The sequence below is a fragment of the Variovorax sp. N23 genome (assembly GCF_025486315.1).
GTDB lineage: Bacteria > Pseudomonadota > Gammaproteobacteria > Burkholderiales > Burkholderiaceae_C > Variovorax.
The window spans coordinates 1-54157 of the sequence record NZ_JAOOPY010000016.1 but is presented as its reverse complement, the minus strand read 5'-3'; the positions used below and the strand labels follow the sequence as shown (position 1 = coordinate 54157).

Below are 54157 nucleotides of genomic sequence, written 5' to 3'. Positions count from 1 at the left end.
CACGCCTTCGCCACGCACCTGCTCAACCACGGCGCCGACCTGCGCGCGGTGCAACTGCTGCTGGGCCACGCCGACATCTCGACCACGACGATCTACACCCATGTGGCACGCGAGCGACTGAAGCAGCTGCACGCGCAGCACCATCCGCGGGGATGACGCAGCACGCCAGCCCATGCACGTTGCGCCGGCCGCATGGCGGCAAAATCCGCTTGATCCAATCACGCTACTTCACCAGAGAGACCGAATGAATCCCCGATTTTCGCGGCGCGACGCGCTCCTTGTTTCCGTCGCCGCCACCCTGTTCGCAGCCACACTGGGCAGCAGCAGCGCTTCGGCGCAGACCCTGCCCAAGACCTTGCGCATCATCGTCGCCTACCCGGCCGGTGGCGTGAGCGACGCGGTGGCGCGCGCCCTGGCCGACAAGCTGGCGGCGCAGATGAACATCGCGGTCGTGATCGAGAACAAGGCCGGCGCCAGCGGCAGCATCGGCATGGACGCGGTCGCCAAGGCCGCACCCGACGGCGCCACGCTGGGCTTCTCGGCGATCAGCCCGCTGGTGCTGAACCCGCACCTGGGCCGCTCGCCCTTCGACCCCCTGAAGGACATCCAGCCGATCGCCAGCGTGATGTACTCGCCGGTGCTGCTGATGGCGACCTCGGCCAGCACGAGCAAGGATTTCGCCGGGCTGCTGGCCGACGCCAGGGCCAAGCCCGGTGCGATCCGCTGGGCGACCTCGGGCCAGGCCTCGCTCGGCCACATCATGCTCGAGCAGTTGCACACCGCCGCCCGCATCGAGGTGACGCATGTGCCCTACAAGGGCGGCGGGCAGCAGATGAACGATGCGCTGGGCGGGCAGTTCGAGGTGCTGTCGACCAACGCGGGCGCCACGCTCTCGCAGCACATCAAGGCGGGCAAGCTCCGGCCGCTGGCGGTGGGCGCGCCGGCCCGGCTCGAGAGCCTGCCCAACGTGCCGACGCTGGCCGAGCTGGGCTACCCGGCCGCCAACCTCTCGTCGCTGTTCGGCGTGTTCGCGCCGGCCGGCCTGCCGCCGCCGCTGGCCGCGCGCTACAACGCCGAGATCAACAAGGCCCTGGCCACGCCCGACCTGCGCGCCAAGCTGACCGCCACCGACAACGTGCCGACCGGCGGCGCCGTGGCGGACTTCGCCAAGGCCATCGCGGCCGAGTACGAGGCCGACGGCCGCGTCATCAAGGCGGCCGGCATCAAGGCCGACTGAGCCGCGGGGGCATCGGCCGGCGACCGCTGGCGGACAGCATCAGCCTACCTTATAGTAGGCTGATGTCCGCTGCTTCCCTGGCCGTTCCGGCCGCCTCCACCCGCGCGCAGATCCTGCGCGTCGCGCGCCAGTTGATCCAGACGCGCTCGTACCTGGGTTTCAGCTTTCAGGACCTGGCCGACCAGGTCGGCATCCGCAAGGCCAGCCTGTACCACCACTTCCCGACCAAGGAGGCCCTGGGTATCGAGGTGCTGCGCGAGGCGAGCCAGGGCTTCCGCGACTGGGCCGCCAGGCCGCGCGCCGCCGATGCGGCGCTCGACGCCTATTTCCGCATGTACCGCCAGGCACTCCACGCCGGCGCAGCCGTCTGCCCCGCCGGGGCCATGGCGCCGGGTTGGGACTGCATCGACGAAGACCTGCGCCAGGCCGTGCGCGAGCTGCGCAGCACGCAGGTGATGTGGCTCACCGGCGTGCTCGGCGCGCTGTTGCACGAGGTGACGCCGCCGGTGTCGGCCGGTGCGCTGGCTGGCTATGTGTTCGCCGCCTGCCAGGGTGCGTTGCTGTCCGCGCGCATGACCGGCCGCGTCGAGGATTTCGACGAGGCCATCGCCCAACTCAAGCAATCGATCCCGCGCTGATGTCGTCCACCCCGGCACGCTTCGGCGTGCTTTTCTTTCGTCGTCAAGACTACCGATTGGTCGGTAGTTTCATCCAAGGAGTTCCTCCATGAAAGCCGTCATCGCCGCCTACGCGCGCACCCCCTTCCACTTCGCCCGCAAGGGCGCGCTCGCCGAGGTGCGGCCCGACACGCTCGCCGCGCAGGCGGTGAGCGGCCTGCTCGCGCGCACCGACCTCGACCCCGCGCTGATCGAGGACGTGATCCTCGGCTGCGCCTACCCCGAAGCCTCGCAGGGCAACAACCTGGCACGCATCGTCGGCCTGCTGGCCGGTCTGCCGCAGGAAGTCGGCGGCATGACGGTCAACCGCTTCTGCGGCTCGTCGATGCAGGCGGTGCACATCGCCGCAGCGCAGATCGAGGCCGGCATGGGCGAGGCCTTCCTGTGCGTGGGCGTGGAGTCGATGACCATGGTGCCGCAGGGCGGCTTCAACTTCTCGCCCAACCCCGAGTTGCTGGCGAACACATCGGCCTACCTGTCGATGGGCGAGACGGCCGAGAACGTGGCCGCGCGCTGGCACGTGAGCCGGGCCGACCAGGAGGCGCTGGCCGTCGAGTCGCATCGCAAGGCGACCGCGGCGCGTGCCGAAGGCCGCCTGGTCGACGAGATCATTCCGGTGCGGCTGGCCAACGGCGACGTGATCGACGCCGACGGCTGCATCCGCCCGGCCACCTCGCTCGAAGCACTGGCCGGCCTGAAGCCGGCCTTCCGGCCCGACGGCTCGGTGACGGCCGGCACGTCGTCGCCGTTGACCGATGGCGCGGCTGTGGTGCTGGTCACCAGCGACGCCTTCGCCGAGCAGCATGGCCTCGCGCCGATGGCGCGCGTCCGGTCCTTCGCGTCGGTCGGCGTCGATCCGGCCATCATGGGCATCGGCCCGATCCCGGCGACGCGCAAGGCGCTGGCGCGCGCCGGTCTCACGGTGGCCGACCTCGACGTCGTGGAGATCAACGAGGCCTTCTCGTCGCAGGCGCTGGCTTGCATCCGCGACCTCGGGCTGGACCCGGCGACCGTCAACCTCGATGGCGGCGGCCTCGCCATCGGCCACCCGCTGGGCGCGACCGGCGCGCGCATCACGGGCAAGGCCGCGTCGCTGCTGGTGCGCGAGAACGGGCGCTATGCGCTGTCGACGCAATGCGTGGGCGGCGGGCAGGGCATTGCGACGGTGCTCGAGCGCGTCTGATGCCAAGATAGGCACAACTCAAAAACAAAAAGGAGACCTCCATGGCCGAAACGCATTCGCCGGCAGCGCCGCGCCGCAACCTGTACCTCGACGACCTGTCGGTCGGCGACCGCTTCACCAGCGGCGAACATGCGCTCGATGCAGCGCAGATCGTCGCCTTCGCGGCGCAGTTCGATCCGCAGACCTTCCACACCGACCCCGATGCGGCCGAAGCCACTTTCTTCCGCGGCCTGGCCGCGAGTGGCTGGCACACCGCCGCGCTCACCATGAAGCTGCTGGTCGAGAGCGGCTTGCCGCTGGCCGACGGTGTGATCGGCTCCGGCGGCGAACTGCACTGGCCGCAGCCGACGCGGCCTGACGACGTGCTGCACGTCGAGGCCGAGATCCTGGAGATCGTGCCGTCGCGTTCCAAGCCCGGACGCGCCATGGTGCAGGCGCGCTGCGAGACGAAGAACCAGCGCGGCGAGGTGCTGCAGCGCTTCACGCCGAAGCTGGTGGTGGTCGAGCGCGCCACTTAGCGCGTCATTCGTCGCTCAGGTCGCGGCCAGGTCCGCGAGTTCTTCGTCGGTGAAGCCGGCGCGGGCCCGCGCCTCGAGGTTGAACGGCGCCTTCAGCCGCGGTGCCTCGTGCCGGCGGTACAGCATGCGGTAGTGCGCCATCGGGTCAACGCCTTCACGTTCGCACAGCCAGCGGTACCAGCGGTTGCCGATGGCCACGTGGCCCACCTCGTCGCGCAGGATGATGTCAAGGATCGCGATGGCCGCGTGGGCGTCGGGCGTGTTCACGCGCTGCAGCTTGGCCTGGATCAGCGGCGTGGCGTCGAGCCCGCGCGCCTCCAGCGTGCGCGGCACCAGCGCCATGCGGGCCAGCACATCGTGCTTCGTCTTCTCGCACATCGACCACAGGCCGTCGTGGCCGGTGAAGTCGCCGTAGCGAAAGCCCAGCGTCTGCAGGTGCGCATGCAGCAGCGTGAAGTGCTGCGCCTCTTCGTCGGCCACGCGCAGCCAGTCGCGGTAGTAGGCCTCGGGCATGCCATCGAAGCGCCACAGGGCGTCGAGCGCGAGGTTGATCGCGTTGAACTCGATGTGGCAGATGGAGTGAACCAGCGCCGCCCGGCCGTCGGGCGTGAAGGGCGAACGCTTGCCGACGTCCATGGCCGACACGGTCAGTGGCCGCTCGGGCCGGCCGGGCACGCCGCCGTCGTCGCCGGGCTGTCGCACCGCGATTTCCGGCATCGGCGCGGCAAGGCTCACAGCGGCAAGCGCGCGCGTCGCCGCCACCTTGGCATCGGGGTCGGTGAGGCGAAGCGCAGCGAGGGCGCCGAGGCGGGGGTGCATCCCTACAATTCTAGTTTTCGACCACGGAGACACACGATGGCCTTGTATGAACTCGACGGCGTGGCGCCGCAACTGGCAGACGGCACCTGGGTCGCCGACAGTGCGCAGGTGATGGGGGCGGTGGTGCTCGGCGAGAACGTCAGCGTCTGGTTCGGCGCCGTGCTGCGCGGCGACACCGAGCCGCTCACCATCGGCCGCAACAGCAACGTGCAGGACCTGTCGGTGCTGCATGCCGACGTGGGCTGCCCGCTCACCATCGGCGAGAACGTGACGATCGGGCACCAGGTCATGCTGCATGGCTGCACGGTGGGTGACAACTCGCTGATCGGCATCCAGGCGGTGGTCTTGAATAACGCGAAGATCGGCCGCAACTCGATCGTTGGCGCGGGCAGCGTGGTGACCGAGGGCAAGGAGTTTCCGGACAACTCCCTCATCATCGGATCGCCGGCCAAGGTGGTGCGCACGCTCGACGAGGCGGCCGCCGCCAAGCTGCGCGCCAGCGCGGAACACTATGTGGACAACGGCCGTCGCTTCGCGAAGGGCCTCAAGAAAATCTCCTGAGGGAGCGAAGGATTGTTTTGAGCGAGCTGCACAAATTCCTGTTCGACGGCATGCCGGTGCGCGGCATGATCGTGCGCCTGACCGATGCCTGGCAGGAGATCCTGGCGCGGCGCGCGGCGAACACGACGACCGGCGCCTACCCGCCGCCGGTGGCCGAGCTGCTGGGCGAGATGACCGCGGCCGCCACGCTGATGCAGTCGAACATCAAGTTCAACGGCTCGCTCATCCTGCAGATCTTCGGCGACGGCCCGGTCAAGGTGGCGGTGGCCGAGGTCAAGCCCGACCTGAGCCTGCGTGCCACCGCCACGGTGGTGGGCGAGCTGCCCGCCGATGCGCGCCTGCCCGACATGGTCAACGTGAACAACAAGGGCCGCTGCGCAATCACGCTCGAGCCGAAGGGCCGCGTCCCCGGCCAGCAGCCCTACCAGGGCGTGGTGCCGCTGTTCGGTGACGAGGGCGAGAAGCTCGGCAAGCTCAGCGAGGTGCTGCAGCACTACATGCTGCAGAGCGAGCAGCTCGACACCACGCTGGTGCTGGCGGCCGACGACAAGGTGGCGGCGGGCCTCTTGATCCAGCGCCTGCCGGTCAAGGGCGAAGGCAACCTCGAAGGCACGGCGGGCGGCGACCGCAACCCGGCCAACGAAGACGAGATCGGCCTGAACGAGGACTACAACCGCATCTCGATCCTGGCCTCGACGCTCACGCGCGACGAGCTGCTGACGCTGGACGTCGAGACCATCCTGCGCCGCCTGTTCTGGGAAGAGAAGCTGCTGCGCTTCGAGCCGCAGAAGGGCATGCTGGGCCCGCACTTCGCCTGCACCTGCGGGCGCGAGCGCGTGGCGCAGATGATCCGCGGGCTGGGCGTGGAAGAGGCCGAGAGCATCCTCGCGGAGCGCGGCGACATCGAGGTCGGCTGCGACTTCTGCGGCAAGCAGTACCGCTTCGACGCGGTCGATGCGGCGCAGATCTTCCGTCCGCCGGGCGACCAGCTGCCGCCAAGCCCGACCGTCCAGTAAGGCTCAGCGACCCGCCGCTTCGAAGTCGTGGAAGCGGATGTCGGGTGCGCTGCTGTTGTGGCGCGACGGCACGCTGCGTCCGAAGCGCACGTCGGTCGCCTCGATGCGACGCACCGCGTCGAGCGGCTTCGTCTGCAGCGCTGTGTCCGCCTCCTGCCGCCACGTGATCTCGCTCACGTCGGCGTTGTCGGGTGCGACATGCATCGAGCGCAAGGTTGCGAATGGCGCAGCGCCATCTACGGCCGGCGAGAACGACACGTCCAGCGCCGTACGGGCTGGGCTGGCTTCTTCCACCGCGACGCGCGCCTGCCCGCCATCGGCGAAGCGCAGATGCAGAACGAGCGGCTGCGTCGCGATGCGGATCGACGCGATGTTCACCACCGGCCGGCCTTCGTCCACCACCGGCCCGAGCAGGAAGGACGAGCCATAGACCCCGTCGCCCAGGCGCGGCGCGGGCACCGGCTTGATGCGCCAGTAGCCGTCGGCCGGGTAGAGCACCAGCACCTCGCGCGGCGGCGCCGTGCCGCGGGTCTTCGCGAACACCTGCAGCAGGTGGATGCCGCGCACCGTGCGCTGGCCGATGCGCACCGGCACCCGCTGCGGCCGCCAGAAGGTCGGCAGCGTGAGCCCGACGATGCGCCATCGCGGGCCGTCGTGCAGCACGACCCGACCTTCGCGGAAGCGGTAGACCGGGTCGGTCGGATGCGTGCGACCGTCGAAATGGCAGCCGGAGAAATCGGGCGCGGTGATGTCGCGTTCGATCTGGTCGAGGTAGGGCGGCGGCAGCGCCTCGACACGCAGACGCGTGATGCCCGGCGCCTGCAGGTGCAGCGAGACGTTGTCCTCCTCGGCGCAGGCGGTGCTGCGGCTGTGGTTGCTGACCGTGACCGAGGCCGGCACCGCGACGGCCTGGGCCATGGCGACGCTCAGGAACAGCAGGAAGAGGGCGCGACCGCAGACCATCGCGATGGCGGCCTCAGGTGCGCCGCGACAGGAGATCGGTGAACAGCCGGTGCTCGCACACCGGGTCGGAGCATTTCTCGCAGGACCACCGCCAGGCCTCGCCCACCACACGGGTCGATACCGCCGGCTCGGTGTCGCTGGCCAGGTTCAGTGCGGTCAAGGCGCTGGCCAGGCGCCCGGGCCCACGGCCATGCACCACCGCATACGAGACGCTCGCACGCGCGAGGGCCGTGCGCACCAGGGCGTCGACCGGCTCGCGCACATGGGGCCCGTCGCGCTGCAAGCCGTCGGCCACCCAGGGCAGGTCGAGCGCGGTCAGCAGCGTCATCGTGTAGCCGGCCTGTGCGGCGAGCGCGTCGGTGTACAGCGCGGGGTCGTCGAACAGCAGGTCGCTGTACACGGCGGTCATCAGCGCCGTGGTGTCGGCCACCACCACGCCGTGGCGTGCAGCCTCGGCGATGCGGCGCGTCTGCTCGTCGGCGATGGCGGCCTGCTCGTCGGGGCGGGGCGTGCGGCCATTGCGGATGCACCAGTCGCGCAGCAGTTCGGGCACCAGCGTGGTCGCGATGCCGCGCTGCGTCAGCCGCTCGCCGAGCACGCGCGCGAGCTCCGTCTTGCCGGTGCTCTCGGCGCCGACCACGGCGATCACGCTTCCGCGGGTGAGCGAGGGCGTCATGCGGCGGAAGGCGCCAGCCGCCGGCGCCAGGCGAGGTAGCCCGCCACGCTCAGCGCGGCGAACACCGCGTAGAGCCCGACCGTGAGCCACAGGCCCTTGTGGATGAAGAGGCCGATGCTCACCATGTTCACGGCAAGCCACACCCACCAGTTCTCGATGAACTTGCGCCCCAGCAGGAACTGGCCGACGAGGCTCAGGCCGGTGGCGAAGCCGTCCCACCACGGCACGTCGGTGTCGGTGAATCGGCGCAGGAAGAGGGCGACCGCCGGCCAGGCGATGGCGCAGGCCAGCAGCGTCAGCGCCATGCCGCGGGACGACAGGCGCGCCACACGCAGCGGCGCACCGTCGCCGCGGTGCCCGAGCAGCCACTGGAACCAGCCCCAGACGGCGACGACGGCGAAGAAGATCTGCAGCGAGGCATCGCCATAGATGCGCGCCTCGAAGAACACGAAGAAATAGAGCAGCGAGCTGACGATGGCCAGCGGCCAGCCCCAGTGGATCTCGCGCATGTTGCAGCCGACCATGGCCAGGGCCAGCAATGCGGCAATCACTTCGAGCCAGCTGGTCGGGGCGCCCCACAGCACGAAGGCCGGCGCCGAGAAGAACGCGGGCATCCCGGCCCAGTCAGTGTGTAATTTGGACGAAGACCTCGTCCGGCTTGACCATGCCCAACTCCTGCCGGGCACGTTCCTCGACCATCTCCAGACCTTCCTTCAGGTCGTTGACCTCGGAGGCGAGCCGGTCGTTGGCGAGGGAGGCGCGCGCATTCGACTCCTTCTGCGCGCTCAGCTTGTCTTCGAGCTTGGACACCTCGGGCACGCTCCCGCGCCCCGTCCACAGCTGCCACTGAAGGATCAGCAGCAACAGGGCCAGGACGATGGGAACGACGCGCGAGCGCATGCCTCGGAGGACGGAAGATCAGCGCAGGTTGTAGAACGCGGCGCGGCCGGGGTAGCTGGCGATGTCGCCGAGGTCTTCCTCGATGCGCAGCAGCTGGTTGTACTTGGCGATGCGGTCCGAGCGCGACAGCGAGCCGGTCTTGATCTGGCCGGCGTTGGTGCCCACGGCGATGTCGGCGATGGTCGAGTCTTCGGTCTCGCCCGAGCGGTGCGAGATGACGGCCGTGTAGCCCGCGCGCTTGGCCATCTCGATGGCGGCGAAGGTCTCGGTCAGCGTGCCGATCTGGTTGATCTTGATCAGGATCGAGTTGGCGATGCCGCGGTCGATGCCTTCCTGCAGGATCTTGGTGTTGGTGACGAAGAGGTCGTCGCCCACCAACTGCACGCGCTTGCCCAGGCGTTCGGTCAGGTGCTTCCAGCCGTCCCAGTCGCCTTCGTGCATGCCGTCCTCGATGCTGATGATCGGGTACTTGTCGACCCAGGTGGCCAGCATGTCGGTCCAGCTCTCGGCCGACAGCGAGAGGTTCTCGCCGGCCAGCACGTACTTGCCGTCCTTATAGAACTCGCTGGCCGCGCAGTCCAGGCCCAGGGCGATCTGCTCGCCCGCCACGTAGCCGGCCTTGTCGATCGCTTCGAGGATCAGCTGGATGGCCGCTTCATGGCTCTCGACGCTGGGGGCGAAGCCGCCTTCGTCGCCGACCGCCGTGCTGATGCCGCGGTCGCCCAGGATCTTCTTCAGGGCATGGAACACCTCGGCACCGTAGCGCACCGATTCGCGGAAGCTCTTGGCGCCCACGGGGATGATCATGAATTCCTGCAGGTCCAGGCTGTTGTTGGCGTGCGCGCCGCCGTTGATGACGTTCATCATCGGCACCGGCAGCTGCATGCCGCCCATGCCGCCGAAGTAGCGGTACAGCGGCAGGCCCGACTCTTCGGCCGCCGCGCGAGCCACGGCCATCGACACGGCCAGCGTGGCGTTGGCGCCCAGGCGGGCCTTGTTGTCGGTACCGTCGAGGTCGCACAGCGTGCGGTCGAGGAAGGCCTGTTCGCTTGCGTCGAGGCCGAGCACCGATTCGGAGATCTCGGTGTTGATGTTCTCGACGGCCTTCAGCACGCCCTTGCCGAGGTAGCGGCCCTTGTCGCCGTCGCGCAGCTCGATGGCTTCGCGCGAACCGGTCGATGCGCCCGAAGGCACGGCGGCACGGCCCATGGTGCCGCTTTCCAGCAGCACGTCGCATTCGACGGTGGGGTTGCCGCGGCTGTCGAGAATCTCGCGCCCGACGATGTCAACGATTGCACTCATTGCGTCTCTTTCTCAAAACAAAAAAACTTAAACGCCTTCGACCACGATCATGCGCATGATCGCGGCGCCCTGGCGCGCCGCGCGCGCCTTGCCGTATTCGGGGGAGCTGTCGAACTTCTTGGCGGCTTCGACGCTGGGAAACTTGAGGATCACCAGGCGCTGCGGCGCCCAGTCGCCTTCCAGCACCTCGACCTTGCCGCCGCGCACGCACACCTCGGCGCCGTGCGCCTGCATGGCCGCGGTCGACCATTTCTTGTATTCCTCGTACTGCGTCGGGTTGGTGACTTCGACGTTGGCGATGATGTAGGCACTGGTCATGACTGGAAGATGTCCTCGAGGAAAGCGTTTTTCTTGGTGACCTGGTCGAGCGCGACGAGCGTTTCGAGCAGCGCCTTCATGTGCTTGAGCGGCACGGCGTTGGGGCCGTCGCTCAGGGCCTTCGACGGATCGGGGTGCGTCTCCATGAAGAGGCCGGCCACGCCGACCGCCACCGCTGCGCGCGAGAGCACCGGCACCATCTCGCGCTGGCCGCCGGAGGTCGTGCCCTGGCCGCCGGGCAGCTGCACCGAGTGCGTGGCGTCGAACACCACCGGCGCCTTCGTCTCGCGCATGATCGCCAGCGAGCGCATGTCGGAGACGAGGTTGTTGTAGCCGAAGCTCGCACCGCGCTCGCAGGCCATGAAGCTGTCCTCGTCGAGGCCGACTTCCCTGGCGGCAGCGCGCGCCTTGTCGATCACGTTCTTCATGTCGTGCGGCGCGAGGAACTGGCCCTTCTTGATGTTCACCGGCTTGCCCGACTGCGCCACGGCGCGGATGAAGTCGGTCTGGCGGCACAGGAAGGCGGGCGTCTGCAGCACGTCGACCACCTTGGCGGCCTCGGTGATGTCGTCGTTCGTGTGGACGTCGGTCAGCACCGGCAGGCCCAGCTCGCGCTTGACCTTCGCCAGGATCTCCAGGCCCTTGTCGCGGCCGGGGCCGCGGAAGCTGGTGCCCGACGAGCGGTTGGCCTTGTCGAAGCTGCTCTTGAAGATGAACGGGATGCCCAGCGCCGAGGTGATGTCCTTGAGCGTGCCGGCCGTGTCCATCTGCAGCTGCTCCGACTCGACCACGCAGGGGCCGGCGATCAGGAAGAAGGGCTGGTCCAGGCCGATGTCGAATCCGCAGAGTTTCATGGGTTCCTTGTCAGGCGACGACCTTGAGGGCCTTCTTGTCGGCGCCCTGGTGGTCCAGCGCCGCCTTGATGAATGCGTTGAACAACGGATGACCACTCCAGGGCGTGGACTTGAATTCGGGGTGGAACTGCACGCCCATGAACCACGGGTGCACGTCCTGCGGCAGCTCCACGATTTCGGTCAGGTGCTCGCGCTGCGTCAGCGCCGAGATCACCAGGCCGGCGCGGCGCAACTCGTCGAGGTAGTTGACGTTGGCTTCGTAGCGGTGGCGGTGGCGCTCGGTCACCACGTCGCCGTAGATGCTGTGGGCCAGCGTGCCGGGGGCCACGTCGGAGCTCTGCGCGCCCAGGCGCATGGTGCCGCCCAGGTCGGACTTCTCGTCGCGCGTCTTGATGCTGCCGTCGGCGTCCTTCCACTCGGTGATCAGCGCGATCACGGGGGTCGGCGTCGTCGGGTCGAACTCGGTGCTGTTGGCGTTCTTGAGGCCGGCCACGTTGCGGGCGTACTCGATGGTCGCGACCTGCATGCCCAGGCAGATGCCCAGGTAGGGCACCAGCGTCTCGCGGGCGAACTTGGCGGCGGAGATCTTGCCTTCGACGCCGCGCTGGCCGAAGCCGCCGGGCACCAGCACGCCGTCGTACTTCGACAGGCGCGAGACGTCCTGCGGCGTGATGGTTTCCGAATCGATGTAGTCGATCTTCACGCGGGCATGGTTCTTCATGCCGGCATGGCGCAGCGCTTCGTTCAGCGACTTGTAGCTGTCCGACAGGTCGACGTACTTGCCGACCATGGCGATGGTCACCTCGCGCTGCGGGTGCTCGACCTCGTACACCAGGTCGTCCCAGCGCTGCAGCTTGGCCGGCGGCGTGTTGATGCGCAGCTTGTCGCAGATCAGGCCGTCCAGGCCCTGCTCGTGCAGCATGCGCGGCACCTTGTAGATGGTGTCCACGTCCCACATCGAGATCACGCCCCATTCGGGCACGTTCGAGAACAACGAGATCTTGGCGCGCTCGTCGTCGGGAATGGGCCGGTCGGCGCGGCAGAGCAACACGTCGGCCTGGATGCCGATGGCACGCAGCTCCTTGGCGGTGTGCTGGGTCGGCTTGGTCTTGAGCTCGCCGGCGGCGGCGATCCACGGCACATACGACAGGTGCACGAACGCCGAGTTGTTGGGGCCGTTGCGCAAGCTCATCTGGCGCACCGCTTCGAGGAAGGGCAGCGACTCGATGTCGCCGACCGTGCCGCCGATCTCGACGATGGCCACGTCGACCTCGTGCGCCGTGCCGATGCCGGCGCCGCGCTTGATGTATTCCTGGATTTCGTTGGTGATGTGCGGGATCACCTGCACGGTCTTGCCGAGGTAGTCGCCGCGGCGTTCCTTCTCGAGGACCGACTTGTAGATCTGGCCGGTCGTGAAGTTGTTGGCCTTGCGCATCCGGGTGTTGATGAAGCGCTCGTAGTGGCCCAGGTCGAGGTCGGTCTCGGCGCCGTCGTCGGTGACGAACACCTCGCCGTGCTGGAACGGCGACATCGTGCCGGGATCGACGTTGATGTACGGATCCAGCTTGATGAGGGTGACTTTGAGGCCGCGCGATTCGAGGATGGCGGCGAGAGAGGCGGAGGCGATTCCCTTGCCCAGGGAAGACACCACACCGCCGGTGACGAAGACGAATTTGGTCATGCCATTTCCAGACTTTCAAGTCCGGTCAGTGGGAAATGAGGATTATAGGTGGCGCGAACCGCCCGTCCCGCACTGGGGACATCGCGGCGGGGGGCGGATGGCGCGGCCTGAGCAACAATACCGGCATGCAAGACCTCGCCGGCAAACACATCGTTCTGGGACTCACCGGCGGCGTCGCCTGCTACAAGGCGGCCGAGCTCTGCCGGCTCTTCGTCAAGGCGGGTGCCACCGTGCAGGTGGTGATGACCGAGGCGGCGACGCAGTTCATGACGCCCGTCACCATGCAGGCGCTGTCCGGCCGGCGGGTCTACACCTCGCAGTGGGACCCGCGCGAGGACAACAACATGCCGCACATCAACCTGAGCCGCGAGGCCGATGCGATCGTGCTGGCGCCGTGCAGCGCCGACTTCATCGCGCGGCTGGCCGAAGGGCGCAGCGACGAACTGCTGAGCCTGATGTGCCTGGCCCGGCCGATGGACCGCGTGCCGCTGCTGATCGCCCCCGCCATGAACCGCGAGATGTGGGCCCACCCCGCGACCCAGCGCAACCTGCAGCAGGTGGCGGCCGACGGCGCCACGATGCTGGGCGTGGGCAGCGGCTGGCAGGCTTGCGGCGAGACCGGCGACGGCCGCATGCTCGAGCCGGCCCAGTTGCTGGAGGACGTCACGGCCTTCTTCCAGCCGAAGCTGCTGGCGGGCCAACGGGTGTTGGTCACGGCCGGGCCGACCTTCGAGGCGCTGGACCCGATCCGCGGCATCACCAACCATTCGTCCGGCAAGATGGGCTTTTCGATCGCCCGCGCCGCGCGCGAGGCCGGCGCCGAGGTCACGCTGATCGCCGGCCCGGTGCACCTGGCCACGCCGCGCGGCGTGCGCCGCATCGACGTGATGTCCGCGCTGGAGATGTGCGATGCGGCCGAGCGCGAGGCCCGCACGGCGTCGGTCTTCGTCGCCACGGCGGCCGTGGCCGACTGGCGGCCGGCCTCGCACAGCGAGCAGAAGATCAAGAAGGACGGCAGCGGCCAGCCGCCGGTGCTGCATTTCGTCGAGAACCCGGACATCCTCGCGACGATCGCGCAGAGCGCGCGCGGGCGCAGCGGCGAACTGTTCTGCGTCGGCTTCGCGGCCGAGAGCGAGAACCTGGCCGAGCACGCCAAGGCCAAGCGCCTGCGCAAGGGCATCCCGCTGCTGGTGGGCAACATCGGTCCGCTCACCTTCGGTCAGGACGACAACAGCCTGCTGCTGGTGGATGCCGATGGCATGCGCGAACTGCCCCGCGCCCCCAAGCTGCAGCTCGCGCGCGAACTGGCCGCCGAGATCGCCGTGCGCCTGCCGGCGACCAAGCCGACATGAACCCGCAATGGAACACGCCGCCGGACGGCGACTTCGCGCGCTACGTGGAGCAACTGTCCGCCCGCTCGGCCCTCGCACGTCGCACCTCCGAGGCCGATGGCGACCATGCGCTCGACGTGGGCATGGTGCCGACGGAGGAACTGCCCGGCGGCGCCTCGCCCCCGCATGGCGCGGTGCGGCCGCGCCCGCTCGTGCGCAAGACGGCAGGGGACGCGGCACCTGGCGCCGCGCGTCCGGCGTCGGTGGACCTGATCCGCGGTGCCGTCCTGGTGTGGGTCGGCCTGCTGGTCGCGATGGCCATGGCCGGCGTGCCCTTCGGCCTGGTGCTGCTCGTCTTCGGCGCCGGCCTCTGGCTGGCTCACCGCTTCCGTCGGCGCCTCCTGCCGCCCGGTATCGATACATGGCGCACCTGGCTGGAAGACATGGCCCGCCAGGCCGCCGAAAAACAGCAACAGCAACGACAAAAAGGCAAGTGAATCCGTGAACGTCGACGTCCGCATCCTCGATCCGCGCATGGCGGACCAACTCCCCGCCTATGCCACCCCCGGCAGCGCCGGCCTCGATCTGCGCGCCTGCCTCGACGCGCCGATCACGCTCGCGCCCAATGCCTGGCAGTTGGTCGGCACCGGCATCGCCATCCATTTGGCGGACCCCGACTACGCGGCCCTGATCCTCCCGCGCTCGGGCCTGGGCCACAAGCACGGCATCGTGCTGGGCAACCTGGTCGGGTTGATCGACAGCGACTACCAGGGCGAACTCAAGGTCAGCGCCTGGAATCGCAGCGACACCGCCTTCGTGCTGCAGCCCATGGAGCGGCTGGCGCAACTGGTGATCGTGCCGGTGGTGCAGGCGCAGTTCAACGTGGTGGCCGAGTTCCCGCCGAGCGAGCGCGGCGAAGGCGGCTACGGCTCCACCGGGCGAAGCTGATTCGCATCGCGCGCTGCGAATGTGTCCCTGGTGCAAAGCCGGGAACTCCCTACAAACCGGTCTCCTCGAACTCTCCATGATCCGCCAGCAGAATGAGCGGTCATCGGACCGCAGGTCGGCGCGTTAAGAGAAGGCGGGCGTGTCCCGTTCAACAGGTTCCGTGGAGTACAGACACATGAAGAAACAACTTCGCATCCTTTCGCTCACAGCGGGCGTGGCGGCGCTGGCGACGCTGACCGCCTGCGTGGCGCCCCAGCCGGTCTATGAGACGGCCCGCTATCCCTACTACCCGCACACACAGCCGGCCTATGCAGCGCCGCAGGGGCCGTACGTCGAGTACGGCCAGATCGCCAACATCGAGGTCGTGCGCAGCGAGACGCGCGGCGCCGCGCCCGGCGGTGGCGGTGCGGTGGCCGGCGGCGTGATCGGTGGCGTGCTGGGCAACCAGATCGGCCACGGCGGCGGGCGCGCAGCGGCCACGGCCCTGGGCATCGTCGGCGGCGCGCTGCTGGGCAACAACATCGAGGCCAACAACAATGCGCCGCGTGCCTACGAGAGCTACCGCATTTCCGTGCAGACCGAGCACGGCGGCTACCGGGCCTTCGACGTGCCGTCGCCGGGTGATCTGCGCATCGGCGACCGGGTCGTGATCAACGGTGGACAGATCTCAAGGTACTGACCCACCCCCGAAGCAAGAAAGCCCCGCATCGCGGGGCTTTCTGTTGGGGCGTTTCTTGTCGGTTCAGTGCAGTGTGTCGCTGCCCGGCATCGCCGAGGCCAGCTTGAAGAAGCCGGTCCCGGCGGAGCCGCGGCCGATCTCTTCCTCGGTGGCCTCGCGCACCGAGCGCACGGTGAGGTCCAGGCGCAGCGCGATGCCGGCGAGCGGGTGGTTGCCGTCGAGCACGAGGTGCTCGGGGTAGATTTCCGCCACGGTGTAGATCACGTCCTTGGGCATGTCGGGGTTCACGCCGTCGGGCAGGGCGGCGCCGTCGAAGGTCATGCCTTCCTCGGTGCCTTCGGGGAAGAGCGTGCGCGGTTCGAGGAAGAGCAGCTGGTCGTTGAAGTCGCCGAAGGCCTGTTCGGGTTCGAGCTGCAGTTGCACCCGCGCGCCGGGTTCGTGGCCCTGCAGCACGGCTTCGATCGCGTCGAAAAGGTCGTCGCCGCCGACGAGAAACTCGACCGGGTCATCCAGCACGTCGAGCACGTCGCCCAGGGTGTCCTTGAGGGTCCAGGTCAGGCCGACCACGCATTGTTCAGAAATTTCCATTGCAGAATTCTCCCATGGACATTCATTCCCCTCTCACGCTCCTGGGCGGCCTCACGGCGGCGCAGTTCATGCGCCGCCATTGGCAGAAGAAGCCGCTGCTGGTGCGCCAGGCCATGCCCCGGATGGTGCCGCCGGTGCCGCGCAGCGCCCTGTTCGACCTCGCCGCGCAGGAGGGTGTCGAGTCGCGCCTGATCCGGCAGCGGCCCCAGGGCTGGACGCTCCGGCACGGGCCCTTCGCACGGCGCGCCCTGCCGCCGCTGCAGCAGCCGGGGTGGTCGCTGCTGGTCCAGGGCGTCGACCTGCATCATGCGGGTGCTCACGCGCTGATGCGTGAGTTCCGCTTCCTGCCCGATGCCCGGCTCGACGACCTGATGATCAGCTACGCCAGCGACAGCGGCGGCGTCGGCCCGCATTTCGACAGCTACGACGTGTTCCTGCTGCAGGCGAGCGGGCGCCGCCGCTGGTCGATCGGCCGCCAGCGCGACCTGCGCCTGCAGCCGGACGTGCCGCTCAAGATCCTCGCGCAGTTCGAGCCCGAAGAGAGCTTCGTGCTCGAGCCGGGCGACATGCTCTACCTGCCGCCGCGCTATGCGCACGACGGCGTCGCGGTGGGCGGCGATTGCATGACCTGTTCGATCGGCCTGCGTTCGCCGGCGGCCCTGCCGCTGGGCGCCGACCTGCTGGCGCGCATGGCCGAGGCGCAGGCCGATGCGCTGCAGGACGCCACGGACCGGCCGTCGGCGCACTACCGCGACCCGGCCCAGGCGGCGGTCGAGCAGCCGGCCGCCATGCCCGCTGCCCTGCAAGCCTTTGCGCGGCAGGCCGTCGAGGCCGCGCTGCGCGACCCCGACGCGATCGACCGCGCGCTGGGCGAATCGATGACCGAGCCCAAGTCCAACGTGTGGTTCGACGCGGGCGAGGCGCCCGGCACGTTGCAGGGCGTGCGGCTCGACCGCCGCACCCGCATGCTCTACGACGTGCGCCATCTCTACATCAACGGCGAGAGCTTCCGTGCCGGCGGCCGCGACGCGACCCTGATGCGCCGCCTGGCCGACCAGCGGACGCTCGACGCACGCGACCTGGCCCGTGCGAGCGACGACGCGATCGCCTTGCTCAGCGACTGGTGCGAGGCCGGATGGGCCCATGCCGACTGACATGCCGCCCTCCGAACGGCCCGCCTTGCCCGACGGCCCCTTCGACGGCCGCGTGGCCTTCGATGCGCACCTGCGCAGCGCCTTCGCCGCCGCCGCGCAGCAGGGCTGGCGCGAGATCGTCTTCAGCGACCCGGGCTTCGCCGACTGGCCGCTGGGCGAGCGCCGCACCATCGCGGCCCTGCAGGCCTGGGCAGCGAGCGGCCGAAGCCTCGTGCTGCTGGCCGAGGACTTCCAGGTCTTCGACCGCTCGCACGCGCGCTTCGTCGAGTGGCGCCGGCTCTGGAGCCATGTGGTCGATGCGCGCGCCTGCAGCGGTGCGGGCGCGCCGTCGGTGCCGAGCCTGATCCTCACGTCGACCTGGTCGCTGCACCGCGTCGACCCCGAGCGCAGCCGCGGCGTGTGCAGCCATCAGGCCGACAGCCGCCGGGCCCTGCGCGAGCGGATCGACGAGTGCCTGCGCCATGCGCGGCCTGCCTTTCCGGCCACGACACTGGGCTTGTAAGCCGAGGCCGCGCTCACGTTTTGATGCACGAATGCGGTCCTAGAATTTTTGTTCATGCATTCATTCAAGGAGACGCCATGAACAAATCCGTCCTGCTCGCCGCCGTCATCGCCGCTGCCGCCCTGGCTGCCTGCGGCAAGAAAGAGGAGCCGGCACCCGCCGTGGTCACGCCCCCGCCGGCCGCGGTCTCGCCGGCACCTGCGGCGCCGGCTTCGTCCGATCCGGCGGCTGCGCCCTCGTCGTCCGCCTCGTCGGCGCTCGATCAGGCCAATGCTGCCACCGAGGCTGCACGCAACGCCGCTTCCGCACCCAAGTAAGCGCGCGTCCAGCGCCCAGCAAAAAGCCCGTCCGGTTCAGACCGGACGGGCTTTTTTTGCGGGCGCCGTGTCAGCGAGGGGCGCTGGTGTGCCTCAAGACGGGTCCTTCCCGCGCGTGCGTCCCACGCCGCTGAAGATGCCGATGCCCAGCAGGACGAGTGTGCCGATGCCGATGTACAGCGTCGGGACCCCGGCGACCGAGGCCCCCCAGGCGAGCCCGGCGAGGAAGATCAGGAATCCGATCATGTAAAGCGCGAAGGACATGGTTTTCTCTCTCCGAGTGCTTGGATGAGCGGACTCTGGGCCTTCGCGCGCGATACCGGCAGGCGCCGGAAGCGCCAAACCATGTCGGAACGAGCCTACCGTCAGGCTTCCCGGCTGGCCGCCTCCAAGGCCGCGATGGAGGCGTCGTCGAGCTCGAGCATGGCGGCTTTCGCGAGTTCGTCGAGCTGCGCGGTCGAGGTGGCGCTGGCGATCGGCGCCGTCACCGCCGGCTGTGCGATCTGCCAGGCGATCGCCACCTGGGCGGGTGTCGCGCCATACGTGGCCGCCACCGCGTCGAGCGCGGCGAGGATGCGCAGCCCGCGCGCGTTCAGGTACGTCTTCGTGGTGTTGGCGCCGCGCGCGCTCTTGCCCGCGTCGGCAGCGCTCCGGTACTTGCCGGTCAGAAAGCCGGCGGCCAGCGCGTAGAAGTTGACCACGCCCACGCCGCGTTCCAGGCACAGCGGGGCCAGCGCGTCCTCGAACACGGCCCGGTCGTAGAGGTTGTAGAGCGGCTGCAGGCTTTCGTAGCGCGGCAGGCCCAGGCGTTCCGACACGTCCAGCGCTTCGGCCAGGCGCGGCGCGCTGTAGTTCGACGCGCCGATCGCGCGCACCTTGCCCGCCTTGATGAGCCCGGCGAAGGCTTCCAAGGTCTCTTCGAGCGGCGTGCCCGCATCGTCGTCGTGCGACTGGTAGAGGTCGATGTGGTCGGTCTTGAGCCGTGTCAGCGACGCATCGACCGCCGCGCGGATGTAGGCCGCCGACAGGCCCGCCTTGCCGTCGCCCATCGGCTTGCCGACCTTGGTGGCGAGCACGACGCGGTTGCGCTTGCCGCTCTGGCGGAACCACTTGCCGATGATCGTTTCCGACTCGCCGCCGACATGGCCGGGCACCCAGCGGGAGTACACATCGGCCGTGTCGACGACGTTGAAGCCCGCATCGAGCCAGGCATCGAGCAGCCGGAAGGACTGGGCCTCGTCGACCGTCCATCCGAAGACGTTGCCCCCGAAGGCCAGCGGGGACACCTGAAGGCCGGAGCGGCCGAGTTCGCGAAGTTGCATGGGGTGTCCTGAAAAGTCAGACGAGTCCGAAGGCGCCCAGCAACGCGCCGGCGCCGAGCAGCCAGAGCAGGTGCACGCGGGTGCGCCAGACGACGAAGGCGGCCGCGACGGTGAGCAGCCACAGGCGCCAGGCCGGCACGTCGGTGGCGACATTGCCGGCGGCCAGCACCCAGGCGGTCGCGATCAGCAGGCCGACGACCACCGGCGCCATGCCCTGCTTGAAGGCGCGCACCTCGCGCCGTTCGCGGTTGCGGTGGCCCCAGCGGGTGGCGACGTAGGTGAGGGTGGTGCTCGGCACCAGGATGCCGAGCATGGTCACGGCCAGGCCGAACAGGCCGAGCAGCCAGGCGTGCACACCGGCGCCGATGCCGCCGCCGGCGTTGAGCCCGACGTTCCAGCCCATCAGCCCGACGAAGAGCACGTTGGGGCCGGGCGCCGCCTGGGCGATGGCGACCGACGAGGTGAACTGCGCTTCGGTCAGCCAGCGGTGCTGGTCGACCAGGTAGCGGTGCATGTCGGGCACGGTGGTGATGGCGCCGCTCACGGAGAGCAGCGACAGCATGAGGTACTGCGCGAGCAGCGCCAGCCAGTCGTGCCAGTGCATCGTGATGGTCATGGCGCGGGGCCTTTCGCCGGCCGCAGCCGCCGCCAGGTTTCGCCGCAGGCCACGCCGCCCACCACGACCAGCACCCAGCCCAGCGGAACGCGCAGCCAGGCGATGGCGGCGAAGACCGCGGCCACGAACCCCAGGCAGAGACCGAAGCCGAGCGGATGCCGCCGCAGCGCCGGCAGCAGCTTGATGCCGGTGGCGGCGATGAGCCCGGCCGCCACCGCGCCCATGCCGCGCAGCGCGCCCGCCACCTGCGGATTCGCGGCGAAGTGGGCGTAGAGCACCGCCAGCGCGAGGATCACGACCAGTGGCACCGTCAGCATGCCGGCCAGCGCCGCCGCGGCGCCGCGCAGGCCGAAGTAGCGGTCGCCGATCATCACCGACAGGTTGATCACGTTGGGCCCCGGCAGCACCTGGGCCACCGCCCAGTCCTCCAGGAATTCCTCGGGCGTGAGCCATTTCTTCTTCTCGACGAGCTCGCGCTGCACGATGGCCAGCACGCCGCCGAAGCCCTGCAGGGCCAGCCAGGTGAAGGAGAGGAAGAGATCGCGGGGCGATTGCGGGCGGGGGCGGTGGGCGGCCGGGGAGGTGGCGGCGTCCGTGACGTGCAGCTGCATAGGCCAACGATTATGGCGGCCACGGCGTGCCGCGCTGGCGAGCCTGCCGTCGGCGGCAAGTGTCGCAGTGCGCCGACATGCGCCCGACCCGCACGCAGCGACACTTGGCGCATGCAACTGCGCGCCCTCGTCGATCTTTCCAGGCAGACCTTCCTCTCGTGGAAGAGCGACTACGCGCCCAGCATGGGCGCCGCACTGGCCTACTACACGGTCTTCTCGGTGGCGCCGCTGCTGCTGATCGTGATCTCGGTGGCCGGCCTGGTGTTCGGCCAGGAGGCCGCGCGCGGTGAAATCTTCGCGCAGCTCTCGGGCCTGATGGGCGCGCAGGGCGCGCTGGCGGTGCAGGGCATGCTCGAGGCGGTCAACAAGCCGCGCGAGGGCATCATCGCCACCCTGATCGGCCTGGCGCTGCTGGTGGTCGGCGCCACCACCGTCTTCGGCGAGCTGCAGGACGCGATGGACCGCATCTGGCGCGCGCCCGCGCGCGACACCGGTGGCGGCATCTTCGGCCTGCTGCGGGTGCGTCTGCTGTCCTTCAGCATGATCATGGGCATCGGCTTCCTGCTGATCGTCTCGCTGGTCGCGAGCGCGGCCATCGCGGCGCTGGGCAAGTGGTGGGCGCCGGTCTTCGGCGGCTGGGAGGCGCTGGCGCAGGGCGTGAACTTCGTCTTCAGCTTCGCCATGGTCACCGTCATCTTCGCGATGATCTACAAGCTCATGCCGCGGGTGACGGTGGAATGGCGCGACGTGTGGGTGGGGGCGGGCGTCACGGCGCTGCTCTTCACCGTCGGCAAGCACCTGATCGGCCTGTACATCGGCAAGAGCAGCGTGGCCTCGGGCTACGGTGCGGCCGGCTCGCTGGTCGTGGTGCTGGTGTGGGTCTACTACTCGGCGCAGATCTTCCTGCTGGGGGCCGAGTTCACCTGGGTCTACGCCCACCAGTACGGGTCCTTGCGCGGGCGGGTGCGGCCACAGGCGCAGGTGCCGCAGCAGCCGGCGACGAAGGATTAACCCGCGAAGCCGCCCTCGTCGAGAAAGCGCTGTTCCTCTGGCGTCGTCGTGCGTCCGAGGGCGGCGTTGCGGTGCGGAAAGCGGCCGAAGCGCAGGATGATGTCGCGGTGCAGGATCGCGAAGCGCAGGTTGTCGGGCAGGTCGGCGCAGAGTTCGACGCAGCGCTCCTGGTCGGCCGGCGACTCCGAATGCATGAAGGGCAGGTAGAAGAAGGCGCGCAGCGGCTCGTCGACCCGGCGGTCGAAGCCGGCATCGATGGCGGCACGGGCCACGGCCAGCGCCTTGCCGTCGGTCGCGACCATGTGGCCGCTGCCGCGCCAGGCGTTGCGCGGCAATTGGTCGAGCAGGATCATCAGTGCCAGCGCGCCGTCGGGCGTCGCTGCCCAGTGGTCGAGCGCGCCGGTCGCGGCCGCGTGGTGCGCCGCCTCGAAGCGCGCCTTGAAGTCGGCGTCGAAGGCCGGGTCTTTCCTGAACCAGCGTTGCGGGCCGGCGTCGCGCCAGAAGCGGATGATCTCCGGGTGGGAAGGCAAGGCACTCATGCGACGGGATGATGCCATCGGCGCGCGGGTTGGTGTCCAATGTCAGGCATGACCACCGCCCCCCGCCCCAAGACCCGCCGATCGGCCGCGCGCCTGGACATCACGAAGGCGCGCCGTGCGCTCGTGCTGCAGGGCGGCGGCGCACTCGGTGCCTACCAGGCCGGCGTCTACGCCGGCGTCACCGAAAAGCACAAGCAGCTCGACTGGGTGGCGGGCGTGTCGATCGGCGCGGTCAACGCCGCGCTCATCGCCGGCAACCCGCCGGACAAGCGCGTCGAGCGGCTCAAGGAGTTCTGGCACCTGGTGTCGTCCGCTCCGGCGCAGCGCCTGCCCGAGTGGGCCGGCGAGCGCACCTGGCGCAACCAGTGGAGCGCCGGCGCCGCCTCGCTGTTCGGCGTCCCCGGCTTCTTCGAGCCGCGTCGCTCCCCCGCGCTGCTGCTGGGCGGCGCGGCGCCGGTGCTCAGCTACTACGACACGGCGCCGCTGCAGGCCACGCTCGAGCGGCTGGTCGACTTCGACCGCATCAACGACGGCGGCATCCGCTTCAGCGTGGGCGCGGTCAACGTGCGCAGCGGCAACTCGGTCTACTTCGACAACACGGTGCAGCGCATCGGGCCCGAGCACATCATGGCCAGCGGTGCGCTGCCGCCGGGCTTCGCGCCGGTGCACATCGACGGCGAGGACTACTGGGACGGCGGCATCGTGTCGAACACGCCGCTGCAGTACGTGCTCGACACCCATCCGCGCACCGAGCCGATGATGGTGCTGCAGGTCGACCTCTTCAGTGCCCACGGCGACATGCCGCGCACCATGGCCGAGGCGATGGAGCGGCAGAAGGACATCACCTATTCGAGCCGCACCCGGATGAACACCGATGCGATGGCCGCCAACATGAACCTGCAGCAGGCCATTGCCGACCTGATGGCCAAGATGCCGGAGCGCCTGCGCAAGGACCCGGCGGTGGCCGCCATCTGCGCGGAGCTGACGCACCAGCCGATCGAGATCGTCCACCTGATCTACCGCGACAAGCCCCACGAGCTGGAGTCGAAGGACTACGAGTTCTCGCGCGCCTCGGTCGAGGACCACTGGGAGGCCGGCCTGCGCGACATCCGCAACACGCTGGACCACCCGGAACTGCTGCAGGAGGCCTCGCAGGTCAACGGCGTCACCACCTTCGACCTGACCGAACCGAACGCGCACCGCGTGCGCCGTCCGCTCCAGCTCCCGGCCGTGCGCGCGGCGCGCTGAACCGGTCAGCTTCGCCAAAGGCGGCCCGCGTAGGCTTTCTCGTCCCCGGCACGCGGCTTGCACGCCTGCCACCCTCTTTTCACGTCAACCAGGACATCCCATGCAACTCAAGGACAAGGTCGCCTTCATCACCGGCTCGGCCAGCGGCATCGGCAAGGAAATCGCGCTGCTGTTCGCGCAGGAGGGCGCGAAGATCGTCATCGCCGACCTCAACAAGGCCGCGGCCGACGCCACGGCGGCCGAGCTTCAGGCCCAGGGCGCGCAGGCCATCGGCGTGGCGGTCGACGTGACCAGCGAGGACCAGGTCGACGCGGCCGTCGAAGAGGCGGCCAAGGCCTTCGGCGGCATCGACATCCTGGTGAGCAACGCCGGCATCCAGATCGTCCATCCGGTGGAGGAATTCAGCTTCGCCGACTGGAAGAAGATGCTCGCCATCCACCTCGACGGCGCTTTCCTCACGACCAAGGCCTGCCTCAAGCACATGTACGCGCAGGGCCGCGGCGGCAGCGTGATCTACATGGGCTCGGTGCACTCCAAGGAAGCGTCGCTGCTGAAGGCGCCTTACGTGACGGCCAAGCACGGCCTCATCGGCCTGGCCAAGACGGTGGCCAAGGAGGGCGCCAAGCACGGCGTGCGCGCCAACGTGATCTGCCCCGGCTTCGTGCGCACGCCGCTGGTCGACAAGCAGATCCCCGAGCAGGCCAAGACCCTCGGCATCACCGAGGAGGAGGTCATCAGGAACGTGATGCTCAAGGAGACGGTCGACGGCGAATTCACCACGGTCGACGACGTGGCCCGCGTGGCGCTGCTGTTCGCCGCCTTCCCGACCAACGCGCTGACCGGCCAGTCGCTGGTGGTGAGCCACGGCTGGTTCATGCAGTGAGGGCGGCCGTGCGCGCCTTCGCGGCGACCGCCTCCGGGCAGCGCACCGCCCGCTGAAGCAGCGATGGAACTGAGGCAACTGCGCTACTTCGTCAAGACCTGCGAATTGCGCAGCATGGGGCGCGCCGCGCTCGAGCTCGACCTGGCCACCTCGGCGCTGAGCCAGCAGATCAGCCGTCTCGAGAGCGAGCTGTCGACGCGCCTGCTGCAGCGCAGTTCGACCGGCGTGACGCCGACCGATGCCGGCCTGGCCTTCCTGCAGCAGGCCCAGCTCACCTTGCGCCACGCCGACGAGGCGGTGCGGGCGGCGCAGCAGGCACGGCTCGCGGGCCATGTGAGCATCGGCCTGCCGTCGACCACCTCGGCGGTGCTCGGTGTGCCGCTGATCCAGGCCATGGCCGAACGCTATCCCGAGGTCAGGCTGCACCTGGTGGAGGCCCTTTCGGGCCATCTGGCGACCATGCTCAACGGGCGCCAGCTCGACCTCGCGGTGCTGTTCCAGGCCGATGCCGCACGGCGCTGGAGCGTGCTGCCCTTGCTCGACGAGAAGCTGTTCGTGATCGGCCGGGACGACCTGCCGGGCCTGCCCGCAGGCCGCCAGGTGCGCATCGCACGGCTGGGGGCGCTGCCGTTGATCCTGCCGAGCGCCTCGCATGGGCTGCGCGCGACGCTGGCCGCGGCCTTCGCCCGGGCCCGCGTCGAGCCCCGCGTCGTGGCCGAGATCGACGGCCTGGCGCTGCTGATGGACGCGGTGCGTGCGGGGCAGGGCGCGACCATCCAGCCGGGCGCGGCGACCGCTCGCCTGGGGGCTGCCGGCCTGATGCAGGTGCGCATCGCCGATGCCCAGGTCGGCCGCCGCAACCTGCTGGCCAGCCTGTCGGACGACGAGCTGTCGCCGGCGGCGCTGGCCGCCCGGGTGGTGCTGGCCGACACGGCGCGCCGGCTGGTGCGCGAAGGCCGCTGGGCCGGCGCCACCCTTCACGAAAACTGAAGACCTCTCGCCTGGGGCGCACTGTCGCCCGCCGACCTGCCTGCCTACAGTTGCCCTCCACCACGAGGAGACAACTGAATGATCGACGTCCTGGTCGTCGGCGGCGGCAACGCCGCGCTGTGCGCCGCGCTGATGGCGCGCGAGGCCGGCGCCAGCGTGCTGCTGGTCGAGGCCTCGCCGCGCGAATGGCGCGGCGGCAATTCCCAGCACACCCGCAACCTGCGATGCATGCACGATGCGCCGCAGGACGTGCTGGTCGACGCCTATCCCGAAGAGGAGTACTGGCAGGACCTGTTGAAGGTGACCGGTGGCCTGACCGACGAGCACCTCGCGCGCATCGCGATCCGTGCGTCGTCGACCTGCCGCGACTGGATGCGCCGCCACGGCGTGCACTTCCAGCCGCCGTTGTCGGGCGCGCTGCACGTCGCACGCACCAACGCTTTTTTCATGGGTGGCGGCAAGGCGCTCGTGAACGCTTATTTCCGGAGTGCCGAGGCGCTCGGGGTGCGGGTCCGCTACGACACGCCGATCATGTCGGTCGAGCTCGATGGCGACCGCTTCGTGGCCGCCTGCACGGCGGGCGGCGAGCGCATCGAGGCGCGCGCCTGCGTGCTCGCGGCCGGCGGCTTCGAGTCGAACCGCGAGTGGCTCAGCCAGGCCTGGGGCGAGAACGAGCGCGGCGAGCGGCCGGCCGACAATTTCCTGATCCGCGGCACCCGCTTCAATCAGGGGGTGCTGCTCAAGGCCCTGATCGATGCCGGGGCCGATTCGGTCGGCGACCCGACGCAGGCCCACATGGTGGCGATCGATGCCCGGGCGCCGCTGTACGACGGCGGCATCTGCACCCGCATCGACTGCGTCTCGCTGGGGGTGGTCGTCAACCGGGACGCCCGGCGCTTCTATGACGAGGGCGAGGACTTCTGGCCCAAGCGCTATGCGATCTGGGGCCGGCTGGTCGCGCAACAGCCGGGCCAGATCGGCTACTCGATCATCGACCGCAAGGCGATCGGGCGCTTCATGCCGCCGGTGTTCCCCGGCACCATGGCCGACACGCTGCCGGAACTCGCGCGCAAGCTGGGGCTGCCCGAAGGCGCCTTCGTCGAGACCCTGAGCGCCTACAACGCGGCCTGCCGCGTCGGCCGTTTCGACCATACGACGCTGGACGACTGCCACACGGAAGGTCTGGCGCCGGCCAAGACGCATTGGGCCCGGCCGATCGACACGCCGCCGTACTACGGCTATGCGCTGCGCCCCGGCATCACCTTCACCTACCTGGGCCTGCGGGTGAACGAGGATTCCGCCGTGCACTTCGGCGGCCGCCCGAGCCCGAACCTGTTTGTGGCCGGCGAGATGATGGCCGGCAACGTGCTCGGCAAGGGCTACACGGCCGGGGTCGGCATGGCCATCGGCACCGCCTTCGGCCGTATCGCGGGCAGCCGGGCGGCCCGGGCCGCCAGCAAGGAGTTCGACCATGCGGCAGCTTGAGGCCCTGACCCGCGAGGCGGTCTCGCTCGCGTCCGGCGAGCGGCGCGTGATTCCGATCCTGAGCGCGAGCGAGGCCGAGGTCGGCCGCCAGATGCAGATCTGCAATGCCTGCCGCTACTGCGAGGGCTTCTGCGCCGTCTTCCCGGCGATGACGCGGCGGCTCGAGTTCGGCCGCGCCGACATCCACTACCTGGCCAACCTCTGCCACAACTGCGGCGCCTGTCTGCATGCCTGCCAGTACGCGCCGCCGCACGAGTTCGCCGTCAATGTGCCCAAGGCGATGGCCGAGGTGCGCGGCCAGACCTATGCCGACTACGCCTGGCCGCCGGCCCTGGGCCGCTTGTACCGGCGCAACGGACTGACGCTGTCGCTGGCCCTGGCGGCCGGGCTGGCGCTGTTCCTGCTGTTGGCGGTGGCGCTCAACGGGACGCTGTGGGGTGGCCGACTCGAGGGCAATTTCTACCGGCTGTTCCCGCACGGGCTGCTGGTCGGCCTGTTCGCGCCGGTGTTCGGCTTCGTGGTCTTCGCGCTGGGCAAGGGCGTGACCCGCTTCTGGCGCGAGATCACGCCGGCCACCAGCGGGGCGCCGCTGCGGGCGCCGGCCGCGGTCGAGGCCGCCGATGCCGTGCTGCGCCTGAAGTACCTCGACGGCGGCCACGGCGAGGGCTGCCACAACGAGGACGACGCCTACACCCTGTCGCGCCGGCGCTTCCATCACCTCACCTTCTACGGCTTCCTGTTGTGCTTCGCGGCCACCTGCGTGGCGACGCTCTACCACTACCTGCTCGGCTGGCAGGCGCCCTACGAATGGCCGAGCCTGCCGAAGCTGCTGGGCGTGGCCGGCGGTGTCAGCCTGATGGTCGGTACGGCCGGCCTGTGGCGACTGAACCGCCGGCGTCATCCGCTGCACGGCGACGTGGCCCAGAAGCCGATGGACCTCGGTTTCATCGCGCTGCTGTTTCTCGCCAGCGCCAGCGGCCTGGCGCTCTGGCTCGGGCGCGGTACGCCGGCGCTGGCGCTGCTGCTGTGCCTGCACCTGGGCGTCGTGATGGCGCTCTTCGCCACGCTCCCCTACGGCAAGTTCGCGCACGGGATTTTCCGCAGCGCGGCCCTTCTGCGCCACGCGGTCGAGAAGCGCCAGCCGAATCCGGTCGGCCTGGGCGCCGACTGAAGACGTCCCCTCCCCCCCCCAAGGAAACCACGATGAACAAGAGACAACGGCTGCGTGCCACGACCCTGATGGCGTCCTTCCTGCTGCTGGCCGCTACAGGCCATGCGCAGGACTTTCCCCCGAAGAAGCCGGTCACCCTGGTCGTGGGCTTCGCGGCGGGCGGTGCGGCCGACGCGGCGGCGCGCCTGATCGCGAAGAAGCTGGGCGAGGACATCGGCCAGAGCGTGCTGGTCGACAACAAGGCCGGCGCCGGCGGCAACATCGCCCACCAGCTGGTGGCCGGCGGGCCGTCGGACGGCACGATGCTTCTGTTCGGCTCGATCGGGCCGCTGACCATCGCGCCGCATGTCATGAAGCTGCGCTACGACCCGTTCAAGGACCTCGCCCCGGTGTCGGGCGGCGTCAACTTCCCGAACGTGCTCGTGGTCCACAAGGGCCTGGGCGTGAAGACGCTGGGCGAATTCGTCGCGCTGGCGAAGACCAAGCCGGGTGGCGTGGACTTCGCGTCCACCGGTGCCGGATCGGCCTCCCATCTGGCCGGCGAACTGTTCAACCAGCGCGCCGGCATCGACATGGTGCACGTGCCGTACAAGGGCGGCGCACCGGCCATGCAGGACCTGATCGGCGAACGCGTGGCGTCGTACTTCTCGGCGCCTCCAACGGCACTGCCGCAGGTGGAAGCGGGCAGGCTGATCCCGCTGGCCACGACCGGACCGACGCGGCCGGCCTACATGCCCAACGTCCCCACCGTGGCCGAATCGGGCTATCCGGGGTTCGAGGCGCTGAACTGGTACGCCTTCGTCGCGCCCGCCAAGACACCGGCGCCGATCCTGGACCGCTGGAATCTGGAGATCGTCAAGGTGCTGAACGACCCGGGCGTCAAGGAGGCGCTGAACAAGCACGGCCTGACGCCGCAGCCCACCACGCGCGCGGAGCTGACGGCCTTCATGCGGAAGGAAGATGCCAAGTGGGGCGCCATCGTGCGCGAACGCAAGATCACTGCCGATTGAGACGGCGCTCGTGTTCCTCACGCCTTCCGCGGCGTGCGCCGCTGCGCTGCTATAGCTTGAGTTCCCAGGTCTCGCCGACGAGCTGCTGGCCGAATCCCTCGTAGGGCTCCGACTTGACGAGCCGGAAGCCGCGCTTCGCGTAGATCGCGCGCGCGGCCGTCAGGCAGCTGTTGGTCCACAACGCGATCTTGCGATAGCCCTTGGCGCGCGCGAAGGCGATGCATTCGTCGGTCAACCGCGCACCGAGGCCCAGGCCGCGTGCCTGGGGCGCGAGGATGAGCATCCGCAGCTGCGCCGTGGTGGCCGACTTGCGCACCACGAAGACCGCACCGACCCGCTCGCCGTCGAGTTCGGCGATCCAGCACTTCTCCCACGCGGGCTGGAATTTGCGGATGAAATCTGCCGCGATGCCGGCGACCAGGGCCTCGAAGTCGCTGGTCCAGCCGTACTCGCGCCAGTAGACCTCGGCGTGCTGCTGCACCACCCAGCCGATGTCGCCCGGCACCGGGTCGCGCAGCACGATGTCGCGGCGCGATGACGCAGCGCCTTCCAGCAACGCCTCGACGCGCGCCATCGCATCGACGAGCTGCGCGCGGTGCGCGGCATTCAGCGGCTGCAGCAAGGTGGCGGCCTCGTCGCGCGACTTCTGCTGCAGCGGCGCGAAGAAGGCGTGGCCGGCTTCGGTGAGCGTCAGCAGGCTCTGCCGGCCGTCGCCCGGGCTGGGCGCGCGTGTCAGCCAGCCGGCGGCCTCGAAGCGCTTGAGGATGCGGCTGAGGTAGCCGGCGTCGAGCCCCAGGTCATGCATCAGGTCGCGCGCCACGATGCCCGGTCGGTGGGCCAGTTCGTACAGCACGCGCACGTCGGTCAGCGAGAGTTCGCTGCCCAGGTAGGGCTCCAGCACGCCGATGCGGCGGGTGAAGAAACGGTTGAAGCGGCGTACCGCCTTGACGGCTTCGGGCGTGACGGGATCGGGGAGGGCGGCGACGGACATCGTCGTATTCTGGCGCCAACAAGTTGACTTAGTCAACTAAATCAAGCCCTGCCGCAGCGCGGGACACTCCGGTCAGGGGCGACAGAAGCGACCCGGCCGCCTACAATCGCGGGTTGCCCTCCGCAGGCCCGAAGGCCATGGCCCGCCTCCCAGGCCTCACGCACCGACCCCGATAGTCACCCGATGAACGCCCCCGTCGACGTCTCCTTTTTCGCGCGCGCCGCCAAGCCGCTGACCAGCTACCGCAAGTACTGGGCGGCGCGGTTCGGCACGGCGAAATTTCTGCCGACTTCGCGCCAGGAGATGGACGCGCTCGGCTGGGACAGCTGCGACATCATCGTGGTCACGGGCGATGCCTACGTCGACCACCCGAGCTTCGGCATGGCCGTGATCGGCCGCATGCTGGAAGCGCAGGGCTTTCGCGTCGGCATCATCGCCCAGCCCGACTGGCAGAGCGCCGAGCCTTTCAAGGCGCTGGGCAAGCCGAACCTGTTCTTCGGCGTGACCGCCGGCAACATGGATTCGATGATCAACCGCTACACGGCGGACCGGAAGATCCGCAGCGACGACGCCTACACGCCCGGCGACGTCGGCGGCTCGCGGCCCGATCGCGCGGCCATCGTCTACTCGCAGCGCTGCAAGGAAGCCTGGAGCGACGTGCCGATCATCCTCGGCGGCATCGAAGGTAGCCTGCGCCGCATCGCCCATTACGACTACTGGTCGGACAAGGTGCGCCGCTCGATCGTGGTCGATGCCAAGTGCGACCTGCTGCTGTACGGCAACGCCGAGCGCGCCATCGTCGAGATCGCGCACCGCCTGGCCGCCAAGGAGCCGGTGCAGCAGATCACCGACGTGCGCGGCACGGCTTTCGTGCGGCGCGAAACGCCGGAAGCCTGGTTCGAGATCAACTCGACCAGCGTCGACGAACCTGGGCGCGTCGAGGCGCATGTCAACCCGTACCTGATGGTGTCGGACCAGGCCAAGGCCAACGGCGCCACCTGCGCGAAGGAAGACGAGGCCCAGGCCGTGGCCGCCACCGCCGAGGCGGCAGGCGCCCAGGCGCTGGCGGCCGTGCGTGCGCGCTCGGCCGATGTGAACCCGGCCATCAAGCCGATCACCTTCGTTGCCAACCCCTCGGTCAAGCTGAAGGTGCCGCCGCGCGATCGTTCGGTGATCCGCCTGCCGTCGTACGAACAGGTGCGCGCCGACCCCGTGCTCTATGCGCATGCCAACCGCGTGCTGCACCTCGAGACCAACCCCGGCAATGCCCGCGCGCTGGTGCAGGCGCACGGCGAAGGCAACACCGCGCGCGACGTCTGGATCAACCCACCGCCCATTCCGCTGACCACGGCCGAGATGGACCACGTGTTCGACCTGCCGTACGCGCGCAGCCCGCACCCGCGCTATGCCGACGAGAACGGCAGCCACGACGGCGCGACCAAGATCCCCGCATGGGAAATGATCCGCTTCAGCGTGAACATCATGCGTGGCTGCTTCGGCGGCTGCACCTTCTGCTCGATCACCGAGCACGAGGGCCGCATCATCCAGAGCCGCTCCGAAGAATCGATCATCAAGGAGGTCGAGGCCATCCGCGACAGCGTGAGCGGCTTCACCGGCACCATCTCTGACCTGGGCGGCCCGACCGCCAACATGTACCGGCTCGGCTGCAAGAGCCCCGAGATCGAAGCCGCCTGCCGCAAGCCCAGCTGCGTGTACCCCGGCATCTGCTCGAACCTCGGCACCAACCACGATCCGCTCATCAAGATCTACCGCCGTGCGCGTGCGCTGCGCGGCATCAAGAAGATCCTGATCGGCTCCGGCCTGCGTTACGACCTGGCCGTGCAGAGCCCCGAGTACGTGAAGGAGCTGGTGCAGCACCACGTCGGCGGCTACCTCAAGATCGCGCCCGAGCACACCGAGCAGGGCCCGCTCACGAAGATGATGAAGCCCGGCATCGGCAGCTACGACAAGTTCAAGCAGATGTTCGAGAAGTTCTCGGCCGAGGCGGGCAAGAAGCAGTACCTCATCCCGTACTTCATCGCCGCGCACCCGGGCACCAGCGACGAGGACATGATGAACCTTGCCATCTGGCTCAAGAAGAACGGCTTCCGCGCCGACCAGGTGCAGACCTTCTACCCGTCGCCCATGGCCACGGCGACGGCGATGTACCACACCAACAAGAACCCGCTGCGCAAGATCACGCGCGAGAGTGAAACGGTGGACATCGTGCGCGGCGACAAGCGCCGCCGTCTGCACAAGGCGTTCCTGCGCTACCACGATGCCAACAACTGGCCGCTGCTGCGCGAGGCGCTCAAGAGCATGGGTCGCGCCGACCTGATCGGCAACGGCAAGCACCACCTGATCCCGACGTGGCAGCCGCTGACAGACGGCGGCTACACCAGCGCGCGCCGCAAGAACTCGACCGCCGTGCCGGCGACCGCCAAGGCCGCGCCGGTCAAGCTCACGCCGGTGAAGCCGTCGAAGGGCCGCATCCTGACGCAGCACACCGGCCTGCCGCCGCGTGACAACGGCGCGGCCCGCGGTCCAGCGGGCGTGTCCGGCAAGGGCTTGCGCAAGGCGCGTTGAGCGCACGGCGGCTGCCGGGTTCGATGGCGCCTTCAATGCGCGGGCGGCCCGCCATTGGCCGTGTCGCGATGCGACCGGTCGGTGGAATGGGGCGGGCTGCGGTCCAGTGCCCGCTTCACGCCCTCGAACCATAGCAAGCCCAGCAGGGCCAGCCCCACGGCCGCCGCCAGCATCCCCGGTGGGGGCAGGTCGAACGCGAACAGTCGGCGCACGGGCGCCACGCCGAGCGCGCAGGCGAGAAGCACCAGGGTGGCCATGCTGATCCAGCCGAAGTAGCGGTTGCGCGCCGCGGCCCGGCGCCAGGACGCCGCGGTCCACGACCGGTTGGCGTAGATCAGACCGAGGTTGCACAGGACGAGCACGGTAAACACCATGGCGCGCGCCACCTCGTCCGAGTGCGCCATGGCCCGCACGCCGGCGTACACGCCCAGCAACAACCCCAGCAGTCCGCAGCCCTGCCACAGGCCGCGGGCCAGGACGATGCGGTCGAACAGATGCGCATCGGCGCGGCGCGGCGGCACCGTCATGGCATCCGCTTCCAGAGCTTCTGCCTCGAACACCACCGAGCAGGCCGGATCGATGATGAGTTGCAGGAACAGGATGTGCACAGGCATCAGCAGCATCGGCCAGCCCATCAGGACCGGCACCAGCGAGAGGCCGACGATGGGCACGTGCACGCCCACCACGAACACGATGGCCTTGCGCAGGTTGGCGAACACGCGGCGGCCGTAGCGCACCGCCGTGACGATGGAGGCGAAGTCGTCGTTCAGCAGCACCAGGTCGGCCGCCTGGCGGGCCACTTCGGTGCCGCGCGCGCCCATGGCCACGCCGATGTGCGCGGCCTTGAGGGCGGGCGCGTCGTTCACACCGTCGCCGGTCATGGCCACCACGTCGCCGCGCGCGCGAAAGGCCTGCACGAGGCGCAGCTTCTGCTCGGGTTGCACGCGGCAGAACACCTGGGTGGTGTCCAGGCGGTCCTGCAGGACATCGTCGGCGAGTTCGGCCAGTTCCTGCCCGGTCATGGCGGGGGCATCGGTGAAGAGGCCGGCCTGGCGCGCAATGGCCAGGGCGGTGACCGGGTGGTCGCCGGTCATCATCACGACGCGGATGCCTGCGGCCTGGCAGGCGGCAATGGCGTTGGGTACGTCGGGACGAAGCGGGTCTTCCAGCCCGACCAGGCCCATGAGGACGAAGTCGAAGTCGTGCTGGTTCTCGGGCAAGGGCGAGGCCGCAAACACGGCGCTGGCCACGCCCAGCACGCGCAGGCCGTCACCCGCCATGGTCGCCACCTGCCTGGCAATGTGTTCGCGCTGTTCGGCCGGCAGATGGCAGAGATCGACGATGGCTTCGGGCGCGCCCTTGGCGGCGATCATGTAGTCGCGCAGATCAGGGGAGCGCCAGACGCGCGACATCGCCAGCATGGCGGGCGACAGGGGGTAGTCTTCGACCAGTGTCCAGTCGGCGTGCAGGTGCTCGGTGTCGGCCAGAAGGCGTGCCCCCGTCCGGACGATGGCGGACTCCATCGGGTCGAAGGCGCGGCGGTGGCTGGCCAGCACGGCGTATTCGAGCACGCCGTGGAGCTCCTCGGCCAGGGGCGCTTCGCCAGCTTCCAGGCTGTCATAGAGCGCGCTGCCCGAAGCGAGCCGCCGGACCGCCATGCAATTGGCCGTCAGCGTGCCGGTCTTGTCGACACACAGCACGGTCGTGGCCCCCAGCATCTCCACGGCGGGAATGCTGCGGGCCAATACCTTCTGGCGCGACAGGCGCCACGCGCCCAGGCCCAGGAACAGGGTCAGGATGACCGGCAGTTCCTCCGGGAGGATGGCCATGGCCAGGGTCAGTCCGGCCAGCAGCCCGCCGAGCCAGTCGTCGCGCAAGAGTCCGTAGGCCACGGCCAGCGTCGTGGCGAGCGACAGCCCGACCACGGCCACCGTCTTGACGACGCGGTTCGTCTCGCGCTGGATCGGCGTGGTGTCGCTGGCGATGCCCTGCAGCGACTGTCCGATTCGGCCCAGCGCACTGCGCACCCCCGTGGCCACCACGCGGCCTCGCCCACTGCCCTGGGTCACCAGCGTGCCGGCGAACGCCTGCACCGCCACCTCGCCGTCCGCCTGCTTCTGCACCGGCACGGATTCACCGGTCAGCAGGGATCCGTCCAGGGACAGATTCCGGGTCTGGGTGAGTTCCAGGTCGGCAGGCACGCGGTCGCCCTCGGCCAGCAGAACGGTGTCGCCACACACCAGTTCCCGGGCGGCAATCTTCCGGGGCTCACCACCGCGCAGCACCAGCGCCAGCGGACTGGACAGGTCGCGCAGGGCCTCCAGCGAGCGCTCGGTTCGGCGCTGCTGCACGAAGGTGATGCCCATCACCACGAACACGAACCCCAGCAGCATCAGCGCCTCTTGCCAGTCGCCCAGCACCATGTACAGGGCGCCGCAGGCCACCAGGAGCAGGAACATCGGCTCGGTCACCACGTCGCCGACCAGCCGTAGCACGCCGCGGGGGCGCGAGACCGGGAGCTCGTTCGGACCGTCTCGCGCGAGGCGCTGCCGTGCCTCTGCGGGGGGCAAGCCGCCGGTGTCGTCCATGCTGGGTCGGCTTGCTTCGTCCATCGGGTCGGCCTTGATATCGTCTCGGTCAGTGTCGCGGCATCTTCCTTCTGCACCTTGATGCCCATCAATGGACGAAAAAGGATGGATCGAGTGTCCATGAACGCCGATGCCGCTTGCAAGGTGCTTGATCCAGCGCAAGACCGCCTTGTCGCTTTGGGGGTAATCTCGAGTCTGACTTGACCCACTGGGAGGCTGACGACCGATGAAGCATCTGCTCGCGATCCGGCGCATCGCACTCGCGATGCTGGTTCTCGCCGTTCAGCCGGTGTGGGCCGAGGACGACTGCGACGCGCCGCCCGAGACGTGGCAACCGCGCAGCGCCGTGCGCGCGCTGGCCGACCGCAACGGCTGGCAGATCGACAAGCTCAAGATCGACGATGGCTGCTACGAGATCAAGGGCCGCGACGTCGATGGCCGCCGCTTCAAGGTCAAGCTCGACCCGGCGACGCTCAAGGTCCTGCGCATGAGGCGCGACGAGCACGAGCGCACGCGCGGCCGGGACTGACCGCCATTCCCCCATTCCCCCATTCCCCTATTCCCCCCACCAGGAGACCTCCCATGAAGCATGCATGGACCGCTGCGGCGGTCGCAGGCGCACTCGCCGCACCCTCGATCGCCTCGGCGCGTCCGGTCACGTTCGAGACTCAACTGACCGACTACGGCGGCGATGGCGCCTACGTGGCGATCTACCTCACCGACCGCAACGGCCGCTACCAGAGCACGCTGTGGCTCGCGGGGACCAAGGCGAAGTACTGGCGCCACCTGGGTGACTGGTACCGTGCCACCGGCGGCAAGGTGAAGGTGGATGGCATCAGCGGCGCGAGTGTCGGCGCGGGCAAGACCCTGCGCGTGACCGTCGATCTGGCCGACACGCTGCTCGATGCCGGCTACGAGATCCATGTCGACACCGCGGTGGAGAAGATGAAGGAGAACCCCTCGGAAGTCGTCGTCCCGCTCACCAAGACGGGCACGGGCAAGCCGGCCGCCGGACGCGGCTACGTCAAGTCGTTCCGCTACACCCTCTGACGGGGAGGCAGGGAGGCCGATGCTGAGGACGCTCCATTCGATCCCGGCACTGATCGCGTCGCTGTTGCTGGTGCTCGTCGCGCTGACGGGCTCGGTGCTGTCGGTGTTTCCTGCGCTGGAGCGCGCGGGTGCGGCCGGCGCGAGCGGGGTCGACGTGGCCACGCTCGCCGGCCGCGTGAGCGCGCGCCTGCCCGGCGTGGAGACCCTGGTGCGCCAGCCCTCGGGCACGATCGTGGCGTACCACACGGTGGGCGGCGAGCAGCGCGCCTCGGTCATCGACCCCGCCAGCGGGGACGCGGTCGCGGACTATCGGCCGTCGGCCACGCAGCGCTGGCTGAAGAACCTGCATCGCAAGCTCCTGCTCGACGACCCCGGCCGCGTCGCGACGGGTGTTGCCGCCGCCTTCATGCTGTTCATCGTCTTCTCCGGCCTCACGCTGTTCGCGCGGCGCATGGGGGGGTGGAAGCTGCTGCTGGGCCGCGTGCGCGGCAACACGCTGCAGCGGCTGCACAACGAGGGCGCGCGCCCCGCGCTCGCCGGGCTCGTGTTGTCGGCGACGACCGGGCTGCTCATGTCGCTGGCGACCTTCGGCCTGATCCCCGAAGGCGGCGACGCGGACCCGTTCTTCGACCTGCGCCCGAGCGCCACGGCGCGGATGGCGCTCGCGCAGATGGAGGCCCTGCGATCGGTGGACGTGTCGCGGCTGGCGCAGTTGAAGCTCGCGAGCCCGGACGACCCGAACGACGTCATCGACCTGGAGACCACGGACGGCGCCGGCGTCGTCGATCCGGCCACGGGCCGCTGGCTCGCCTACCGGCAGCTCGACGGGTGGCAGCGCCTGCACGCGACCGTGCGCATGCTGCATACCGGCGAAGGGCTGTGGTGGCTGGGGCTGGTGCTCGGCGCCTCGTCGCTCGCGGTGCCGCTGCTCGCGGTGACCGGCTTCCTGCTGTGGCTGCGTCGGCGCCAAAGCCTGCCTCGCTTGGCCGGCAACGCCGCGCTACGCGACGCCGACACCTTGCTGCTGGTCGGCAGCGAGACCCGCACGACCTGGGGATTCGCCGTGGCGCTGCACGCGGCGCTGACGCGTGCGGGCTTGCGGGTGCATGCCGCGCCGATGAACGACATCGCGCCTCTGCACGATGGCATCCGCCGCCTGCTCGTTCTGACCGCGACCTACGGCGATGGCGAGGCCCCGGAGAGTGCGCGTCAATTCCTGACCAAGCTCGCCCGGCTGCCCGCAGCGCCCGGCACCGCATTCGCCGTGCTCGGCTTCGGCGATCGCCAGTTCTCCCACTTCTGCGGGTATGCGGGCCAGGTCCACGACGCGCTCGCCGCCAAGGGGTTCGACGCGTTGAGGGACCAGGGGACGGTGGACCGGCAGTCGGAGCCGGAGTTCACCCAGTGGTGCACCTGGCTCGGCGAGACGCTCGGGGTGACGCTCGACATCCGCTACACGCCGCTGTTGCCGCCCACGACCGCGCTCGAACTCGTTTCGCGCACCGACTACGGCGCCGATCCCGACACCCTGACCGCGGTCCTGCGCTTCGCGCCCCCGTCGCCCACGGCAGGCTGGCGCCAATGGCTCGGCCTGCCGCGGCTGCCGACGTTCGAGACCGGCGACCTGCTGGGCGTGGTGCCGCCGGGCAGTGCTTCGCCGCGCTACTACTCCCTGGTGAGCGCGGCGTCGGACGGCGTGGCCGAGCTCTGCGTGCGTCGCCAACCCGGCGGCCTGTGCTCCAGCTACCTCACCGGCCTGTCGCCCGGCGCGGTGATCCAGGCCTTCGTTCGACCGCACGAAAGCTTCCGCCCCGCCGCCGGTGACGAGCCGCTGATCCTGATCGGCGCGGGCACCGGCATCGGCCCGCTGATCGGCTTCATCCGTCACAACAGCACCGGGCGCCCGATGCACCTGTACTTCGGTGCGCGCAGCGCCGACGACGGCTTTCTCTACCGCGACGAACTGAACGGCCTCGTCGACGATTGCCGGCTGCGCACGCTGACCACCGCCTTCTCGCGCGCCACCGACCGGGCCTATGTGCAGGACCGGCTGCTTGCGGACACCCCGCGGCTGCGCGCGGCGATCGTGCAGGGCGCCCAGGTGATGGTGTGCGGTGGCCGCCAGATGGCCGAGGGCGTGGCCCAGGCCTGCGACCGCATCCTGGCGGGCTCCGGCCTGTCGGTCGCGCAACTGAGGACACAGGGACGCTATGTCGAGGACGTCTATTGAGTGGCTGCGCGACGCACGGCTGAAGGACTGCCGCACCAGCGGCGCGACGATGGGCACCCGCTACACCGCGCGCTTCGTCGTGCCCGAACAGGCCCATGTGCAGGCGATCGTCGCCGACTTGGACGCGGCCGTCACCGCGGTCGACGCGCAGATGTCGAACTGGAAGGCCGACTCCGACCTGTCGCGGCTCAATCGCGCGGCGCCGGATGACTGGGTGCCTGTCTCGGCGAACCTGGCCACCGTGCTGCTGCGCTCGATCGAGATCGGGCGCGAAACCGGCAATGCGTTCAACATCGGCGTCGGCGGCCTGGTGGGCGCCTGGGGCTTCGGCCCGGCGGGCATGAGCGGTCCGCAAGGCAGCCCGACCGGCTCCCGCGCCTGCGAGCCGCTCGACCCACTGCTGGAGATCGACCTGCCGGGACGCCGGGTGCGCAAGCATGGGCGCGTCGCCCTCGACCTGTGCGGCATCGCCAAGGGCTTCGGCGTCGATGAACTCGCGCGCGTGCTGGCGCGGCACGGCATCGGCGCCTGGCTGGTCGGCATCGATGGCGAAATGCGCGTGCGCGGCGGCAAGCCCGACGGATCGCCCTGGGCCATCGCACTGGAAGCGCCCGAGGACGAACGGCGTGCGGCCATGGGCGTGATCGAGCTCGACGATGCCTCGATCGCGACCTCGGGCGACTACCGGCACTGGCGCGAGATCGACGGCGCGCGCATCTCGCACACGATGGACCCGCGCACCGGCGCGCCGCTGCGTGGGGCGGTCGCGTCGGTCACGGTCATCGCACCGACCTGTGCCGATGCCGATGCCTATGCCACGGCGCTGATGGTGCTCGGGGCGCAGGCCGGGCGCGACCATGCACGAGAGCGAGGGCTCGATGCACTCTTCGTCACGCGCGAGGGCACCGGGTTTCGCGCAGCCGGCACCGGCTTCTTCGACGGGGCATAGGAGCCTGCGCAGCAGCTGCGCAGATGGCGCAGCCACGGTGCGCCGGCCCAGCACCGCTGTCTCGTGCGGCGTCATTTTCCTGTCACAAGGCTCGGGGTTAATCCCGGCAGCCGCGCGGGTGCGCGGCACCCTTGTCCAGGAACTGCACATGACACAACAACAATCGATTTGGGGACGGCCTCTGCTGGCGTCCATCGCCGCGGCCTGTCTGGTCGCGGCCTGCGGCGGCGGCGACAGTGGAGGAACGGCCACCGCGGGTAGCGGCGGCAACACGGGTGACACCGGCACGGCGCCGGTTGCCAAGACCGTCAACGGCGTCTTCCTCGATGCCGCCGTCGAGGGGCTGGACTACATGGCAGGCAACGGCGCGAAGGCCCAGACCGGCGCCAAGGGCGACTTCGTCTGCGAAGAAGGCCAGACCGTGCAGTTCAGCGTCGGCGCCCTGGTGATCGGCAGCGCGACCTGCGGCACCACCGTCACGCCGCTGACGCTCACGACCGGCACCGACGTGAAGGCCGATGCGGTGGTCAATCGGCTGCTCGCGCTGCAGAGCTTCGACGAGGACCGCGACCCGTCGAACGGCATCCGCCTGACGGCAGAGCTTCGCGCCGCGCTGAAGGCCGGCGCCCTGGACTTCTCGGCGTCGGCGGCGTCGTTCAACACCGCACTCAACGGTCTGCTGGCCGCATTGCCGGCGACCTACGCCAATCGCACCGTGGACGAAGGCCGCCGCGCGCTGGCGCTCGAGCATTTCGAGAACACGCTCGCCGCGCAACTCCACACGACCATCGAGGAATCGGCCACGCAGACCAACGCGCTCGGCACCTTCGCGCTGAAAGTCTCGCGCTACCAATTGCAGGCCGACGCCAAGTACTACGTGCCGTACGAAGGCGACAACGCCAAGACGCGCGCCGATTTCCCGAATGGCTTCCTGCCGGCCTACGGTTCCGGCCTGGCCTTCAAGGGCACGGCGGCCGATGGCGCGCTGGAGTTCTACGCCATCACCGACCGCGGCCCGAACGGCGACGGCCCGAATGCGCCGGTGCCCGGTGGGTCCGGCGCGCTCAGCGTCAGCAAGGTGTTCCCCGCGCCGTCCTTCGCGCCGAGCTTCGGCGTGGTGCGGGTGGGGTCGAACGGCGCGGTGCTGCAGTCGAGCACGCCGCTGCGCCTGAACGCCGACAAGAAGCTCACGGGCCTGCCGCCGCAGAACGGCGTCGGCGCCACCGGCGAGACGCCGCTGACCGACACCTACGTCTTCGACGCCACCAAGGCCAACTTCGACGCCAACGGCCTCGACCCCGAGACGATGGTGCTCGACAAGGCGCGCAAGGTGCTGTGGACCAGCGACGAGTACGGCCCCTTCGTGGCCCGCATCGCCATCGACAGCGGCGTGGTCGAGAAGCGCTACGGCCCCGGCAGCGGCGCGGCCGACTTGCCGATGGTGCTGGCGCTGCGCCGGCCGAATCGCGGCATGGAGGGCCTGGCGCTCGATGTCGCCAGCGGCAAGCTGCACGGCTACCTGCAGAGCCCGATCGATCCGCGCGACGGCACGGGCAAGTCGATCCAGGCGAAGCCGCCGGGCGGCAAGAACACCGACGTGCGCCACCTCGCCAAGTTCGCGCGCTGGCTCGAGTTCGACCCGACGACGGAGACCTCGAAGCTCTACGCCTACCCGATCGACGGCAGCATGTACGACAAGGACCGCACCGGCAACGCCAAGCTCGGCGACCTGGTGAGCCTGGGCAACGGGCGCTTCATCGTGATCGAGCAGGGCGCGCGCAAGAGCGACGGCAAAGTGATGAACAAGCTGTTCCTGGTCGAGGTGCCGGCCAATGCGACCGACATCGCCGCCATGGACCAGAACCTCGAGATCAGCAGCATCACGCAGGCGGCCTCGAACGGCGTCGACTATGCGGGCGTCGTCACGTTGCGCAAGACCGAGCTGCTGGACCTCAACGCGCTCGGCTGGCTCGCCGAGAAGGCCGAAGGCCTGGCGCTGGTCGACGACCACACGCTCGCGCTGGTCAACGACAACGACTTCGGTGTGAGCACCATCCTGCTCGACGCCAACGGCAAGACCGTGGCAGGCAGCATGGAAGACTGCACGGTCGACGCTGCCGGCGCGATCGTCTCGGGCTGCCCGGCCGGTGTGGTCGGCGCGCGCATCGCACGCGGCAGCGACCTGGAGCGGCCGACGCGCTTCTGGATGCTGCGCTTCGACACGGCCTTGTCGACGCTGCGGGTGCCGGCCACGCGCTGACCTCCTGCACTATTGAAACCGCCTGCTGCACGCGCAGGGCGGTTCACAGCTTCTCAGACCTCGAAAAGCAAAGAGCCCGCCGAAAGGCGGGCTCTTTGCTTGGCGATGCGCTGCGCGACTCAGCTCGGCAGGCCGGTCACCTGCACCGACAGGTCGAACAGCTTCGCCTTGCCGGCGTAGTAGCGGTCGATGCGCCATTCCTTGAGGATGTCGATGGCGATGTCGAAGGTCTCGAGGTCGAGCTTGTAGAGATCGGCCACGTTGAACTGCGTTTCGGATTCGAGCGCCAGCACGAGCTGCGCCAGTGTGCGTGCCGACTCGCTCGAGGGATTGGCGACGATGAATTTGCGTGCGGACTTGATGGCGTTCACAGGGGTTCCTTAAGGAGTTCGACGATGCGGCGGGAGCTCCGTACAGCCGGGGTATTTCCGGTTGCAGGACGACGCCGGCTACGGCTGGACCCGGCGATTGTCGCAAGTCTCATATGACAATTTTGTGACAGTTCGACACTTTGGGCTTACCTCGGCTCGGCCGCGTCGCGCAGGACGTGCAGCGGCAGGTCATGCTGCCTGGCGATCACCTCGATCTCGTCGCAGCCCAGCCTTTGCAGGAAGGCCGCGATCGCTGCATGCGTGGACGAGCGGAACATCGCGTTCCCCGCCTCGGCGCCCAGGCCTGCCGCCGCACACAGGCGCTGCGCGAAGTGCGGCTCCAGCGCCGCGAGGGCGACACGCCCGTCGCGACACGGGTAAACGCGATAGCCCGCATGCGCGCCGCCGACCGAGCCGCCGGGCGTGGTGAGCCCCCATTGGCGCGGCAGCGCGAGGTAGTGCGCGGCGGCCGACAGCGCCACCTCGAGGCGCGTGCCGCTGCCGTGCGTGCTGCGGTGCAGCAGCGCCTGCAACACCGCCTCGCTCGCCATCAACGAGCCCGCCATGTCGGCGTAGAGCGTGGGCGGCAGTTCGCAGCCGGTGACCAGGCCGCTCTCGGCCAGGTAGGTCAGGTCGTGGCCGGGCTCCTCGGCGCGGGCGCCCGGGGCGCCGACGATGGCGACCATCGACAGGCGCGGGTGGCGGGCGTGCAACGCCTCCCAGCCGAGCCCGAGCTTGTTGAGCGCGGAGGGGCGGAAGGACGTGATCAGCACGTCGGTCCGTGCCAGTTCGTCGTCGAGTTGCGCGCGGCCTTCTGCGGTCTTGAGGTCGCCCTGCACGCGCGCGATGCCTTTGTGCATCTCGGCATAGGCAGCCGGCGCGTAGAGGCTCATCGGATCGGCCGAGCGGCCGGGCGCTGCGGGCGGCTCGAACTTGACGCATTCGGCGCCCATGGCCCGGCAACGCATCAGCGCCGCGGGGCCGGGCAGGTTGAGGGCGAGGCTCAGCACGCGGGTGCCGGCAAGGGGCGCAAGGGTGGTCATGGCAAGGTCAGTCGATGAGTTCGGCGCCGCGTTGCGCCAGCAGCTCGCGCAGCAGCGAGCGGTGGCAGCGCGCCGCGTCTTCGCAATAGCAGCCGACCGCCATCGCGCCGTGGTGCGACAGGGCGGCCAGCAGGTCGAGGCTGCGGCTGGCCTCGGGCTCGGCCATCTCGCGCTGGTAGAGGCGCGTGAAGGCGGCCCATTGCGCGGGCGTCTCGGCCGCCTGGCCGAGCTTCATCGTCTCGGCCGAGGGGGCGAGGTTCGGGTACCACACGTCGTACCAGTCCTGGGCGGCGAACTCGGTCTTGGGCACGCCGCGCGGCGGGCGCCGCACGGTGCCGATGCGCAGGCCTTCACCGGGTGCGCGTGGACTGCCGAGACGGACGATGCGGATGGCCATGGCTGTTCCTTGAAGTGCGTGTTCAGGTGCCCACGATGCCACCGTCGCGGCGTTGCACGACCACTGTGGCCGAGCGCGGGCGCGTGCTCGCGGGCAGCGTGCCGTCGGGCCAGGCGCTGTTGAGCGCGCCGGTGCCGTCGTCGCGGCGCTCGCCGGGGTGCTGCACGTTGACGAACAGCGTGCGGCGGTCGGGCGTCACGACGCAGCCGGTGATCTCGCAGCCGTTCGGCCCGACCAGGAAGCGGCGGATGCGGCCGCTTGCCGGGTCGGCGCACAGCAGCTGGTTGTTGCCCAGCGCGGCATGGGCGCCGGTGCCGATCGCCTGGCCGCTCATGTCGGTCTGGATCCACAGCAGCCCGCTGCTGTCGAAGTGCAGGCCGTCGGGCGAGCCGAAGGCGTCGTCATCGGCTTGTGGGTAGCGCGCGCCGGTCCCGGGCAGGGCCGGGTCGCCGGCCTGCACGAAGTGGTCCCACGCGAAGCCGATGCTGGCCGCGTCGCCGCCGTCCTCGTGCCAGCGCAGGATGCCGCCGAAGAGGTTGGGTCCGCGCGGGTTGGCGGCGTCGGCGGCGGGCTTGCCGGTGGTGCCGCGCTGGCTGTTGTTGGTGAGCGTGACGTAGACCTCGCCGGTGTGCGGATGCACCGCGATCCATTCGGGGCGGTCCATCTTCGTGCCACCGACGACGTCCGCCGCGAGCCGGGCGTGCAGCAGCACCTCGTCGGGGCCGGCGAAGCCGCGTGCGGCATCGAGCCCGCCGCGGCCGTGCACGAGTTCGAGCCAGCGTCCGCGGCCATTGGCATCGAAGCGCGCGACATGGAGCGTGCCGTCGTCGAGCAGCGTGCGGTTCGCGGCGCGGGCCGCGGCGTCCTGCCCGGGGCGGACCTTCTCGCGGCTGACGAACTTGTAGATGGACTCGAAGGCCGCGTCGTCGCCCATGTAGACCGCGACGCGGCCGTCCTTCGTCAGCGTGCAGGTCGCGCTCTCCTGGCGCTTGCGGCCGAGCGCGGTGCGCTTGACCGGCGTGCTGCCCGGGTCGAAGGGGTCGATCTCGACCACCCAGCCGAAGCGATGCGCCTCGTTCGGTTGCTTCGACAGGTCGAAGCGTTCGTCGAAGCGCCAGTACTCGACCCACTGCGCGCCGGGCACCGTGCCGTAGCGGCGCTGCGCCGGCGTCATGCGCGCGGCCGTGTCCGCCGGGCCGCCGAAGTAGCCGTGGAAGTTCTCCTCGCAGGTCAGGTAGGTGCCCCAGGGCGTGACGCCCATCGCGCAATTGGCGAAGGTGCCGAGCACCTGCGTGCCCGTCGGGTCGGCGGCGGTGCGCAGCCAGGGCGAGCCGGCGGCCGGCCCGGCGATGCGCATCGGCGTCGCGCCGTGGATGCGCCGTGCAAAGGGCGACGGCAACACCTGCCGCCAGCCGTCGGCCGTGTATTCGATCTCGATCACCGACACGCCCATCGCATGCAGCGACTTGCGCATCTTCTCGGCCGTCCAGCGTTCGACGCCGTCGGTGTGCAGCAGCCGCTCGTCGGTGTACTCGTGGTTCATCACCAGCAGGCCGCGCGCGCCGTCGCTGCCCAGCGGGAAGAAGTGCATGCCGTCGTGGTGCATGCCGGCCTGCACCGCCTGATCGGCGGCGCTGTTGCCGGCGTCGGGCGCGAAGGCCGGCATGGCCCCAGCGATGCCGGTCGGCGTGCCCCACGGGTACAGCACCTGCGCGCGGTACTCGGGCGGCAGCGTGATGCCGTCGTGCAGCGTGGGCGGCACGGTGCCGAAGTCCAGCAGCGCCGGGTCGGGGCGGCCCGGCACGGCGCAGCCCATGCCCATCAGCGCGACGGTGGCGGCCACGCTCGCCTGCAGGAAGCCGCGGCGGTCGAGCGTGGGGGCCTCAGACGCCATGGAAGCGCACCGTCTCTTCGAGCGGCGCGCGCTCGCTCACCAGGGCGTTCACCGGATGCGCCGTGTCGGCCACGCCGATCGACATGCCCGAAAAGAGCAGGCGCCCCGGCGGCAGCGCGATCGCCTGGCCGATCGTCTCGGGGTACATCGCCCAGCATTCCTGCGCGCAGCTGTCCAGCCCTTCGGCGCGCAGCAGGAGCATCACGGTCTGCAGGTACATGCCCAGGTCGGCCCACTGCGGCGGGCCCATGAAGCGCTCGACCGAGCAGAAGAGCGCCATCGGCGCATCGAAGAAGGCGAAGTTGCGCGCGAACCAGCGGCGCCGCGCGGCCTTGTCCTCGCGCGGAATGCCGAGCCGCGCGTACATCTGCTCGCCGATGCGAAAGCGCCGGTCGCGCCAGGGCGCCGGCAGGTCGGGCGGGTAGACCGCATAGGCGGGCGTTTCCTGCGTACCCGCCGCGAGCAGCGCCTGCATGCGCGCCTTGAGCGCCGCCAGCGGTTCGCCGGCGAGCACGTCCACGTGCCAGGGCTGCAGGTTGCCGCCGGAGGGCGCGCGCGCGGCGCGTTCGAGCACCTGGCGGATGGTGTCGGCCGGCACCGGGTCGGGCAGGAAGGCCCGGACCGACCGGCGGGAGGCGATGGCGTCGTGAAGATGCATGTCCCGATGATGCCGCGGTTGATGCGGACCCTGCCCGGCAGTCTTGCGCAGGAGGCAGCCGGCGAGACCCTAGATCTTGAACGCGCGCTGGATGTCCGGCCGCACCAGGTCCGCGTAGTCGCGGTGCTTGCGGATGTAGCCGGCGATGAACTGGCACACCGGGATCACATGCCTGCCTTCGCTGCGCGCGGCGTCGAGCACGTGCTTGGCGAGGGTCGAGCCCACGCCCTGGCCTTCATGCGCCTCGAGCACTTCGGTGTGCGTGAACATGATGGCGTCGGTCAGCAGGTTGTATTCGCAGTAGCCTGCGAGGTCGTTGCCGACAAAGGCTTCGTAGCGGTGCTTCTCGACGTTGTTCGTGATCTGGATGTCGGGCATGGCGGACTCGTGAAATGGGTTCAGGGGTTGCGGGCGAGAAAAGCCTTCAGGTTCGCGGCGGCGGTGCCGCGAACCTTGCGGCGCAGGCTGGGCGACCAGCCCAGCAGCAGGCCCGGCAGGCCGAGCGCCTGGCGCGCCCAGGTCCAGAAGCCGAAGCGGTCGCGGTGCGTGGCGATCAGGCCCTCGGGCGTGAAGGTGAAGCGCGCGTCGATCGCGTTGTCGACGATGCGGCCGGTGGCGCTGAAGAGGTAATGGGCGTCCCAGTGCGCCTGGCCGCCGGCGGCGTCGGCCTGCACGTCGCGGTAGCGCAGCTGCCAGACGTGCGCGCCCTTGGCCTGCGTGCCGGTGCACAGCATCTTCCACATGCCGCCGATCTCGCGCGCGCCGCGCAGGTCGAACACCTCGTCGCGGAAGGTCGCGTCGGGCGCGTAGCAGGCGGCCATGGTGTCGGCGTCCAGGCGCGCGAAGGCGTCGTAGAAGCGGCGGATCGTCTGTTCGCTGGCATGCATGGGGTGGTCCGTTCTCAGGGGTGGTCGAGCAGCGCGGTCAGCGTCCGCAGCGCGTGGAAGACCGTGGCCTGGCGCACGGTCGAGCGGTCGCCGTCGAAGCGGCGGCGTTCGGTGTGCGTCACGCCGCCGACCGACCAGCCGAACCACACGGTGCCCACCGGCTTGTCGGGCGAGCCGCCGGTCGGGCCGGCGACGCCGGTGACCGAGAGCGACACCTGCGCCCGTGAATGGGCGAGCGCGCCCTCGGCCATCGCGCGCGCGACCGGCTCGCTGACGGCGCCGTGCGCGGCGATCAGCGCGGCGTCGACGCCGATCGACTCGTGCTTGGCTTCGTTGGAATAGGTGACGAAGCCGCGCTCGAACCAGGCGCTGGAGCCGGCGCGCTCGGTGCAGGCGGCGGCGATCAGCCCGCCGGTGCAGCTCTCGGCGGTCACGAGCAGGGCACCGCGCCGTTCGAGCAGCGCGGCCACGCGCGCGACCAGGTCGGGGAGGGAATCGTTGGCGTCGTTCATCGCCGGCGAGTATGCCGCGTCAGCGCGTCCGACCGGTTCACCTGTGGGATCGCACAGATGCTGGTCCGGCACCGCGCGACAAATCACGGCTTGCGCACTAACTTTGATCCGCGACGGCGCGGTCGCCGCCACAGTGCTTGTGCCAGCCCGATGAAATGGCAAAGTTCATGAGCCTTTCCGCTCGCTGGCCGTCCGCTTTTAGGCGATGTCTACAGCCGCTTCGGGCCCTTCAGCGACATTAACTGCCTCGAATCCATCGCCGTATTGCTGCCGCTCGCGCAGGTATCGAGACCGGCTCACCCGTGTTTGTCGGATGCGTGTTGGGGTTGCACCGACCAAGCCGCCGGCTCATCGTCCTTGTCGGCTGCGGCAGCCGCCTGCGTCGCCTGCACTTTGCCAGGCGTGTGATGCGCGGGCGCGTAGATCGCATAAACCTGCATGGGCGTGGTTCCAATGTTGGTGATGTTGTGCCAGGTGCCGGCCGGAACGAGCACGCACCAGCCGTCCGAGACTTCCATTTCAAACGTCAGTTTGTCCTTAGCTGCACCCATCTGAACCCGACCGCGACCGGCGTCGAGGCGCAGAAACTGATCGGTTTGCGGATGCGCTTCAAGGCCAATGTCGCCACCGACGGGAATCGACATCAGGGTCACTTGCAAATATCGCCCGCTCCAAGCGACCGAACGGTAGTCAGAGTTCTCCTTCGTCGCGCGTTCAATGTCGAACGATTGCGGCTCCGGTCCAATATCCTTGATCCTTTTGGCAGCGATACCCATGTCAGGTCTCCTCATGATTGCGAAAACAATTCCTACGTAATTCTCAACACCAGACGGGCAAACCCTGGCCACCCTTGTCACTACGCTAGCCTTCACGCCGTTCCGCACAGAAGCCAGGGCAGGTTGCCGATACTGGCATTGAGGGACTGCGGCGGTTCGCCGCCTTAGCCTCCGAGCGTTCGATCCTGTTGGCCAAACCAAGCCAGCGCAGCGTCCAAGTGTTGAGTTGCGAAGTCGGGCCACAGCGCGTCCAGCACGAAAATGTCGGCATAGACCGACTGCACCGGTAGAAAGCCGCTCAGGCGCCGACCTCCACCCCAACGCACGATGAGATCCAAGCGCGAGACGTCGGCCGATCGCAGTCCGCCGTCCTTCAGTCCATCAAGATCCCACTCCCAGCCATAGTTCACGAGCAAATTGACTTTCATGCCGTCGCCCTGGCGGGTTCGAAATGCTCTTAGCTCCACGGGAAACTGCTTGGACGTTTCGTCGCCAACCACCAGCAGTGCAGCACCGCGTCGAGAGATCTCTCTCGCAAAGGCAACACAGGCAGCCCGAAATTGATTGGCCTGAGCACTTGGCCGCCGCGTGTTGTCCTGAGTGAACCCGTAGACTGAGACCTCTTCGACACCGAGCGCCTTGCAAGCTTCAAAGAGCGCTAAGCCCGGCGCAACCCCACTGGCATAACCTTGCTCCTTCGCGAGGCCATGTTGCACTGCCCAGCGCCGGTTGCCGTCCGGTATGAAACCGATATGCCGGGGCAAGCGTGGTGGGCTGCGCGGCTGGCTCTCCAGACGGTAACTCACTGGCCGCGGATTGGGTCCCGACGAACAGCCTGATTCTGGTCCTGATGGGAATTCGGCGCCATCGCGCGCGCAAGGAGGCATTGTCGTGCTCAACGTAGGCCGAAGTAGCCCAACACAAACAGGACGATGACAACCGCGCCGACAAGCCAGATCAGTCGATTCATGATGAGTAGGTCTTTCCTGCGCTCAGGGATGTTCAAGCGAAACCAACCAGCGCCGAATCTGCTGGTCCACTGGGTGAATGTACCCTGGATCCGCCTGAACCTCTGTTCGATGGCGAACCAAGTGGCGCGCCTTATAAATTAAGCCTGTGGCTGGCCGCTCACACTTTCCTGTGACTCAGCCCGACCGGCAACGCACATTGCCCGATTGACTGGCTCCAAGCGATGTGGCGAGCCTGATGCGACGTTGCTTGACGGTATTGAGTTGCCCATCTCTTGGCACTTAAGACGGCCGGTGTGGGCTGCGACAGGCTCAGTGAACAAATGGGAAGCAGCCACTCGCGAACGGCAGCAACTGGCCGCATGCTGCCTCAGCGAGCCGTATGCTACTCACCTCGTTGCGCCCAGCCCCATGTGGCGCGACGCCGCCTCCAGCGCCGCAGCCAGACCGGTTGTTGGGCTGCTAAGGGGGCGCGGGCCTGCTGAAACTAATGCGGCGGCACCGCTCATTGACGCTTGTGCCAGAGCAACAATTGAAGCACCGCTTGCATAGGCGCCGTCCGCGGCCTTAGCTATGGTCGCCAGGTAGCCGTCCAGGTCGCCGGCCTTGAACATGGCCCACGCTTCGGGAACAAGCTGTACCTCGACGGTAGCCTCCGATTGCTGCACGGCATCGAAGAAGAGACGGGACGTCGGGTCGATGGTCGTCTCGACCGCGCACAAGGCGACGATTCTGCCGCCCGCACGGGCTGCTGCTGCCGCTAACGCACCGTCCGTCCTCAGGATGGGGGCCCTCGAGTTTGCTGCGATGGTGTCGACCGACGCCCCCAAGGTCGAACAGGTTAGAACCACAGCATCTGCGCTTTGAGCGAGGGAAAGCAGCTCAAGCCTCGTGGTGTCGGCGATATCGGCAGTCAACCCGCCGGCACCCTCGGCTGCGGCCAAAAGGTCAGCTCGGACTTCATGGCGCAAAACATCAGGCGGAATGCCAAGTTCCCTTGCTGCGGCTTCAAAAACCGCGATGTTGCTCTCGGCAGTGTGGAGACAGGCAATTCGCATAGGCCGCATTCACTTCTTTTATCCTGGATATCTCGGAACGACGCAACGGCGCGGAGGTCATCCAGAAACAGCTTACTGGACTTGACCGTCGAAGGTCCGCTAGTGGCCGACTGTAGCCGAAGCGCTATCAGCGTTGCGGGCCGACAGCGCGGTGTTTGCCATGCAGGTCAGCCGTCTTGCCCGCGGACGAGAAGGCTCGCCCACTGGGAATGCTCCAGCACTGGAACGAGGTCCTTCAGCGACTGGAAATTGGCCAAGTAGGCGCGCGCATGGGTCAGCAGTGCCGGCACAGCTGCCCGCGAGAGCGCGACGTCTAGGACCTTGCTATCTCTGCAGGAAAAACGAGACGCACCGCCGCCTACCCCGACCTTCGCATTGAGGCCAGCAACCTGACCCGTGGGAACGCCCACGAAGTCTGGAAAACGAGCCCACTGGTCGGGCCCGAGCAAAGGCGTACCGGGAAAGACCCATACCTCAAACTCAACACCACTTGACCGTTGCGAAAAGTGGATGAAGTGGAACAGGTCATCGTTTACCTGACGATGGAAAGTGCTGCCACGCCCGCCACCAGTCGTAAAGCCCCAGGGCGTTACGACCGGTTCAACGATGCGTCTCACAGATTTATCGAAATGATGCTCAAGCATTCACGCCCAAAAATTCTCGGTTTCCACAGCGCGTGCCAACCTGGCGACGCCCACGGTGGCCCCATTGTGTCGGCACGCCGAATGACCGGTTGTGGCCGATCACGGCTACCTGCCGCGAAAGATGTGCGGAGTCAGCTTCAAATCGATACCAAGTCGCTACCGTGTGGCGACAGGTCTTGCAAAGCACTGACCAGAAAGTCGACCATCACCCGCACCTTCGCACTGAGGTGGCGACGACTTGCATAGATCGCCAAGATGTCGATCGGGGGCATGCGATAGCTCGGCATCACCTCGACCAATCGGCCAGCGCGCACATCCTCCCCGATCACAAAGCGAGGCTGCCAAATGACACCGGCGCCGGCAATTGCTGCAGCTCGCGCGGTGCTGCCATTGTTGGCACGTATGGCCCAACGAACCCGTACCGATTCCAGCGTCCCGTCAGGGCCGGAGAACTGCCACTCATCAGAGGTCGCTCCGTAGGTGTAGCCCAGGCATAGATGGCGCGAAAGATCTGCCGGGACCTGGGGCATGCCGTGTGTCGCAAGATATTCCGGCGAGGCGCAGACCAAGTTTTCCGAGAGGCCCAAGCGCCGCGCAATATGATTTCCGGACGTAGTCCGCGAAATGCGAATGGCCAGGTCGAAGCCTTCTTCGACGATGTCGACCACACGGTCAATGAGTGCAATGTCGAGTTCGACGTCGGGATACCTCGCCATGAACTTCGGCCACAGCGGCGCCAGCACGAGGCTGCCGAAGCTCAATGGAGCATTGATGCGTAAACGCCCCCTCGGCTGGAGTGAGGCAGTGGTCGCTATCGCCTCGGTCTCCGCTACGTCTTCGAGGATCGACTTCGCCCGGTCGAACAATGCTTCTCCTCCTTCTGTGAGCGACAGGCGGCGTGATGTCCGATTGATCAGCCGTGTGCGCAGGTGGGCTTCCAGCTCATTGACATAGCGCGTGACGTTGGCCGGCGAGGTGTCCAGCGCATCGGCCGCCTTGGTGAAGCTGCCACGCGCGACCACAGTGACGAACACCTCGTATGCACGCAAACGGTCCATGGTTGCTACTCCAGATCATTCAGCAAAACTGAATGAGTAAACCACTTTTCGGGCCTTTCTGGAGGCGAACCTGAACCATAAATTTACACCACCTACCAACTAACAGAAGAACCCACCATGAACGCTTCCCTCCCCGCGCCTACCCGCCGCAAGCTGATCGCCGGCGCAGTCGCCCTTAGCGCCGCTCTGACCATCGCGCCAACAGTAAACGCCGCGCCCTCCCTTGACGCCGTCCCCGGGTTCCGCTCGGGCAGTGCTGAAGTGAATGGCACGCGCATCAACTACCGCATCGGCGGCAGCGGACCAGCCATTGTCCTGCTGCACGGCTACGCTGAAACCGGGCACATGTGGAACCCGCTGATGCCGATGCTGGTGAAAACGCACACCGTGGTTGTGCCCGATCTTCGAGGCGCTGGTGATTCGTCAAAGCCCGAGGCGGGCTACACGAAGAAGAACATGGCGGTCGACGTTCACGAATTGGTCCGATCGCTCGGAATCCCTAGCGTAAGCATCGTTGGGCATGACATTGGCCTGATGGTCGCGTACGCATACGCCGCCCAGTTCCCCTCGGAGACTGACAAGGTGGTACTCATGGACGCCTTCCTGCCAGGTATCGGCGATTGGCAGCACGTCTGGCTTCTGCGTGACCTCTGGCATTTCCACTTCCACGGCGCCACGCCGCTGGCACTCGTGAGCGGGCGCGAGCGCATCTATTTCGAGCATTTCTGGAATGACTTTGCGGCAGACCCGAAGCGCTCAGTGCCGGAAGCCGATCGCCGCTTTTACGCCAAGGCCTATGCACAGCCCGGAGGCATGCGTGCAGGATTTGAATACTTCAAGGCCTTTGAGAAGGACGCGGCGGACTTTGCAGAGTTGGGAAGGACACCGCTGCCCATGCCGATGCTGGTCCTCTCTGGTGAAAAAGCCGGTGGTGCATTCCTGATTGAGCAGGGCAAGATGGTCGCGAGCAACGTGCAGGGCGTAATCGTCAAAGGTTCTGGGCACTGGCTGATGGAAGAGGCGCCGGACCAGGTGATCCCGGCTTTGATCGAGTTCCTTCGCTAGTAAGAGACAACCTCGTCACTGAATGACATCGTGCAGCGCCGTTACCCAGAGTGCGCTGACAACAGAAGCAAACAGGCAGCAATGCCCAATCTATCGAGGATATATACCATGGACCTTCAACTCAAAGGCAAGCTCGCCCTGGTTAGCGGCAGCACAGCTGGAATCGGTTATGCCATCGCGCATACGCTGTCCCAGGAGGGAGCGAAAGTCATCGTCAACGGCAGGTCGAAGACGGCGGTCGACGAGGCGGTCAACCGCATCAGAGCGGAAACGCATGGCACCGTTGTTGGCTACGCAGGGGACCTCAGTCGGGCCGACGCTGCCGAGGAGGCAGTGCGTCTGCACGCCGGTATCGACATCCTCGTCAACAGTTTGGGCATCTTTGAGGCGAAGGCTTTCGAAGACATTCCTGATGAAGATTGGCAGCGCTTCTTCGACGTCAACGTCCTGAGCGGCGTGCGCCTTGCCCGGCTCGTGCTGCCGCAGATGAAGCGGAAGAACTGGGGAAGGATCATCTTCATCTCGAGTGAAAGCGCTATCCAGATACCAACCGAGATGATCCACTACGGTGTCACGAAGACCGCTCAGCTGGCAGTTTCGCGTGGGCTTGCGGAATCAGTTGCTGGTACGAACATCACCGTGAACAGCATCCTTCCAGGCCCCACGAAATCGCGCGGCGTGGGTGATTTTGTGGCGGGCCTGGCGCGATCCAGCGACAAGAGCTTTGAGCAAGTTGAGACAGATTTCTTCGAGCACGTCCGCCCCACATCGTTGATCAAGCGGTTCGCGTCGCCCCAGGAAGTGGCCTCACTGGTCGCCTACGTCGCAAGTCCGCTCGCGTCGGCGACCACGGGCGCAGCCCTTCGCGTCGATGGTGGCGTCGTCAAGAGTGCCTTCTGATAAACGCGCGGGTGTGACGATGATCTCCAAACTCCGGCGCGCTTTATGCCACCTTCCTGACGATTGCAGTACCTCTCGCCACGCATGAATCGCCCCGGTTTTTGAGGAGGCTCAACACTCTGAGAGGATTGAGCCATGAGCAAGTCGAACAAGTTCTCACCC

At 68.5% G+C, this 54157-nt stretch carries 59 protein-coding genes (1 of these 59 cut by a window edge); 29 read left to right on the top strand and 30 right to left on the bottom strand.

Annotation, left to right across the window (positions count from 1 at the left end; genetic code table 11):
- The 5 genes from xerD to N8A90_RS20790 form a co-directional block, all read left to right on the top strand.
- On the top strand, window positions 1–156 hold the 3' portion of the coding sequence (xerD, locus tag N8A90_RS20810; RefSeq protein ID WP_262076980.1) for a site-specific tyrosine recombinase XerD. The gene continues 780 nt to the left of window position 1, outside the view; only the last 156 of its 936 coding nucleotides appear in the window; its start codon lies beyond the left edge, outside the window; its stop codon occupies window positions 154–156.
- Between the two features lie 88 nt (window positions 157–244).
- Complete coding sequence (locus N8A90_RS20805; protein WP_262076979.1) at window positions 245–1237, top strand: Bug family tripartite tricarboxylate transporter substrate binding protein; 993 nt, start codon at window positions 245–247, stop codon at window positions 1235–1237.
- Between the two features lie 62 nt (window positions 1238–1299).
- Window positions 1300–1875, top strand: a complete 576-nt coding sequence (locus tag N8A90_RS20800; RefSeq protein WP_262076977.1) for a TetR/AcrR family transcriptional regulator — start codon at window positions 1300–1302, stop codon at window positions 1873–1875.
- Between the two features lie 88 nt (window positions 1876–1963).
- Window positions 1964–3097, top strand: a complete 1134-nt coding sequence (locus N8A90_RS20795; protein ID WP_262076976.1) for a thiolase family protein — start codon at window positions 1964–1966, stop codon at window positions 3095–3097.
- A 41-nt stretch (window positions 3098–3138) separates the two neighbouring features.
- Window positions 3139–3615, top strand: a complete 477-nt coding sequence (locus tag N8A90_RS20790) for a MaoC family dehydratase (RefSeq protein ID WP_262076974.1) — start codon at window positions 3139–3141, stop codon at window positions 3613–3615.
- Window positions 3616–3630: 15 nt separating this feature from the next.
- Here the strand turns inward: N8A90_RS20790 and N8A90_RS20785 are convergent, their stop codons facing one another.
- Window positions 3631–4434 (bottom strand): ferritin-like domain-containing protein, encoded by an 804-nt coding sequence (locus N8A90_RS20785; RefSeq protein WP_262076972.1) that lies wholly within the window; start codon window positions 4432–4434, stop codon window positions 3631–3633.
- A 36-nt stretch (window positions 4435–4470) separates the two neighbouring features.
- Between N8A90_RS20785 and N8A90_RS20780 the strand changes: the two genes are divergently transcribed.
- Window positions 4471–4995, top strand: a complete 525-nt coding sequence (locus N8A90_RS20780; RefSeq protein WP_262076970.1) for a gamma carbonic anhydrase family protein — start codon at window positions 4471–4473, stop codon at window positions 4993–4995.
- Between the two features lie 17 nt (window positions 4996–5012).
- Complete coding sequence (locus N8A90_RS20775; RefSeq protein WP_262076968.1) at window positions 5013–6011, top strand: Hsp33 family molecular chaperone HslO; 999 nt, start codon at window positions 5013–5015, stop codon at window positions 6009–6011.
- A 3-nt stretch (window positions 6012–6014) separates the two neighbouring features.
- On the opposite strand, the gene N8A90_RS20770 is transcribed toward N8A90_RS20775, so the two are convergent.
- The 8 genes from N8A90_RS20770 to N8A90_RS20735 are packed head-to-tail and all read right to left on the bottom strand — an operon-like array spanning window position 6015 to window position 12705.
- Window positions 6015–6974, bottom strand: coding sequence for a hypothetical protein (locus N8A90_RS20770; protein WP_262076966.1), 960 nt, complete (start codon window positions 6972–6974; stop codon window positions 6015–6017).
- Between the two features lie 13 nt (window positions 6975–6987).
- Window positions 6988–7650 (bottom strand): ATP-binding protein, encoded by a 663-nt coding sequence (locus N8A90_RS20765; protein WP_262076965.1) that lies wholly within the window; start codon window positions 7648–7650, stop codon window positions 6988–6990.
- Window positions 7647–8264, bottom strand: a complete 618-nt coding sequence (gene pnuC, locus N8A90_RS20760) for a nicotinamide riboside transporter PnuC (protein ID WP_262076964.1) — start codon at window positions 8262–8264, stop codon at window positions 7647–7649. The genes N8A90_RS20765 and pnuC overlap by 4 nt, the downstream gene beginning before the upstream one ends.
- Window positions 8265–8274: 10 nt before the next feature.
- A complete protein-coding gene (gene ftsB / locus N8A90_RS20755) occupies window positions 8275–8550 on the bottom strand; it encodes a cell division protein FtsB (protein ID WP_262076962.1) in 276 nt (91 codons plus the stop codon).
- Between the two features lie 18 nt (window positions 8551–8568).
- Window positions 8569–9852, bottom strand: coding sequence for a phosphopyruvate hydratase (gene eno, locus N8A90_RS20750; RefSeq protein ID WP_262076960.1), 1284 nt, complete (start codon window positions 9850–9852; stop codon window positions 8569–8571).
- A 27-nt stretch (window positions 9853–9879) separates the two neighbouring features.
- A complete protein-coding gene (locus tag N8A90_RS20745) occupies window positions 9880–10170 on the bottom strand; it encodes a DUF1330 domain-containing protein (RefSeq protein WP_262076958.1) in 291 nt (96 codons plus the stop codon).
- On the bottom strand, window positions 10167–11024 hold the full coding sequence (gene kdsA / locus N8A90_RS20740; protein WP_262076956.1) for a 3-deoxy-8-phosphooctulonate synthase: 858 nt from the start codon (window positions 11022–11024) through the stop codon (window positions 10167–10169). Before kdsA ends, N8A90_RS20745 begins: the two co-directional genes overlap by 4 nt.
- A 10-nt stretch (window positions 11025–11034) precedes the next feature.
- Entirely contained in the window at window positions 11035–12705 is a 1671-nt protein-coding gene (locus N8A90_RS20735) for a CTP synthase (RefSeq protein WP_262076954.1), read from the bottom strand.
- A gap of 125 nt (window positions 12706–12830) precedes the next feature.
- On the opposite strand from N8A90_RS20735, the gene coaBC reads away from it, so the two are divergent.
- The 4 genes from coaBC (at window position 12831) to N8A90_RS20715 (ending at window position 15663) form a co-directional block, all read left to right on the top strand.
- The gene (gene coaBC / locus N8A90_RS20730) at window positions 12831–14057 is read left to right on the top strand and encodes a bifunctional phosphopantothenoylcysteine decarboxylase/phosphopantothenate--cysteine ligase CoaBC (protein WP_262076953.1); all 1227 of its coding nucleotides are present in this window, start codon (window positions 12831–12833) and stop codon (window positions 14055–14057) included.
- On the top strand, window positions 14054–14533 hold the full coding sequence (locus N8A90_RS20725; protein ID WP_262076950.1) for a hypothetical protein: 480 nt from the start codon (window positions 14054–14056) through the stop codon (window positions 14531–14533). The genes coaBC and N8A90_RS20725 overlap by 4 nt, the downstream gene beginning before the upstream one ends.
- 4 nt (window positions 14534–14537) lie before the next feature.
- A complete protein-coding gene (dut, locus tag N8A90_RS20720) occupies window positions 14538–14984 on the top strand; it encodes a dUTP diphosphatase (RefSeq protein WP_262076949.1) in 447 nt (148 codons plus the stop codon).
- Window positions 14985–15159: 175 nt separating this feature from the next.
- Entirely contained in the window at window positions 15160–15663 is a 504-nt protein-coding gene (locus tag N8A90_RS20715; RefSeq protein ID WP_262076947.1) for a glycine zipper 2TM domain-containing protein, read from the top strand.
- 63 nt (window positions 15664–15726) lie between these two features.
- Here the strand turns inward: N8A90_RS20715 and N8A90_RS20710 are convergent, their stop codons facing one another.
- Entirely contained in the window at window positions 15727–16251 is a 525-nt protein-coding gene (locus tag N8A90_RS20710) for a peptidylprolyl isomerase (RefSeq protein ID WP_262076946.1), read from the bottom strand.
- A gap of 14 nt (window positions 16252–16265) precedes the next feature.
- On the opposite strand from N8A90_RS20710, the gene N8A90_RS20705 reads away from it, so the two are divergent.
- From N8A90_RS20705 to N8A90_RS20695, 3 genes are all read left to right on the top strand, one after another.
- Window positions 16266–17405, top strand: coding sequence for a JmjC domain-containing protein (locus tag N8A90_RS20705; RefSeq protein ID WP_262076945.1), 1140 nt, complete (start codon window positions 16266–16268; stop codon window positions 17403–17405).
- Window positions 17395–17907, top strand: a complete 513-nt coding sequence (locus N8A90_RS20700) for a hypothetical protein (protein ID WP_262076944.1) — start codon at window positions 17395–17397, stop codon at window positions 17905–17907. Before N8A90_RS20705 ends, N8A90_RS20700 begins: the two co-directional genes overlap by 11 nt.
- 77 nt (window positions 17908–17984) lie before the next feature.
- Window positions 17985–18224 carry a hypothetical protein gene (locus N8A90_RS20695; RefSeq protein WP_262076943.1) on the top strand — a complete coding sequence of 80 codons (240 nt, stop codon included), beginning with the start codon at window positions 17985–17987 and terminating at the stop codon, window positions 18222–18224.
- Between the two features lie 93 nt (window positions 18225–18317).
- On the opposite strand, the gene N8A90_RS20690 is transcribed toward N8A90_RS20695, so the two are convergent.
- The 4 genes from N8A90_RS20690 to N8A90_RS20675 all read right to left on the bottom strand — a co-directional run bounded on the left by N8A90_RS20690 (window position 18318) and on the right by N8A90_RS20675 (window position 20773).
- Entirely contained in the window at window positions 18318–18488 is a 171-nt protein-coding gene (locus N8A90_RS20690) for a hypothetical protein (protein ID WP_262076942.1), read from the bottom strand.
- A gap of 101 nt (window positions 18489–18589) precedes the next feature.
- The gene (locus tag N8A90_RS20685; protein WP_262076941.1) at window positions 18590–19546 is read right to left on the bottom strand and encodes an aldo/keto reductase; all 957 of its coding nucleotides are present in this window, start codon (window positions 19544–19546) and stop codon (window positions 18590–18592) included.
- Window positions 19547–19562: 16 nt separating this feature from the next.
- Window positions 19563–20162 carry a chromate transporter gene (locus N8A90_RS20680; RefSeq protein WP_262076940.1) on the bottom strand — a complete coding sequence of 200 codons (600 nt, stop codon included), beginning with the start codon at window positions 20160–20162 and terminating at the stop codon, window positions 19563–19565.
- Window positions 20159–20773 (bottom strand): chromate transporter, encoded by a 615-nt coding sequence (locus N8A90_RS20675; RefSeq protein ID WP_262076939.1) that lies wholly within the window; start codon window positions 20771–20773, stop codon window positions 20159–20161. Before N8A90_RS20675 ends, N8A90_RS20680 begins: the two co-directional genes overlap by 4 nt.
- A 111-nt stretch (window positions 20774–20884) precedes the next feature.
- Between N8A90_RS20675 and N8A90_RS20670 the strand changes: the two genes are divergently transcribed.
- Window positions 20885–21784: a YihY/virulence factor BrkB family protein gene (locus tag N8A90_RS20670; protein ID WP_262076938.1), complete on the top strand. Its 900-nt coding sequence runs from the start codon at window positions 20885–20887 to the stop codon at window positions 21782–21784.
- Here the strand turns inward: N8A90_RS20670 and N8A90_RS20665 are convergent.
- Window positions 21781–22323, bottom strand: coding sequence for a DUF924 family protein (locus N8A90_RS20665; RefSeq protein WP_410087719.1), 543 nt, complete (start codon window positions 22321–22323; stop codon window positions 21781–21783). The two genes, N8A90_RS20670 and N8A90_RS20665, sit on opposite strands and share 4 nt — an antisense overlap.
- Window positions 22324–22371: 48 nt before the next feature.
- Between N8A90_RS20665 and N8A90_RS20660 the strand changes: the two genes are divergently transcribed.
- The 6 genes from N8A90_RS20660 to N8A90_RS20635 all read left to right on the top strand — a co-directional run bounded on the left by N8A90_RS20660 (window position 22372) and on the right by N8A90_RS20635 (window position 29110).
- Complete coding sequence (locus N8A90_RS20660) at window positions 22372–23571, top strand: patatin-like phospholipase family protein (RefSeq protein ID WP_262076936.1); 1200 nt, start codon at window positions 22372–22374, stop codon at window positions 23569–23571.
- A gap of 100 nt (window positions 23572–23671) precedes the next feature.
- Complete coding sequence (locus N8A90_RS20655) at window positions 23672–24454, top strand: 3-hydroxybutyrate dehydrogenase (protein WP_262076935.1); 783 nt, start codon at window positions 23672–23674, stop codon at window positions 24452–24454.
- A 63-nt stretch (window positions 24455–24517) separates the two neighbouring features.
- Window positions 24518–25444: a LysR substrate-binding domain-containing protein gene (locus N8A90_RS20650; RefSeq protein ID WP_262076934.1), complete on the top strand. Its 927-nt coding sequence runs from the start codon at window positions 24518–24520 to the stop codon at window positions 25442–25444.
- A 78-nt stretch (window positions 25445–25522) separates the two neighbouring features.
- The gene (gene tcuA / locus N8A90_RS20645) at window positions 25523–26929 is read left to right on the top strand and encodes an FAD-dependent tricarballylate dehydrogenase TcuA (RefSeq protein ID WP_262076933.1); all 1407 of its coding nucleotides are present in this window, start codon (window positions 25523–25525) and stop codon (window positions 26927–26929) included.
- Window positions 26916–28100 carry a tricarballylate utilization 4Fe-4S protein TcuB gene (tcuB, locus tag N8A90_RS20640; RefSeq protein ID WP_262076932.1) on the top strand — a complete coding sequence of 395 codons (1185 nt, stop codon included), beginning with the start codon at window positions 26916–26918 and terminating at the stop codon, window positions 28098–28100. The genes tcuA and tcuB overlap by 14 nt, the downstream gene beginning before the upstream one ends.
- Before the next feature lie 32 nt (window positions 28101–28132).
- Complete coding sequence (locus tag N8A90_RS20635; protein ID WP_410087718.1) at window positions 28133–29110, top strand: Bug family tripartite tricarboxylate transporter substrate binding protein; 978 nt, start codon at window positions 28133–28135, stop codon at window positions 29108–29110.
- 49 nt (window positions 29111–29159) lie between these two features.
- Here the strand turns inward: N8A90_RS20635 and N8A90_RS20630 are convergent, their stop codons facing one another.
- Entirely contained in the window at window positions 29160–30101 is a 942-nt protein-coding gene (locus N8A90_RS20630) for a bifunctional helix-turn-helix transcriptional regulator/GNAT family N-acetyltransferase (protein ID WP_262076931.1), read from the bottom strand.
- Between the two features lie 183 nt (window positions 30102–30284).
- Here N8A90_RS20630 and N8A90_RS20625 point away from each other — a divergent pair, with 183 nt between their 5' ends.
- Window positions 30285–32687 carry a YgiQ family radical SAM protein gene (locus N8A90_RS20625; protein ID WP_262076930.1) on the top strand — a complete coding sequence of 801 codons (2403 nt, stop codon included), beginning with the start codon at window positions 30285–30287 and terminating at the stop codon, window positions 32685–32687.
- 32 nt (window positions 32688–32719) lie between these two features.
- Here N8A90_RS20625 and N8A90_RS20620 read toward each other — a convergent pair whose 3' ends face one another.
- Window positions 32720–35299 (bottom strand): cation-translocating P-type ATPase, encoded by a 2580-nt coding sequence (locus N8A90_RS20620; RefSeq protein WP_262076929.1) that lies wholly within the window; start codon window positions 35297–35299, stop codon window positions 32720–32722.
- Between the two features lie 202 nt (window positions 35300–35501).
- On the opposite strand from N8A90_RS20620, the gene N8A90_RS20615 reads away from it, so the two are divergent.
- From N8A90_RS20615 to N8A90_RS20595, 5 genes are all read left to right on the top strand, one after another.
- Window positions 35502–35804 (top strand): PepSY domain-containing protein, encoded by a 303-nt coding sequence (locus tag N8A90_RS20615; RefSeq protein ID WP_262076928.1) that lies wholly within the window; start codon window positions 35502–35504, stop codon window positions 35802–35804.
- A gap of 53 nt (window positions 35805–35857) precedes the next feature.
- Window positions 35858–36325 (top strand): DUF2271 domain-containing protein, encoded by a 468-nt coding sequence (locus tag N8A90_RS20610; RefSeq protein ID WP_262076927.1) that lies wholly within the window; start codon window positions 35858–35860, stop codon window positions 36323–36325.
- 19 nt (window positions 36326–36344) lie between these two features.
- A complete protein-coding gene (locus tag N8A90_RS20605) occupies window positions 36345–38555 on the top strand; it encodes a PepSY domain-containing protein (protein WP_262076926.1) in 2211 nt (736 codons plus the stop codon).
- Complete coding sequence (locus N8A90_RS20600) at window positions 38536–39504, top strand: FAD:protein FMN transferase (RefSeq protein ID WP_262076925.1); 969 nt, start codon at window positions 38536–38538, stop codon at window positions 39502–39504. The genes N8A90_RS20605 and N8A90_RS20600 overlap by 20 nt, the downstream gene beginning before the upstream one ends.
- Before the next feature lie 148 nt (window positions 39505–39652).
- Window positions 39653–41764: an esterase-like activity of phytase family protein gene (locus N8A90_RS20595; protein ID WP_262076924.1), complete on the top strand. Its 2112-nt coding sequence runs from the start codon at window positions 39653–39655 to the stop codon at window positions 41762–41764.
- Window positions 41765–41883: 119 nt separating this feature from the next.
- On the opposite strand, the gene N8A90_RS20590 is transcribed toward N8A90_RS20595, so the two are convergent.
- The 13 genes from N8A90_RS20590 to N8A90_RS20530 form a co-directional block, all read right to left on the bottom strand.
- A complete protein-coding gene (locus N8A90_RS20590) occupies window positions 41884–42135 on the bottom strand; it encodes a hypothetical protein (RefSeq protein WP_262076923.1) in 252 nt (83 codons plus the stop codon).
- Window positions 42136–42281: 146 nt separating this feature from the next.
- Window positions 42282–43178 carry a CoA transferase gene (locus tag N8A90_RS20585; RefSeq protein ID WP_262076922.1) on the bottom strand — a complete coding sequence of 299 codons (897 nt, stop codon included), beginning with the start codon at window positions 43176–43178 and terminating at the stop codon, window positions 42282–42284.
- Between the two features lie 7 nt (window positions 43179–43185).
- Window positions 43186–43575: a DUF488 domain-containing protein gene (locus N8A90_RS20580; RefSeq protein ID WP_262076920.1), complete on the bottom strand. Its 390-nt coding sequence runs from the start codon at window positions 43573–43575 to the stop codon at window positions 43186–43188.
- A 22-nt stretch (window positions 43576–43597) separates the two neighbouring features.
- The gene (locus N8A90_RS20575) at window positions 43598–45469 is read right to left on the bottom strand and encodes a PhoX family protein (RefSeq protein ID WP_262076919.1); all 1872 of its coding nucleotides are present in this window, start codon (window positions 45467–45469) and stop codon (window positions 43598–43600) included.
- Complete coding sequence (locus N8A90_RS20570; protein WP_262076918.1) at window positions 45459–46127, bottom strand: nitroreductase family protein; 669 nt, start codon at window positions 46125–46127, stop codon at window positions 45459–45461. Before N8A90_RS20570 ends, N8A90_RS20575 begins: the two co-directional genes overlap by 11 nt.
- Window positions 46128–46196: 69 nt before the next feature.
- Complete coding sequence (locus N8A90_RS20565) at window positions 46197–46529, bottom strand: GNAT family N-acetyltransferase (protein ID WP_410087724.1); 333 nt, start codon at window positions 46527–46529, stop codon at window positions 46197–46199.
- Entirely contained in the window at window positions 46526–47014 is a 489-nt protein-coding gene (locus N8A90_RS20560; RefSeq protein WP_262076916.1) for a nuclear transport factor 2 family protein, read from the bottom strand. Before N8A90_RS20560 ends, N8A90_RS20565 begins: the two co-directional genes overlap by 4 nt.
- Window positions 47015–47028: 14 nt before the next feature.
- Complete coding sequence (locus tag N8A90_RS20555) at window positions 47029–47526, bottom strand: CinA family protein (protein WP_262076915.1); 498 nt, start codon at window positions 47524–47526, stop codon at window positions 47029–47031.
- 296 nt (window positions 47527–47822) lie between these two features.
- Entirely contained in the window at window positions 47823–48302 is a 480-nt protein-coding gene (locus N8A90_RS20550) for a cupin domain-containing protein (protein WP_262076914.1), read from the bottom strand.
- A 164-nt stretch (window positions 48303–48466) separates the two neighbouring features.
- Window positions 48467–49108 carry an undecaprenyl diphosphate synthase family protein gene (locus tag N8A90_RS20545; protein ID WP_262076913.1) on the bottom strand — a complete coding sequence of 214 codons (642 nt, stop codon included), beginning with the start codon at window positions 49106–49108 and terminating at the stop codon, window positions 48467–48469.
- Between the two features lie 551 nt (window positions 49109–49659).
- Window positions 49660–50328 (bottom strand): aspartate/glutamate racemase family protein, encoded by a 669-nt coding sequence (locus N8A90_RS20540; protein WP_262076912.1) that lies wholly within the window; start codon window positions 50326–50328, stop codon window positions 49660–49662.
- A gap of 167 nt (window positions 50329–50495) precedes the next feature.
- Complete coding sequence (locus N8A90_RS20535) at window positions 50496–50972, bottom strand: hypothetical protein (RefSeq protein ID WP_262076911.1); 477 nt, start codon at window positions 50970–50972, stop codon at window positions 50496–50498.
- Between the two features lie 137 nt (window positions 50973–51109).
- A complete protein-coding gene (locus N8A90_RS20530) occupies window positions 51110–52030 on the bottom strand; it encodes a LysR family transcriptional regulator (RefSeq protein ID WP_262076909.1) in 921 nt (306 codons plus the stop codon).
- Between the two features lie 117 nt (window positions 52031–52147).
- On the opposite strand from N8A90_RS20530, the gene N8A90_RS20525 reads away from it, so the two are divergent.
- Entirely contained in the window at window positions 52148–53095 is a 948-nt protein-coding gene (locus tag N8A90_RS20525; RefSeq protein ID WP_262076908.1) for an alpha/beta fold hydrolase, read from the top strand.
- Window positions 53096–53203: 108 nt separating this feature from the next.
- Complete coding sequence (locus N8A90_RS20520) at window positions 53204–53995, top strand: SDR family NAD(P)-dependent oxidoreductase (RefSeq protein WP_262076907.1); 792 nt, start codon at window positions 53204–53206, stop codon at window positions 53993–53995.
- Window positions 53996–54157: the final 162 nt, after the last annotated feature.

What these genes read in the sequence shown, in the direction of transcription:
- N8A90_RS20630 (WP_262076931.1), bottom strand. Translation starts at nt 30,101, where the DNA reads ATGTCCGTCGCCGCCCTCCCCGATCCCGTCACGCCCGAAGCCGTCAAG.
- N8A90_RS20785 (WP_262076972.1), bottom strand. Translation starts at nt 4,434, where the DNA reads ATGCACCCCCGCCTCGGCGCCCTCGCTGCGCTTCGCCTCACCGACCCC.
- tcuB (WP_262076932.1), top strand. Translation starts at nt 26,916, where the DNA reads ATGCGGCAGCTTGAGGCCCTGACCCGCGAGGCGGTCTCGCTCGCGTCC.
- N8A90_RS20745 (WP_262076958.1), bottom strand. Translation starts at nt 10,170, where the DNA reads ATGACCAGTGCCTACATCATCGCCAACGTCGAAGTCACCAACCCGACG.
- N8A90_RS20685 (WP_262076941.1), bottom strand. Translation starts at nt 19,546, where the DNA reads ATGCAACTTCGCGAACTCGGCCGCTCCGGCCTTCAGGTGTCCCCGCTG.
- N8A90_RS20710 (WP_262076946.1), bottom strand. Translation starts at nt 16,251, where the DNA reads ATGGAAATTTCTGAACAATGCGTGGTCGGCCTGACCTGGACCCTCAAG.
- N8A90_RS20695 (WP_262076943.1), top strand. Translation starts at nt 17,985, where the DNA reads ATGAACAAATCCGTCCTGCTCGCCGCCGTCATCGCCGCTGCCGCCCTG.
- N8A90_RS20770 (WP_262076966.1), bottom strand. Translation starts at nt 6,974, where the DNA reads ATGGTCTGCGGTCGCGCCCTCTTCCTGCTGTTCCTGAGCGTCGCCATG.
- N8A90_RS20670 (WP_262076938.1), top strand. Translation starts at nt 20,885, where the DNA reads ATGCAACTGCGCGCCCTCGTCGATCTTTCCAGGCAGACCTTCCTCTCG.
- N8A90_RS20795 (WP_262076976.1), top strand. Translation starts at nt 1,964, where the DNA reads ATGAAAGCCGTCATCGCCGCCTACGCGCGCACCCCCTTCCACTTCGCC.
- N8A90_RS20765 (WP_262076965.1), bottom strand. Translation starts at nt 7,650, where the DNA reads ATGACGCCCTCGCTCACCCGCGGAAGCGTGATCGCCGTGGTCGGCGCC.
- N8A90_RS20530 (WP_262076909.1), bottom strand. Translation starts at nt 52,030, where the DNA reads ATGGACCGTTTGCGTGCATACGAGGTGTTCGTCACTGTGGTCGCGCGT.
- N8A90_RS20680 (WP_262076940.1), bottom strand. Translation starts at nt 20,162, where the DNA reads ATGACCATCACGATGCACTGGCACGACTGGCTGGCGCTGCTCGCGCAG.
- N8A90_RS20735 (WP_262076954.1), bottom strand. Translation starts at nt 12,705, where the DNA reads ATGACCAAATTCGTCTTCGTCACCGGCGGTGTGGTGTCTTCCCTGGGC.
- N8A90_RS20620 (WP_262076929.1), bottom strand. Translation starts at nt 35,299, where the DNA reads ATGGACGAAGCAAGCCGACCCAGCATGGACGACACCGGCGGCTTGCCC.
- N8A90_RS20535 (WP_262076911.1), bottom strand. Translation starts at nt 50,972, where the DNA reads ATGCTTGAGCATCATTTCGATAAATCTGTGAGACGCATCGTTGAACCG.
- N8A90_RS20715 (WP_262076947.1), top strand. Translation starts at nt 15,160, where the DNA reads ATGAAGAAACAACTTCGCATCCTTTCGCTCACAGCGGGCGTGGCGGCG.
- eno (WP_262076960.1), bottom strand. Translation starts at nt 9,852, where the DNA reads ATGAGTGCAATCGTTGACATCGTCGGGCGCGAGATTCTCGACAGCCGC.
- N8A90_RS20595 (WP_262076924.1), top strand. Translation starts at nt 39,653, where the DNA reads ATGACACAACAACAATCGATTTGGGGACGGCCTCTGCTGGCGTCCATC.
- N8A90_RS20550 (WP_262076914.1), bottom strand. Translation starts at nt 48,302, where the DNA reads ATGGGTATCGCTGCCAAAAGGATCAAGGATATTGGACCGGAGCCGCAA.
- N8A90_RS20580 (WP_262076920.1), bottom strand. Translation starts at nt 43,575, where the DNA reads ATGGCCATCCGCATCGTCCGTCTCGGCAGTCCACGCGCACCCGGTGAA.
- N8A90_RS20705 (WP_262076945.1), top strand. Translation starts at nt 16,266, where the DNA reads ATGGACATTCATTCCCCTCTCACGCTCCTGGGCGGCCTCACGGCGGCG.
- N8A90_RS20635 (WP_410087718.1), top strand. Translation starts at nt 28,133, where the DNA reads ATGAACAAGAGACAACGGCTGCGTGCCACGACCCTGATGGCGTCCTTC.
- N8A90_RS20660 (WP_262076936.1), top strand. Translation starts at nt 22,372, where the DNA reads ATGACCACCGCCCCCCGCCCCAAGACCCGCCGATCGGCCGCGCGCCTG.
- N8A90_RS20650 (WP_262076934.1), top strand. Translation starts at nt 24,518, where the DNA reads ATGGAACTGAGGCAACTGCGCTACTTCGTCAAGACCTGCGAATTGCGC.
- N8A90_RS20540 (WP_262076912.1), bottom strand. Translation starts at nt 50,328, where the DNA reads ATGCGAATTGCCTGTCTCCACACTGCCGAGAGCAACATCGCGGTTTTT.
- N8A90_RS20575 (WP_262076919.1), bottom strand. Translation starts at nt 45,469, where the DNA reads ATGGCGTCTGAGGCCCCCACGCTCGACCGCCGCGGCTTCCTGCAGGCG.
- N8A90_RS20610 (WP_262076927.1), top strand. Translation starts at nt 35,858, where the DNA reads ATGAAGCATGCATGGACCGCTGCGGCGGTCGCAGGCGCACTCGCCGCA.
- N8A90_RS20800 (WP_262076977.1), top strand. Translation starts at nt 1,300, where the DNA reads ATGTCCGCTGCTTCCCTGGCCGTTCCGGCCGCCTCCACCCGCGCGCAG.
- N8A90_RS20570 (WP_262076918.1), bottom strand. Translation starts at nt 46,127, where the DNA reads ATGCATCTTCACGACGCCATCGCCTCCCGCCGGTCGGTCCGGGCCTTC.
- N8A90_RS20625 (WP_262076930.1), top strand. Translation starts at nt 30,285, where the DNA reads ATGAACGCCCCCGTCGACGTCTCCTTTTTCGCGCGCGCCGCCAAGCCG.
- N8A90_RS20585 (WP_262076922.1), bottom strand. Translation starts at nt 43,178, where the DNA reads ATGACCACCCTTGCGCCCCTTGCCGGCACCCGCGTGCTGAGCCTCGCC.
- N8A90_RS20605 (WP_262076926.1), top strand. Translation starts at nt 36,345, where the DNA reads ATGCTGAGGACGCTCCATTCGATCCCGGCACTGATCGCGTCGCTGTTG.
- N8A90_RS20600 (WP_262076925.1), top strand. Translation starts at nt 38,536, where the DNA reads ATGTCGAGGACGTCTATTGAGTGGCTGCGCGACGCACGGCTGAAGGAC.
- N8A90_RS20655 (WP_262076935.1), top strand. Translation starts at nt 23,672, where the DNA reads ATGCAACTCAAGGACAAGGTCGCCTTCATCACCGGCTCGGCCAGCGGC.
- N8A90_RS20805 (WP_262076979.1), top strand. Translation starts at nt 245, where the DNA reads ATGAATCCCCGATTTTCGCGGCGCGACGCGCTCCTTGTTTCCGTCGCC.
- N8A90_RS20665 (WP_410087719.1), bottom strand. Translation starts at nt 22,323, where the DNA reads ATGAGTGCCTTGCCTTCCCACCCGGAGATCATCCGCTTCTGGCGCGAC.
- tcuA (WP_262076933.1), top strand. Translation starts at nt 25,523, where the DNA reads ATGATCGACGTCCTGGTCGTCGGCGGCGGCAACGCCGCGCTGTGCGCC.
- N8A90_RS20560 (WP_262076916.1), bottom strand. Translation starts at nt 47,014, where the DNA reads ATGCATGCCAGCGAACAGACGATCCGCCGCTTCTACGACGCCTTCGCG.
- N8A90_RS20780 (WP_262076970.1), top strand. Translation starts at nt 4,471, where the DNA reads ATGGCCTTGTATGAACTCGACGGCGTGGCGCCGCAACTGGCAGACGGC.
- N8A90_RS20700 (WP_262076944.1), top strand. Translation starts at nt 17,395, where the DNA reads ATGCCGACTGACATGCCGCCCTCCGAACGGCCCGCCTTGCCCGACGGC.
- N8A90_RS20525 (WP_262076908.1), top strand. Translation starts at nt 52,148, where the DNA reads ATGAACGCTTCCCTCCCCGCGCCTACCCGCCGCAAGCTGATCGCCGGC.
- pnuC (WP_262076964.1), bottom strand. Translation starts at nt 8,264, where the DNA reads ATGCCCGCGTTCTTCTCGGCGCCGGCCTTCGTGCTGTGGGGCGCCCCG.
- N8A90_RS20725 (WP_262076950.1), top strand. Translation starts at nt 14,054, where the DNA reads ATGAACCCGCAATGGAACACGCCGCCGGACGGCGACTTCGCGCGCTAC.
- kdsA (WP_262076956.1), bottom strand. Translation starts at nt 11,024, where the DNA reads ATGAAACTCTGCGGATTCGACATCGGCCTGGACCAGCCCTTCTTCCTG.
- N8A90_RS20555 (WP_262076915.1), bottom strand. Translation starts at nt 47,526, where the DNA reads ATGAACGACGCCAACGATTCCCTCCCCGACCTGGTCGCGCGCGTGGCC.
- coaBC (WP_262076953.1), top strand. Translation starts at nt 12,831, where the DNA reads ATGCAAGACCTCGCCGGCAAACACATCGTTCTGGGACTCACCGGCGGC.
- N8A90_RS20790 (WP_262076974.1), top strand. Translation starts at nt 3,139, where the DNA reads ATGGCCGAAACGCATTCGCCGGCAGCGCCGCGCCGCAACCTGTACCTC.
- N8A90_RS20675 (WP_262076939.1), bottom strand. Translation starts at nt 20,773, where the DNA reads ATGCAGCTGCACGTCACGGACGCCGCCACCTCCCCGGCCGCCCACCGC.
- N8A90_RS20520 (WP_262076907.1), top strand. Translation starts at nt 53,204, where the DNA reads ATGGACCTTCAACTCAAAGGCAAGCTCGCCCTGGTTAGCGGCAGCACA.
- ftsB (WP_262076962.1), bottom strand. Translation starts at nt 8,550, where the DNA reads ATGCGCTCGCGCGTCGTTCCCATCGTCCTGGCCCTGTTGCTGCTGATC.
- N8A90_RS20615 (WP_262076928.1), top strand. Translation starts at nt 35,502, where the DNA reads ATGAAGCATCTGCTCGCGATCCGGCGCATCGCACTCGCGATGCTGGTT.
- N8A90_RS20690 (WP_262076942.1), bottom strand. Translation starts at nt 18,488, where the DNA reads ATGTCCTTCGCGCTTTACATGATCGGATTCCTGATCTTCCTCGCCGGG.